The sequence below is a fragment of the Nostoc sp. genome (genome assembly GCF_036917975.1).
Classification (GTDB): domain Bacteria; phylum Cyanobacteriota; class Cyanobacteriia; order Cyanobacteriales; family Nostocaceae; genus Nostoc.
The window spans coordinates 230685-288355 of sequence record NZ_JBALEJ010000034.1 but is presented as its reverse complement, the minus strand read 5'-3'; the positions used below and the strand labels follow the sequence as shown (position 1 = coordinate 288355).

Genomic DNA, 57671 nt, shown 5'->3' with positions numbered 1-57671 from the left:
AACTTTCAATAGAATTAATAATTTCTTGTAAAGTCATCATAGAACCTCCTAATCAAGTAAATCCTACCTTTACTAACTCTATTTTAATCTCTATTTCCATTAGTCAAATCAGCAGGACTATCCCCTGATATGGACGTACCTTGGTCAAAACCTGTAAGGGTCAGCGATCCTTTTGAAGGGGGATTTCTTGCAGTCTTTGACCGCAATTATTTAGGTGGCTATTTATACAATCAGGGGTCAAAGCAAATTATTAGCTTGTGGACTCATAAAGATGTGCGAGTGCTTGTTACAGTCAATTCTGGACTAGCAGGATCTTTCGACAACATCGGTTTTCAGCATAACGGACATTTCGACTTTCACAGGCATTTTTACAGTGCCAGACTAACCTATCCCCGCCCTGACTATCTTCAACTTCTAACAACAAAGAAAGTTGCCAAACTCTTACTCAAAGTAGGAGAACAGGTTTATCAATTAGAAGGAACAAACAACACATTTGCAATTAATGATAAGTTAGCTGTGGCATTGAAAAATGCTCCATATAAGAATTTAAATATACGACTAATGTTAGAAGGTGGCCAAACAGTTGATAGCGAAATTGGTAAGGAAACAGTGAAAGCTTGGCGAATCATTTACTGAAAAATCACGGTTTTATTGGGGATTTTTTAGATGCATTTGCCCCAAAAAAGCATACCCAAACCTTTATCAAGCTTAGATTTTGAGCGTTTTAGACACTGCACGAATCACAACAGTATGTGAACGGGGTATTTTATCTTAAACCTAAGTGGCATAAACGTTTTGGGCTAATCGTTTAAATCTTTGTGAAAAATCCGGGATTAAGGGTTTGAGCTTTACAAGCGTGCCATTTGGATTTGAGAGTTATCTCTCGGTGACGACCGAGTAAGTTAGCAGATGATGAAAAGGCGATGCCTACGGCGGCAAGCTACGTTAGGTTGGGCTACGCGTGCCCTATCCTTATAATTAGACAAAAATATCTAGTTCTATGCGTTAAATTTAACCTAACGTGTTAGTTTTATGAGGCAGTTATGACAACTTCAAATAGTGAGTTTGAAATCACCAAAACTGAAGAAGAGTGGCGTGCAATTTTAACGCCAGAACAGTATGAAGTAATGCGTCAACATGGAACTGAACGCGCTTGTACTAGCCCACTTGATAAGCAAGATACTGAGGGTACTTATATATGTGCAGCTTGTAGTTCACCACTTTTTACATCTAATACTAAATTTAGCAGTGGTACAGGCTGGCCTAGTTTTTTCGCTCCCATAGAAGGGGCAATTGGTACATCTATAGACAAATCATATAATATGACCAGAACTGAAGTGCATTGTCGTCGCTGCGGTAGTCATCTCGGTCATGTATTTGGCGACGGCCCGGCCCCCACTGGTCAACGTTACTGCATGAATGGGATTGCTCTCAAGTTTATTCCTGAGCCAGACTGACTTTTATAAGTAAAAAGTAAAAAGATAATCCCCATAAATAAATTTAGTTGCTCTCTAAGCAGGGCGATCGCTTACCCCTCGTACTGCCAATACTCATTTGTCATGAAAACCTGATGTTCTCAATCATCTAGCCGCATCAATATTCTGATTAAGTTTTTAATTCTTGACTGTGCAACCACTAGACCCTCTCATCCTTCTATATTAAGGGTTTGCACCTTACAAGTGTGCCATTTTGACTTGACGATTTTCTCTTGGTGATGACTTAGTGAGTCAGCAAATGATGAAAAGGCGATGCCTAATTTGGGCTGCGCTTATGCTAAATCGCATTCCTAAATGTTAAAAATATTGGCAAGGTGCATGATATACTTGCTAGAAATCAGTGGAATTGTCAAAAAATTAATATACCTGACAAAAAACGCCAAACACTGGAAAACCTTGCTTCGCATTTTTTATGGTAAACCATTAACGCTACAAGGCATATTTCGTGGGAGTTTTGACAGCGCAAGAGTGGAATGACACCCTTGAAAAATTGATTATTCCCAAATTTTGAGGTTTGAGAGTATTTATGTCTGATGATATCGATGTTCTTTGGATCAATTCTAGTCACGTATTGCAGCGTTTTGATCGACCATTACTAAGATATATATCGCAGTATGTGAATGTGGCTCAATGGGAATATTGCCACTACAAAGATGAAGGTAGTTCTATAGATGAAGCTGTAGATTTGGTGGATGAATTTTTAGGACAGTATTCTCATCCTATACATTTAGCAGGTCATGGTGCTGGTGGTGTGATCGCCTTGAGTTTTGCTCGTCGCTATCCCCAAAAAGTGCAATCCCTAGTCTTATTGGCTGTAGCTTCTCAACCGGCTAATACTTGGCATGTCAACTATTATCTGCAAAGACAAGTATTTACTATGAGTCGTGAGCAAGTTTTAGCAAGCAGTGTTCGTCATCTGTTTGGTGAGCAACCCCATAATACTACTAAAAAGTTAATGGCTGTGTTATGTAGAGATTTAGAACAATCCCCTCTTTCGCACTCTCTTTTCAAGTTAATGGAGTTACCTAAAGGCGGAGTTTCTATGCCCATGATGATATGTAGTAGCAAGAATGATCCCATTGTTAATTCACCTGCATTAACAGGCTGGTTAAAAGGGTTTAAACCTGAAGATAATCTCTGGGAATGTCCTCAAGGCTATCATTTTTTTCACTACTTTTATCCCCAAAAAGTCTGCGAACAAATGTTGAATTTTTGGCAGCCATATTACCTAAGACCAATTCTGACATCTCCATTAGTTTCCCGGAATTTGGCAAATTAACAAGTATTATTTTGGGGCGTATATATACCCCGATAAATTTGTGATGTAATTATTGGGCATATTTGCATTGGTTTCATTCAGCATATTAGTGTAGAATCTTTTGCTGAAGAAAGCGAATTTTACCCATAGAATTTTTCCGCTACATTTAAACCTCATGTATGCTATATTCTTATGAATAAAAACTCAGATTTTCTTTCGGAAATATGTGATTTTCTTTATCCACGTAGTTCATATTATGGACAATTCAAGACAGAGTATTTGGCATTTAATGCACATCTGCAAGAGTTTTCACAACGGGTAAACTACATATCTAGTCTGCAAACTGCTGGTAAAATTTCTCCAGAAGAAGCTTATAAACAAATTCACCACCAATGGATGCAGTTAAAATCTGCTAAAAAATCACTATTAAATAGCTAGGGTGGGAAGAGTATATACTACCTTGCCCGACGATCGCGATCGCAATCCTCTGGGAAAGTGCTAATGCCTACATTCAAACCAATTATCCAAGAATCAGAAAGCTCTATGGAGAACACAGTCCTTGAAACCCAACATCTGAGCCTCGCTTACGACGGCAAACCCGTCATATTCGGTCTTAACCTGTTGATTCCCACGGGACAAATTACTGCTCTAGTCGGACCCAATGGCTGTGGTAAATCTACTCTCCTGCGGGGTTTGGCTAGATTACTCAAACCCCATATTGGTACTGTATATCTCAATGGCGCTGATATCTTTCGACAGTCAACAACCAAAGTTGCACAGCAACTTGGTATTCTTCCTCAAGGCCCATCTGCACCAGAAGGATTGACTGTGCGAGATTTGGTAGCCCAAGGTCGTTATCCATATCAACATAATTGGTTTCAATCTTGGACGGCTGTTGATGAGCTTCAAGTCCGCAAAGCATTAACAACTACAGACCTTAACGAATTAGCTAATAGAGCCGTAGATACCCTCTCTGGTGGACAGAGGCAACGTGCTTGGATAGCAATGACTTTAGCACAAGATACACAAATTTTATTATTGGATGAGCCGACTACTTTCTTAGATTTAGCGCATCAAGTGGAGGTGCTGGAATTACTGTGGGATTTGAATCAACTAGAGGGACGGACAATTGTCATGGTGTTGCATGACCTGAATCAGGCGTGTCGTTATGCTCATCACTTAGTAGCTTTACGCGATGGCGCTGTTATGGGTTATGGAAATCCAGCAGATGTAATGACAGAAGAAATGGTGCAGGAGGTGTTTGGATTAGCTTGTCGAATTGTACCAGATCCAGTAACGGGTAGACCTTGGTGTGTTCCTTTGGGTCGGGATCATTAAATAATTCGTAATTCGTAATTCGTAATTCGTAATTAAAGACTTTTTCTGACATCGAACTCAAGTGAGTATGAGCGAGTTTTCTATTTAAATTAATATGAAAAAGCTGATTTTAGTTGATACTCAAGCGAACTCTTCATCTTCAAGTAGTACCCAGTTGCCCGATGTACACAGTCTGCGTGCCGGCTTCCTTCATCATGCCGATCGCCTCCCGCACCATGCGGCTTTAACCCTCGGAAAACGTATTTATACTTATGCTGAGGTCGCTGATACGGCTCGTCGCTGGGCCGCGTGCCTCGTCGCCGTCGCCGAGGGTCGCCCTCACCGCGTCGGCATCTTTGCCTACCGCAGTGAAACCTCATATCTGGGAGTTCTAGCCAGTCTGTTTGCAGGTGCGGCCTTTGTCCCATTGAACCCCAAGTTTCCTCTAGAGCGCACACGCGCTATGATCGAGCAGGCTGACCTGGATGCTCTGTTTGTTGACAACGAGTCGTTGCCGCATCTCCCTGAGTTACTGCGGGGATTGCCGCACCAGCCTGCGATCCTGCTGCCAGCGACAAATGGACAGGAAGTGCGAAGTACGCTACATGGACTGGTGTTTGATCGCCAGGATCTCGCAAAAACTTCGCCTTTATCGACCCTGCCAGCGATCGCACGCGACGATTTAGCATACCTTCTCTTTACTTCAGGCAGCACCGGAACTCCAAAGGGAGTACCCATCACCCATGCCAATGTTCGTGCCTTCTTAAACGTGAACTTGGCGCGTTACAGGCTAACACCTGCTGATCGACTCACTCAGACCTTCGACCAAACCTTTGACCTATCGGTGTTCGATCTGTTCATGGCGTGGGAGAGTGGTGCCTGCGTATGTTCGATGCAACAGATCGAACTTCTTGCACCCTTCCGCTTCCTTGAAGAACATCAGATCACGGTATACTTCTCGGTTCCCTCCGTTGCCGCACTACTAATTAAACGTGGCGCACTGACTCCCGACAGTATGCCGACCTTGCGTTGGAGCCTCTTCTGTGGCGAAGGACTACCCCGGGCGATCGCAGAGGCGTGGCAGGCGGCGGCTCCGCAATCAATCATTGAGAATCTCTATGGGCCAACAGAACTCACCATCGCCTGTGCAGCTTATAGGTGGAATTCCGTAACTTCGCCTGCGGAATGCGTACACGATCTAGTTCCCATTGGTGAGGTATACCCCGGTTTGTCGCCCCTGGTGGTTGATGCCTCACTCCGTGAGGTCGCACCAGGCGAAGTTGGCGAACTCTGTGTATCGGGACCGCAGACCTCACCTGAGTACTGGCGTGATCCAGAATTGACAGCTAGGTGCTTCTTTGAAAAACAAACATCGGCGGTAACGACCCGCAGATACTATCGGACAGGGGATCTCGTCATCCGTCGAGGAGATCATTATGTTTACCTTGGTCGCAGCGATCAGCAGGTAAAGGTCAGTGGGTATCGGATTGAGCTTGGCGAAATCGAGGCAGTTCTCCGTCGTGTGGGCTGCATCGAGGCGGTTGCGCTGCCGTGGCCCGACGAACACCAGCCGGATTTCATTGTTGCCGTCGTTTCTGGTGTTGCTGATTCGTCAAAACTGGGCGCTATTGCAGCACAATATTTGCCGAATTATATCATGCCACGCTCAATTTTCATCCTTGACGATATGCCGCTCAACGGAAACGGCAAGGTTGACCGCAAAGCGTTGCGACAATGGCTTAAAGAACACTTAAATAATTCGTAATTCGTAATTCGTAATTAAGTTTTGTGACGGGGATTTAGACCTACGGTACTCGGTTAACTCATGAACCTAATCGTCAAGGATGAATACTGATGAATGAATTAGATTTACACCTCCGCCATGACCTGATCTTATCGAAAGATCAGATGGCGATCGCACCAGAAGGCGTCGCCGTAGACTCGCTTATCGCCCGCGTACTTGGCATCAATGTTGAGCGCCTCAGCAATGACTTAACGTATCAATCAATCCGGGAATGGGACTCACTGAGCCATGTGACGCTGATGATTGCCCTCGAAACCGAGCTGGGAATAAAAATTACTGACCAGATTATGTTACAGCTGCATTCAGTTGGCGCGATTCGAGAGTTCGCCCAGACGCACACGATTCGCGCTGATGAAGGTGCAAAGTCAGCACCTAGCGTCACAGTGCATCGCGGGTTAGAAGGTGTCTACATTGAGCGCAGCACAATTACAAACATCGATGGCGAAAGAGGCGTACTTGAACATCGCGGCTACAATATTCACGATTTAGTCGAACAGTCTTCGTTCGAGGAGACGGCATGGCTGTTACTGAATGGGGAACTGCCCGATGCCCCCACCCTCGCAGCCTTTCAAGAGGAGCTGCGATTACACCGTGAGCTACCTGGAGCGATCGTTGATCTTGTACGGATGCTCGCTCATGCCCATCCGATGGAAGTCTTGCGAACCGCCATCTCTGCCTTGGGTGCGCTGGCGTGGAATGGTCAAGACGAGTCACAAGCAGCAGCTATGCGCTCTGGGCTGCGTCTGATCGCACAAATTCCAACGCTGATTGCCACCCATCACGCAATCCGTAGTGGACGCGAACCCATAGCGCCCCATGCAACCTTGTCCCACGCTCAAAACTTTCTCTATATGCTGTTTGGGGAGGAGCCGTCACCCAGTGCAGTCCGCTTCGTAGACAAGGATCTCATTGCACATGCGGAACATGGCTTAAATGCTTCAGCGTTTGCGGCTCGTGTGGCGATCGGATGCAAGGCAAACCTTTATGCAGCAATCACCGCAGCTATTGCAGCATTTTCAGGATCTTTGCATGGTGGTGCAACTGAGCGAGCTCTCGAAGTGATTGATGCAGTCGGCACACCAGAGAACGCCCAAGCCTATGTGCGTAACTGCCTGCAAAGGAATCAGCCTGTGATGGGCTTTGGGCATCGGGTATACCGAACCGAAGATCCCCGCGTCCGTCACTTTCGTGAAGCTGCCCGCAGTCTCAGTTGGGAGCGCAGAGACACCCACGGACTCGCGATCATTGAAGCTATTGTTAAGGCGATGGAGCCTTACTCACTGCATGGGGTTGAACCAAACGCAGACCTCTATGCCGGACTTACCTACCGCCTCCTGGGATTGCCTGATGATCTGGCTGTACCCATGTACGTCGCCGGACGGATTGCGGGATGGATCGCCCAGTCCTTAGAGCAGAAAAGCAACAATGTTCTGATTCGTCCTCGGCTGCAATACGTCGGCGCAACGAGCCGCAAGTACCGTCTCTTAAGCTCACTTGCCGAACCGCAAACCTCATTGACACCTTGAGAGTATTGTCTGAAATAGACTCTGCCATAAAAGCTATTTGCTGGGTAAATTGGGATATAGATGCGGAAAATTTTTCTGTGTAAACTTGACCAGCAAATGGTAATGAAAAACTATTATCAAGATTTTATAATTCGTGATTGGGTGCAAAGCGATCGCACAAGAGCCGCCGAAGTTATCAGTTATGTATTATCAGAATACGGTTTGGGTTGGGAACCAAACAGTGCTGACCGAGATGTGCTGCGAGTAGAAGAATATTATTTAGCTACTGGGGGAGAGTTTTGGGTAATTGAACACCAAAGCCAGTTAGTCGGTACTGGAGCATATTACCCCATACACCGAGGCGAAAAAGCTGTAGAAATCCGCAAAATGTATCTTTTGCCCAGCATCAGGGGTTTGGGATTAGGGAAATATTTGTTACAACAGCTAGAAGCAGCGATCGCAAAGCGTGGTTTTCAGGAAATTTGGATTGAAACCGCCAGTGTTTTGGTGGAAGCAGTCAAGCTGTATGAAAGCAACGGCTACACCCCAGCAACGGGAGTAGAAACAACAAGGTGCGATCGCGCGTATGTGAAGTCACTGCACAACAGTTAATAGTTATGAGTTATGAATTTTAACTCCTAACTTCTAACTCCTAACTCCTAACTCTGAAAATGCAAATTTGGATTAAAAATCTCACAGGCTTACTCAATCTTTTTCTCCAATCCCATTGCCCCCTATGTCAACGCGCAACTTCTCAAGAATTCTGTCAGAACTGCACCAGACAACTGCAAAAATGTCAACGTAAAGACCCAATTTCTCTATGGCAAGAGCCAATACCAGTGTTTGGCTGGGGGGAGTATGGTGGCCTGGTGAAACGAGCGATCGCGGCGATGAAATACGAAAATCAACCCCAAATAGCTCGTCCTTTGGGTCAATGGTTAGGAGAAGCATGGTTGTTAAATTCACCGAGGCGAGATAGCCAGCCTGTGGTAGTTCCCATCCCACTACACGCTAGCAAACAAAAGCAACGTAAATACAATCAAGCCGCACTCATAGCACAAAGCTTCTGCGAAATAACTGGATTAAAATTGAAACTAAACGGTCTAGTAAGAGTGCGAGAAACGGAAGCGCAATTTGGTTTATCGGTATCTAAACGAGAAAAAAACTTGGCTCAAGCTTTTGCTGTTGGGCAAGAATTTCGCCATCGTCCCCCAAATGTTCCAGTGCTGTTAGTGGATGACATTTATACTACTGGTGCTACTGCCAGGTCTGCTGTGCAAACACTTCGTCAGTATGGAATTGTAGTCTTAGGATTAGTAGCTGTAGCCACTGCTGTCAAAGACGGATGAAGGACTGCCTTCCTTGATAAATTGACCGAATTACCCTATTTTTGTAGAAAAATTGCTTGAAATGTATGAATAAAGTTTTTGCGGCAGGTTTAAAGCAACTCATCATCATTCCTGCCACATTGCTGGCAATCGGCATAAGTACAAGTGTAGCTTTTGCTCAAAATAAGTTGTATAGTCCAATTCCTTTATCTAACAGCGCTGAAATTACTGATACCCTCTCAGACAAAGACATTCCCACTGGTCAAGGTGGGTTTGCCCGTGATTACACAGTGAAGTTACAGAAGGGCGATAATTTAGCAGTTGACTTGTCATCAGAAAGCTTTGACACCATCATCACAGTGTTGGCACCTGATGGTTCGACTCTCGCAGAAAATGATGATGGCCCTGATGGTACTAGCAATTCCTTACTATTTACTCGCATTGTAGAGACAGGGAATTATGTGATTCGTGTCCGGTCTTTTGGGGAAACTGGGGTTGGGCCTTTTAAACTCAAGGTGACAAAGTTGCAACCGATTAAATGAATGCTGAGTGCTGAGTGCTGAGTTAGGAGTTTGGAGTTAGGAGTTTGGAGTTAGGAGTTTGGAGTTAGTAGTTTGGAGTTAGGAGTTTGGAGTTTGGATTTTTAACGAACTTTGGGGGTTTAAGTCCCCAGCAATACAGGCAGCCCGTTTTGGGTCGGGGTCTAAATCCCCGGACGCGACGCTCGAGTACTCGCTAACGCTGCGCTATCGCAGACTCGCTACCGCTTCGCTAACACAAAACTTACTTGCGACTTGCGACTTGTTTTAACTCCTCATTTTTCACTCCTCACTGCTAACTTCCCAGAGTGGTCAATACGCAGAGAAATAAGGCTTCAGTCCACTCGACGACTGCGCCGTAGGTATCTCCAGTGTGTCCGCCTAGTTTGTGGTTGAACCATGCACCGGTTGAAGTGGCGATCGCACTTCCAGCAATTATCATTGTCAGTGCGAGAAATAGTTGCTGTTTATCTATCAGCACCAGTAAACCACTCAAACTCAACAACAATAACAATCCCGGTAACAAATCTTTGTAGGAGCGAATGGCTTGTTTGTGAAATGCACCTTTACCAGTTGCTTTCAAATAGGGATATCGAGCGATCGCTAGTTGCTGTCCCCAACGTCCCCAGCCACAAGCAGCCATTAGCAACAACCAACGGTTTTCTGGCATATCTGTCAAGGCGGTTATTTTTAGTATCACCAAGGCGATCGCAGCCATTGCCCCAAAGGCTCCTGTGGCACTATCTGCCATCACCTCCAATCGCCGATCTGGGTCGCCCACTGCCAAACCATCGGCAGTATCCATTGCCCCATCTAAGTGCAATCCTCCTGTGATGCCAATCCAAACACTTACTACCAAAGCACTACGAGTTAGCACGGGCATACCAATATAATCCATCCCCGTATCCACTAACCCTAAAATTCCCCCAATTATCAACCCAACAAGTACAGCAAGACGTGCCACTCCCCGAAAGTCCAATCCGCTCAAATACGGCAATGGAATAATTGTATAAAATATAACACTAGCTGCCAGCTTTAACAGCAGCTTTTTCCACCACTGTTGCTGTTTCGTCATCGGAATAACATTAATTTTTGGTAAACTGCTGGATAATAATCTTGATTTCGGTACAACCGACATGACCAAACTTTAAAACTTTAGATAAGATTTACTTCTATGAGACATTCTCCTTGAAAATTTTGTTATGCTGGTCTAAGTGGATAGTAAATAATCTTAGGTAGTTTTTATACAAGAAATGAATGATTTAGGAAGTGAAAATTCCATCAGGGAGCAAAATTTGTATTTTGTATTCGTTAACTAAAAACTTCCTCCAAATTATTAGACGATTGCCCCATAAAATTGATATTTTTTTAAATGTAGGGAGTAAACAAGCTACTCAATTATGACAGTTTAGCTATGTTGCCGCTCTCCTTAGCTCAATCGCCATTTTCCTATGAGTCACCATCTACCCGACACCAGGATACCAGCTCCGTGCATTATTAACACGGGCATCATTGTGAATAAGCTCGACATCCGGCGATTGCTGGCAGATTTAGGTCGAGTCCACTACATCTACACCCAAGAAGATAAGGTACTGAGCGAGGGTGAAGGGGATGTGATGGAAGTTTTTGCCAATCCACAAAGGTCTACCTTAGTGGCTAACCGTGCGCTATATCTGAATGTTTGTAGTTTTGATTATTTGGAACTTAAGCAGTCACCACAACAAGAAACCTACTTCGATTTGATGCAAGAAGGAGTGTGTCTGCGGTTAATTCCCCGCTCAACCCCTTTACAAGAGCGACGAGAGCGAAGCTTCAATGTCAGCGCCATAGAAGCGATGATGGAACAAGTACTCTCTGCTAGGTGGGATGCAGAAATTGACGATGACTGTTCTGATTCTTTCTAATTGACAATTATTACAGTATATACTCGTAAAGTTGGTAACTAGGTTAGTAGTGAATGCTTAAGTATTCACAAAAAACTCAATTACCAGTTTTTATTTTTGTCCATAATTTAGCCAAATAATATTAATTTTGCCCTAATACCATTTGGTTTTATGGCTGCTAGTTATGGATTTCTGAAACTCTTCATCAATTAGCGTTTCACAATCCAAAATCTAAAATCTAAAATCCAAAATGGCATGAGTGCGAATTTTTCTTTTCAATGTCTCGCTTGCTGTAGCCAAACCAAAGCTAGAGCCGGAGTGTTTTTCACCCCTCACGGTCTTGTCGAAACCCCCAGATTTATGCCAGTGGGAACGCTGGCTAATGTCAAAACTATTACCCCAGCCCAACTACGAGATACTGGGGCACAAATGATCTTATCCAATACTTATCATCTTCACCTACAACCAGGAGAAGCGATCGTGGCTGGGGGTGGTGGGTTGCACAAATTTATGGGGTGGAACGGGCCAATGCTCACAGATTCGGGTGGGTTTCAGGTCTTCAGCTTAAGCGAGATGCGAAAAATTACTGAACAAGGTGTAACTTTCCGCTCACCCCATGATGGACGAATTATTAACTTGACACCAGAGCGCTCCATTGAGATTCAAAATATTTTAGGGGCAGATGTGATTATGGCCTTTGATGAGTGTCCACCTTACCCAGCGACTCGCGAAGAAGTGGAAACCGCAACTGAGCGGACTTATCGCTGGTTAGAACGCTGCATAACGGCTCATCAAAACAGTGAGCAGGCTTTGTTTGGAATTGTGCAAGGGGGCGTGTATTTGGATTTGCGTTGCCGTGCGGCTGAAGCTTTGGCTAAGTTGGATTTGCCCGGATATGCCATTGGTGGCGTAAGTGTGGGAGAACCACCAGAAATGATGGCTGAGATTGTCAAAGTCACAGCACCGCTTCTACCTCCCGATAAGCCGCGCTACTTGATGGGTGTGGGTACTTATCGGGAAATGGCGATCGCGATCGCATCTGGTGTAGATTTATTTGATTGTGTAATTCCCACTCGTTGGGCGAGACATGGGACGGCAATAGTCCAGGGCGGACGCTGGAATTTGAAAAATGCTAAGTTTCGTGAAGACTTTACGCCTTTAGATGAAACTTGTCACTGCTACACTTGTCAAAATTTTAGCCGTGCTTACATATCTCATTTAGTGCGATCGCAGGAGATTTTAGCTTATACCTTGTTGAGCATTCACAACATTACTGAGCTAATTCGCTTTACGCAAAAAATTAGAGAAGCAATATTGAGCGATCGCTTTTTGGCAGAATTTGGACACTGGCTCAACTCATCTGAATCAGCACCAGATGAGGGAGAAATTACAAATGACTATTGACCAATGATCGATACTCAAACCATGTTAAGATATTTCTCAAATATGAAAGCTATGTTGGATAGTTGGATTTAAACAAACATGGAAGCAGCACTTTTATTAGCAAAACTGCCTGAAGCTTACCAAATCTTCGATCCTTTGGTAGACGTTCTCCCAGTCATCCCCGTATTCTTCTTGTTGCTTGCTTTCGTTTGGCAAGCAGCCGTAGGATTTAGGTAAGTTAATCTATTTTTCAATTTAATAGGACAGGTACTCTACCTGTCCTATTTTTTGTGATGCCATATTTTATAAAGTTAACATTTATTAATATGTTGTCATGAATTAATATAATAAATATGATCTTAATCAAGCCATGTCAATATGAAGCCTTGAAAGCCAAGCTTACAGTCAAGGAGGAGTCAGTTATGGGTAATATCAAATTCATTAAAGAAAATAAAGAAGTAGTAGCGGCAGATGGTGCTAATCTCCGGCTCAAGGCGATCCAAAATGGCATTGATATATATACATTGATTGGCAAGATGACCAATTGCGGTGGTAATGGTCAATGTGGTACTTGCGTTGTGGAGATAGTCGAAGGACTAGCAAATCTTTCCCCCCGCACAGACGTAGAAAACCGGAAATTCAAGAAAAAGCCGGAAAATTATCGCCTTGCCTGTCAAGCTTTAGTGAATGGCTCAGTCAGCGTAGTCACGAAGCCTTAAGTTATTTTGTATCCAGTCAGTAGTCAAAATACTTACCAAAATTGAGTTTACTCAATTGAAATTTTGAATTTTGAATTTGGAATTGGTATAACTCGGTCATCGATAATGGTATCCTAATGTTGTTGACTGGAAATTTAAGAGAGGCTTTCTTGCTATGCAAGTTAATGACCTGGGGTTCATAGCGAGCATTTTGTTCGTACTAGTCCCCGCCGTGTTTTTACTAATTCTGTACATCCAAACTGCTAGCCGTGAAGGTGGAAAAGATAGTTAAGAGTTTGTGTATAAAATAAACAACCCCTGCACCAATAGTGTAGGGGTTTTTATTTATCAACTTAGTGCCTTTAGCACATACTGAGTAGTAAAGACAAGACAAATCTTATTTCTTTACTATCCTAGTCCAACAATTCTTAGGGACTTCCAAATTAAAAAACATCCAAAAATCTCATACAATCAATCCTCTCTCTTCTTCATCTCTCCGTGCCCTCTGCGCCTCTGTGGTAGCCTGCGGCAAGCCGCTTTGCGTCTACGTTTTTTTGGATAATTTATTTCTTGGAAATCCCTTATACTTAGGACTGTTTACTTTAAGCGATTGTCCGCGCCAACAATACCGGACAAGTAGCATTGACTCGAACATAGTCAGACAAAGAAGATCCGATGAGTCTGTCTATATCAACAAAACTCTTAGCGATCGATGGACGGCGATCTGGAGAACCGAGCAATAATAAGTCTATATTCAACTCTTCTGCCAACCGACAAATTTCTTCACCAGGTTTGCCACTGCTGATATAAGAACGAGATTGGACACCTTGTTTTTCAGCTTCCGCAACTGCGGCTGCTAAAACTGGATTTTTATCTGAGTTAACTTTAGTTATTTCAGATTTTTTACCGCCTAAATCTGTACTAATATTTGCCAAAATTAACTCGCCACCTGGAATATCTCGCAATAAAAACAGTGCCAATTTCAAGCAATTTTTGGCTGAATCAGAGTTGTCTATTGCCACCATGATGCGCTTAATTCTTTTAACATAAATGTCATCTTTTACCAGCAACATGGGGCGAGAAGATAGCTGGAAAACATACTGACTGACTGAGTTCGATAAAATCGATTGCAGCCGCTTCAGTCCGCGTGAACCCATAATAATCAAGTCGGCATCGATTTCATCAGCTACTTGGCAAACTACATCTTTGGGGTCGCCTTCCCGCAAAATGGAAGAAACCTGGCTAGGATCTAAGTTCAAAGTTTGAATAGCATTCGCCAGAATTTTACCACCATTTTCCCATTTAGTTGTCATGGTAGCAGCAGTACTTTGTGCCTGAACAACATGCAAAATCGTGACTTTTGCAGATTGAATTGAAGGGATTTCTTTCAGGCTTTTGAGCATTTCTTCTGCGTGTCCCAATCCTGATACAGCCAGCAAAATTCTTCTGATCATCTTACGTAATTTTTGTGAAGTTTACTTTTTTTCGCTGTTAGTACTTGGCTTAGGTCGGATTTTCACCGCCTTGCTCGATAACCTAGTTAGTAAGTTGGCACAAATAAACTTTGCCTTTTAGTATTTAATACTCCAACAAATGGTAATGTATAAAAAACTAAACAAATGTTTAAGTTTATTTGCACATAGTTACTTAAACTTTCAACTAGACTTCAAGTATTAAGCATACTCTCAATTTAGTCCGATAAACTTAATAAATTATGATGTTAGTTATTATTTTTAATCTATGTTTATTTTTTTTAATTAGAAGTTAGTTAAGTATCGCACCCAACAATCGCGTTTTAGGACTAAAGAAGTGGAGAAGTTACAACCGTTGAAAAGAAACAATGGGATGGGCGAAAAAATCTATCTTTTAAAAAAAATGATTAGAGTTTTAAGCTTTTTCCTTGGGACACCCACTTCCCTTTTCGGTCAAGTTATTTTGAAGGGCTGTGACTTTTACGATCGCTTTAATCACCACTAACTATAACGTTATTTTTACAGAAGAGGGGATAAATGAGAAATTAACTAATGAATAGCCTATATTCAGGGTTATTTATTAAGGTTCTTTATATTTTTTAATGTCGTGTTAAATTTTGCACGTATCTTGTCTTTACCCCTAGTAGGACCTCCGGCCGCCGTGTAATTCCACTATTCAGCTATAAGCTGCCCAAAGGAGGGAAAAACCGGAGCAGAAGAGCAGTGCATCGAGAAGATATTGGAACGTGTGAATGCTCATGCGCTGGACGATCGCTTTTCCGACAAATGAGCCGGCCATGACGGATGCCCCAACAATGAGGCCCTGCAAGAGTGCTGCTGGCGGAAGGGCACCGAGTTGCTGGAAGGTCGCGACTTTGCTGACCATCAATGCAAGTGAGCTGGCGGCCTCCGTCGAAAGAAAAGCGCCCTTCAGCAAGCCATAGGACGTGAAGGCCGGTACGCTGAGCGGACCAGTCGATAGAACGATGCCGGTCAAGTAGCCGATCGCCGCACCGGCAATCGCGAGCTGCCAAAGCCGAATGTGGAAGCTCCGAGCATGGAGCCAGCGCCGGGTTGGAATCATGGCAAGGAAAAAAGCGCCGAGCGCGATATCGACGACATGCGACGGTAGCACCAGCAGAGTGCGCGCGCCGAGCGCCGCCGCCGGCACGCCGGGAATCGAGTAAGCGGCGAACGCACGCCAATCTACCTCCCGCCACCATGCCATAACTTTAGAGATGTTCGACATGAGGGCTGCCACCGCCATGATCGGCACGGCCTGCTTAGGTCCGAACTGATACACCAAGATGGGAAGGAGCATGATGGACGAGCCGGTGCCGATCATGCCGCTGAGGGCTCCGGCCGCGAGTCCCACGATCAATACAAAGGTGTAGGCCACGATAAGCCCTCCGTTACTTCATGCGAGAGTGTAGAAAGCTTTAAAAACAAGTGTTTAGTTTTTCTGACTTCCAAACGCTTGCTTTGTGAAATTGCCGAATGTGGTTCTACTAAGTCAGTCGGCTCTAGCAAAGATACCTATATCATCATTGTAAATTTAAATAAAATAGCTACCACAAACAAAAATAAACATTGCTAATGCGTAAGTCCTATTCAGAATTCAGAATACTGTATAAATTACGAATTATTTAAAACCTGCCATTTCCTTGAACAATGTGCTTAATGGTGGTCAAAGTTTCTAGGCTAATAAATCCCCGCCGATGACCTTTTTGGTTAGACATACCGAGAAATACTGAATCTCCCCGCGAGGGATTGCGGGAAAAACGCGGGGAAGTGTTGATGTAGGTGGAGGCACTGTTAACTCCCAAAGCAAACTGCCGACTTTCCTGGTAAGATTCAGTAATAATGGAGTCGGCATGACCACTGCTGTGTTCATTAATCCAGGCGATCGCAGTCTCTAAGCTATCCACCAGTTTAAAAGCGACTGTCCTAGTTAAATAAGGGTTTCCCCATTCCCCCTCTTTCACCAGTTGTAACTGGGGAAAGCCTTGTACTAGTTCGGCATCCCCTCTAATTTCAAAACCTTTTTCTATCAAGCTGTTCCACAAAACTGCTAAGGATGATGGCAAGGCTTGACGATGAACTAGTACCTTTTCAATGGCATTGACTTGATCGGGTTCACTTTGATGGCTATCAAGAATCATCCAGCGCACCATTTCTAAGCTGCTATTGGGCGACCAGTAGAGATAACAGTTACCCATTGCGGACTTTAAAACTGGGCAAGTTGACTGTCGTACTACCTGTTGCACCAAACTAGAACGTCCGTAGGGAATCACCAGATTCACGTACTCATCTTGGGTAACTAAATCCCGAATTGAAGCACCATGTTCGGCTGTGATCAGTTCTACACAACCTGATGGTAAACCAACTTCGGCGATCGCATTTTGCAGTGCCTCAGCAATGGCGGCGTTAGAATGGCTAGCTTCAGTACTACCTTTGAGAATTATACTATTGCCAGTTTTAATACAAAAACCCGCTGCGATCGCTCCTAAATCGGGAAAAGCTTCATAAATAAATCCAATCACTCCCAAGGGCATTAACTGGGTGTAACTCTGGGAATCTCCCAGTTGATAATCAGCAGTTCTGACGCGTCGCAGCGGATCTGATAATTCCCCCAACCGTTGTAAAATGTCTACTGTCATCTCTAGCCTTGTGGGAGTCAGCTTTAGCCAGTCCAATATCAACTCTGGCACTGCCATTTCCCGACTGGCTTCTAAATCCAAGGTATTGGCTTCGAGAATGTCGTCAAATGAGCGCTCAAGGGCTTGTGCCATTGCCAATACTGCACGACTCCGGTCTGCCCCCTTTGTGATCCCCAACTTTAGGGAAGCTTGATAGGCTCGTTGGGCACTAGTAATCGGTTCGGGGTGATCGTCCAAAACTTCAACAGTCATTGAGTTAACGTCTGTAGGTAAGCCAGACCATTAGTGCTGGTAGGATAGCTAATAGCACCGCCACCATTGCCCAAGCAATAATGCTGGAACCATTTGCCAATCGCAGTGCTAATGGTAGCCATATAATCACTAGCACGAAAATAATGCCGAGCGCTATAGGCAGATAGCTTTCTCCCAAGCGGGGATGGACAACATGCCAACTATTTCCCATCCACCGCCAAGCCCGTTTGTAGGGATAGGTGGTAGAAAGCTGTTCTAGGACATGACCATTATCTTCTACAACAAAGATTTGCTGACAGCGATCGCAACCAAATGCTTCTGTCAGCGTAATCGGAATTAACTGACCCCGACGACGACAGGGACAGGGGTATTCAGCATTGAAATCGATTTTTTCGGGTTTTTGAGATTGCACAAGCGTTCTAATAACTTGAGCGTGTTTTACACGAACTGCGAGAATATAGTAACTTGGTAAATGCCTAATAAGGCTTCTCTCTTGATATACATAGACCGGCTTGCAAACATTGCCATGAGCGCAAACAGTAGATGCTTCTAAATCTAAGTATCGTAATTATCATATAACTACGGAGTCATCTGTTTGTAGTTTTCTCCGTAGCTAGCAATCTTGTTTAAAAACTTCCTTCTGTTCATCTGTCGCTTTCAAGGTAATGTGGTTGCGTTTTTGGGCATTTCTTATGTATACTGACACACCTGGAACAATTTTAAGCTTACGATGGCCACCACTCCGAAAACAAATCCTTTGGGAAGGCTACGCTCATAAATAATAGACACCAACAAACCCTACAAAACGAATTGGTAACACCTGTAAAGATTGTAGCCAACCTAATGCCTATCTAGATTAGTCTAAAGCTGGGTTTTATATTTCTTAGCAAGTGGTAATACCAATTTAAACAATGATTGCCACAGATGGAATGCTCAGAGTAATTACTAGTAGTAAAACTCAAGTGATTTTCACTGAGCAGTTTGAAGGATCACTGTGACATCTTAGCGACTAAGTAGCGCTCACACCGAAATCCAAAATCCAAGCGAGAATTGAGAAACACTTCAATGCACCCTGAAAACACTAAACCTCCTAAAGTTTTTGACTCTAAGAGGTTTAGTTGGAAGCGGGTAACGCGATTCGAACGCGCGACATTCACCTTGGCAAGGTGACGCTCTACCACTGAGCTATACCCGCAATCTATTGCCAAATATCAATATCTCAGATTTCTTTCTAATTGTCAACCCCTTAATTTAGTCATTGGTCATTAGTCATTGGTCATTGGTCATTGGTGAACAACAAAGGACAAATGACTAATGACGAACCTAGCCCAGTTCTTCTGACTCAACCAAATTGCCGACGCTGGCACTTTGAAAGGAAGCTGGCAAAGACTGGCTATTACGAGAATATGGCTCTGCCAGGTTAGAACGCAGTTGCCGCATCAGGCTGGCCATTTCTAGGGCGTTCAGGGCATAATCCCAACCATGATTACCTTTGATGCCTGCCCGTTCTAAGGCTTGCTGCATAGTATCTACTGTCAAAATGCCAAAAATTACTGGCACTCCAGTTTGAAAGCTAGCGGCGGCAATGCCTTTAGAAACTTCGGCGGATACGTAATCAAAATGGGGTGTTTGCCCTCGAATGACTGCACCTAGACAAATTACAGCATCATAACGATGAGAAAGTGCTAGTTGGCGGGCTACTAAAGGTACCTCAAAACTTCCCGGAACCCAAACATAGTCCACCTGATTACCGTTGGGGTTAGGGTCTACACCGTGGCGTTTCAAGCAATCTTGACATCCCTCTAGCAGCTTTCCGGTAACAAGGTCATTAAATCGACCAATCACCACTGCAAACCGCAAAGGCTCCGTTTGGGTAAAAGTTCCCTCGAAAACTGCCATGACTGCCTCTTAATCAACTATATTTCTGGCCACTATACATTTCTTCTTTAAATGTAGAGGAGCAAAAAAGCACAGTCAGAAAAAAGGAAATCGGAAAAAATTTCTCCTTTTTTCCTTTGGTCTTTGACCTTGGCTTTTCTGCTCCTCTAGTTCTTATATTATGTACCCACGCCAGAGCGAAGCCGTCGCCTACACGACAAAAAAGTTTAACAAACCAACTAAAAACACCAAACCAATCCAGACACCAGACCCAACCCAGAGTAGTTTTTTAGATTCACCCCAATTTTGAGGAGTGGCGTAAGCAACTGGAACGCCCACAACTAGGACAAAGGACAACAGGACTAGACCTATCAAGGCAAATTGGAATATTATGGTCATTTTTGCTTCTCCCAATACAGCGAAATACTAAGGATAGAATATCCTAAAGGGCGACACTGACACTTTCTTATTATTTTTAAGCTAGCAGAAATTGTAACATTTTAGTCATTTGTCCTTTTGTCTAAGTACTAATGACTAATGGCTAATTGAAGTATGGATTTAATTCTTTGCCACACAACAGCAGATTTTGACACATTAGGAGCGGCGGTAGGGTTAACGCGCCTACTACCGGGAAGTAAGATTGTGTTGACTGGCGGTTCTCACCCTCCGGTACGGGATTTTCTAGCATTGCATCGGGATGAATATCCTCTGATTGAACGTCGTTCGGTGAATTCCGAAAAAATTCGTTCTCTGACTGTGGTAGATACACAACAGCGCGATCGCTTGGGTAAGGCTGCTGAGTGGTTAGATTTACCCAATTTAAAAGAGATTATAGTTTATGACCATCACTTAGGACAAGAATCAGATATTCCCGCAACGCGATCGCATATTTCTTCAGTCGGAGCCACCACAACTTTAATTGTGGAGCAATTGCAACAACAGCATATTTCTCTGACTCCTGCTGAAGCAACAGTGATGGCTTTGGGTATCCATGTTGACACTGGCTCCTTGACCTTTGACCAATCTACGCCACGGGATGCCTTAGCTTTGGCTTGGTTGATGCAACAAGGTGCCAGTTTGTCGGTAATTTCTACCTACCGTGACCCTGGATTGTCTTTGCAATTGCAGCAGCTATTAACTGAGGCGCTGGAAAATTTAGAATATATTTGTCTACGCGGATATACGCTTGCTTGGGTAACTTTAAAAACCGATGCTTTTATACCAGGGTTATCCAGCCTGGTATCGGAACTTGTGGAATTAACCGAAATTGATGCCCTACTGTTGGCTAATGAGTATTCTTTGGGTGAAAGTGATTCACGTTTAACTGTAATTGGGCGATCGCAAATTCCTAAAACGAATCTTAACCGATTATTCCAACTCTTGGGCGGCGGCGGTCATTCACAAGCCGCATCGCTAAATCTAAGAGGGGTGGATTCCCAAGCAATATTAAAACAACTCCTTGACGGGATAAAAGCGCAAATTCCCCATCCCCCCACCGCGAGGGATTTGATGTCTTCTCCTGTCCGCACTATTTTACCTGAAACCACAATTGCTGAAGCCCAGCGTATTTTATTACGCTATGGACACTCTGGTTTATGTGTAGTTGATACTCAAGGCCAACTAGTAGGCATTATTTCGCGCCGGGATCTTGATATTGTCTTACACCACGGCTTTAGTCATGCACCAGTCAAAGGCTACATGACAAGAAATCTGAAAACAATTACACCAGATACAACACTGCCACAAATTGAGTCGGTAATGGTGACTTATGATATCGGACGCTTACCAGTATTGGAAAATGAGCAGTTAGTTGGCCTTGTCACTCGTACTGATGTCTTGCGGGAATTACATCAGGAAAGGGATGAAAACGGAGAAGGGGGAGAGAAGGAGAGACAGAAAAGTAATATTAATCTCCCGCAATTGCAAAATAAACTTGCTCCTCAGTTATGGCAATTACTTACTATCGCATCGCAAGAAGCAGAAAAACGGGGTTGGCATCTTTATCTTGTCGGGGGTGCGGTGCGGGATTTGCTATTAGCGGAAGCAACATCGGACACTTTGATGATTAAAGATATTGACCTCGTAGTTGATGGCTTTCATAAATCAGCAGATGTTGGTGCTGGTGTGGAACTAGCAAAAGCACTGCAACAACTTTACCCTACGGCTCGTTTAGAAATCCACGGGGCTTTTCAAACTGCTGCTTTGTTATGGCACAAAGACCCGAAATTAGATTCTCTATGGGTAGATATTGCCACCGCTAGAACGGAATTTTATCCTTATCCAGCAGCAAATCCAGAGGTTGAGGCGAGTTCCATTCGGCAAGACTTATATCGTCGAGATTTTACCATCAATGCGATCGCCTTACGGCTCACGAATCCCCGTGCTGGTGAGTTACTTGATTTCTTCGGCGGTTTAATTGATTTACAAGCTAAACAAATTCGGGTTTTACACGCCAATAGCTTTATCGAAGACCCCACCCGGATTTATCGTGGTGTGCGCTTTGCAGTGCGCTTCGGATTTGAGATTGAACCGCAAACTGAAGAGTTTATCCGCTATGCGATAAACAGCGGTGTTTACGATCGCACTGCTCAAGAGAATAGCAGAACTCCAGCCCTGCAAACTCGACTGAAAACCGAACTAAAACACATCCTAGAAGCCCCTTACTGGAAATCGGCTTTGCAGTTACTCGATAACTTAGGGGCATTGCAATGCATTCATCCTACCCTGAAACTGGATGTGGAAGTCCTACAACAATTACGCTTGCTAGAACGCTGTTTGCGGCGATTTGACCCGCAACCAACCCTCATCCATTGGGAAATGCGCTTAGAGGCGTTAATCGCCCATCTAGCACCACAATATCGGGCGAAAGTAGCAAAAAACCTGCAATTGCCAGAGGATAGCATTGCTAGGCTGAATAACTTAGCTCAAGTGCAAACTGAGGTGATAACAGCATTACCCACTTTCCAACGCCCTAGTCAGGTAGTGCAGTTGTTGCGACAGTATGATTTACCAATGCTGATTTTAATTGCTTTGCAAAGTCCGCAATATCTGACGACAAACTGCCATGCGTCTACCCTTAGACATCAAATTTGGCAGTATTTAACTGTTTGGGCAAATATGCAGCCACTATTGAATGGCAATGATTTAAAGAAACTTGGTTACAAACCAGGACCCCAGTATCGGCAAATATTAGATAATGTACTTGCTGCTACCTTGGATGGAGTGATTAAAGATCGGACTGAGGCTGAGGAATTTTTAGCACAACATTATTATGTTAATCAAGTTGTAAATACAGGAGATAGCCGATGAGATTCTATGCGATCGCAGTCATCTAAATTGTATCTGGGTCGATGTTTAACTCACGTAGTTTTGCTGATAAACGTTCTGCCTTTTGTTGTGCCTGTTCTGCCTTTTGTTGTGCCTGTTCTGCCTTTTGTTGTGCCTGTTCTGCCTTTTGTTGTGCCTGTTCTGCCTTTTGTTGTTCCTGTTCTGCCTTTTGTTGTGCCTGTTCTGCTGTTTCTTCAGGTGTTGGTATTAGTTGCCCATCTCGTGTAAAAAACCGCAATAGGCCCTGATAAACTCCTAAATATAACCCTAGCTGATGACTCCACAAATATCCTTCTTCACTTGCTTCTAGAGGTTGATATTCTCCATCTACTAAATGAAATCCTGCAAATTCTTGTGTGTAAGGGTCAAACCAAAAATAATCAGGCGTGCGGAAAGTATCTTGATAAATTTTTTTCTTTAAGTCTTTGTCAGTATTGGCTGTTGAGTCAGACAAAATTTCCAGAATTACATTCGGATATTTGCCATCTTCTTCCCAAACTACCCAACTTTTACGGGTTTTACGTTCAGTTCCCAGCACTACAAAAAAGTCTGGCCCCCGGAAGTGTTCTGATTTTCGTTGGCGTGGACTGTAGTAGATAGTCAGATTTCCTGCCGCATAGAAATCATTTCTATCTCGCCACAACCATTTTAGGCATTTGAGTAAGAGCATGATCTGCTCTAAATGAAGTTCGCTTTCCAAAGGAGGCTCGTCACTATATAGATCACCAGGGGGAAATATAACATCTTGGCAGATGCCTTTTTGATCATCTAATTCTTGAACTATGGTCATAGAATGGATACGGCATCAAGTAGTTATGGATTTATTTTAGCAGTTTTGTAGTTAGCGATCGCGTAGCATACCGTGGGTAATCGCCTATTTTTAGGGTAAGGGTAAATAAACTATTCTGTCTTGATATTCATCGTCTTCTGATGCCAAAGCAACTATTATGAGTTCTTCTATATTTTCACCAATTGAAATACTCTGCGATATGTTTGGTAGATATAGTTTGACCTATATTCATAGTTACTTATTATATATAGTAATCTTTTTGTTCAAGCGATAAGCTTGACGGCATACCGATCCAGGGTTAGCGCACTACATTAACGCTTTGCCAAAAAAGGCGATCGCATTGCTTTGGTTGGTCGCAACGGAATAGGAAAATCAACCCTACTCAAGATAGTTGCAAGTCAACTCACCCCCAATACAGGCTCAGTTTTGCGTCATGGTATTGTCTATTATTTGACACAAAACTATCAGACAAGAAATTACAGCAGGCACAGTGCATAGTTTTTTGATTTCTATCTCTGATGAATGGTGGAATATTGAGGAGATTTTACAAACACAATTTCATACAAATCTTGACCTGTCACTACCAATTACTAACTTGAGTGGTGGAGAAATTACTAAACTATTTCTGGCAATAGGAATTTCAGTGCGTTTCAACGCACTTGAGCTATTAGCCCGCAATTTATTGCAGGGTGGGAAAGCAAGGCAAAACCAAGGTTTGAGGAGCGGGGGATTTACCCCCTCGTGAATTGATCAACAGTCTCATTCTATTCACCAAGGCGGAAGTCGCGCATAGCCTCATGTAAATTTCTAGCTCAACAACAGAAGCCGCAAAGCATACAGGCAAGTTATAATTCTCTTGCGGTGCAACGTAACAAAAATTTATGAGTAATCCCCTTGTGCAAGCCTTTTTCGTAGGCAGAGCTGTAGCAGAAGTAGTTAATGAGCGTTTAGAGGTCGCCTTGACCGATGCTTTGAGCGATCTGGGCAAATTTGATGCAGAAGCTAGAGAGCAGCTGCGCCAGTTTACAGAAGAAGTCCTAGAGCGGGCAAATCGAGCAACAGAATCAGCTAATGCTGGTCAAACTACCGCAAGTACTGGGCAAGCCAGTTCTGATTCCGGTGACTTGCAAGCAGATATTGACGAATTAAGAGCAGAAATTGCCCTCTTACGAACAGAATTGCAACATTATCGCCGAACTTCTGCATAAATTTTAGTCATTGGTCATTAGTCATTGGTGAAAAATTATGTACGAATGACAAAGGACAAAGGACAAATGACAAATGACAAAGGACACTTAAAGAAAAAAACAGTTTAGGAATCAGAGTGTCTGTTCTTCCAAGTGATTCGGTCGCAAACCAACGGTACACAAAGTATATGGAACAAGGTTATTCAGAGAAGGCATACCGTTGGAATCGGGAAAAATACTCTAGCAGACGGCGTTTTGTGGACATTTGGTCTTTTGTTTTGACCTTATTGTTCAAACTTTGGCTATACAACAAATCTTGGAGTTATCCGGGTGGTGTGACTGAGGCAAAGCAAGCTACAAGGCGCAAAACCCAAGCAGTCTGGATTCGCAATACCCTACTGGATTTAGGGCCAACCTTTATCAAAGTTGGGCAATTGTTTTCTACCCGTGCTGATATATTCCCCGGTGAATATGTAGAAGAACTGGCCAAGTTACAAGACAAAGTACCAGCATTTAGCTATGAGCAAGTAGAAGCGACCATTGAGAAAGAACTAGGCAAAAAAATTCCTGAACTCTTCCATAGTTTTGAACCGATTCCCCTAGCTGCTGCTAGCTTGGGGCAAGTACACAAAGCTGTGCTGCATACTGGGGAATCGGTTGTTGTCAAGGTGCAACGTCCTGGACTAAAGAAGTTATTTGAAATAGATTTACAGATTCTCAAGGGAATTACCCGCTACTTTCAAAACCATCCCAAATGGGGACGGGGACGAGATTGGTTGGGTATTTACGAAGAATGTTGCCGCATTCTTTGGGAAGAAATTGATTATCTTAACGAAGGTCGTAACGCCGATACTTTCCGCCGGAACTTTCGCGGCTACGATTGGGTGAACGTCCCAAGAGTATACTGGCGTTATGCCACTTCTAGAGTGCTGACTTTAGAATATCTCCCTGGAATTAAAATTAGCCAATACGAAGCTTTAGAAGCAGCAGGTTTGGATCGAAAGGCGATCGCTCGTCAAGGCGCTCAAGCCTACTTACTACAATTACTTAATAGTGGCTTTTTCCACGCCGATCCTCACCCAGGCAATATTGCCGTTAGTGCAAACGGTGCTTTGATATTCTACGATTTCGGGATGATGGGGCGAATTAAGTCCAACGTCCGCGAAGGACTGATGCAAACACTATTTGGTATTGCTCAAAAAGATGGCGATCGCGTTGTCCAGTCTCTCATCGATTTAGGCGCGATCGCCCCAACCGATGACATGGGACCAGTACGGCGTTCTGTCCAATATATGCTGGACAATTTTATGGATAAGCCCTTTGAGAACCAATCAGTCGCAGCAATCAGTGACGACCTTTACGAAATAGCTTATAATCAGCCATTTAGATTTCCAGCAACTTTCACTTTTGTGATGCGAGCCTTTTCTACCCTAGAAGGGGTAGGCAAAGGCTTAGATCCAGAATTTAACTTTATGGAAGTTGCCAAACCATATGCAATGCAACTTATGACCGATATGAATGGTTCTGAGGGGAATAGCTTTCTTAACGAATTAAGTCGCCAAGCAGCTCAGGTAAGTAGTACCGCCTTTGGTCTACCACGTAGATTAGAGGATACACTAGAAAAGCTAGAGCAGGGAGACATGCGCTTGCGCGTTCGGTCTATAGAAACTGAACGCCTGCTGCGACGACAGAGCAGTATTCAACTCTCAATCAGCTATGCTCTGTTGATCAGTGGTTTCACGCTTTCAGCTACTATCCTAGTGGTTAAGGATTATGTATGGCTGGCACTGCTGCCTGCTTTAATTGCAGCAGGGCTTTCAGCGATCATGATCCGACTACTTTCACGCCTCGACCGTTACGATCGTATGTATTAATTATTGCAGTAAAATTTATGAAACTTAATTTCACGGGTTTTAGCGATCCGGGACTTATTCGTTCTAATAATCAGGATGCTTACTATATTGACCCAGAAGGGCGGTTTTTTATTGTCGCCGATGGCATGGGTGGTCATGCCGGAGGTGAAGAAGCAAGTCGGATTGCCTCTGAAGAAATTCAGGCGTATTTAGTCGCCAATTGGGAATCTTCTAAATCTTCTCAAGAACTGCTAGAGCAGGCTTTGTGGGGTGCTAACGAAGCCATTTTGCAAGATCAGCAAAGCCATCCCGAACGCGCCGACATGGGTACAACGGTTGTAGCGGTAATTTTTCGTGCCCCAGAGTCCCCCTGGTGCGGTCATGTTGGCGATTCCCGGCTGTATCGCTTCCGGGAGTTGCAATTAGAACAGGTAACAGAAGACCACACTTGGGTTGCACGGGCGATCAAAATCGGTGACATCACCTTTGAAGAAGCGCGATCGCATCCTTTTCGTCATGTATTATCTCGCTGTTTAGGGCGTGAAGACTTGCATCAGATTGATGTGCAACCACTAGATGTAAAAGTTGGCGATCGCTTGCTCTTATGTAGTGATGGTCTTACAGAAGAACTTGTCGAGGAAAAGATTGCTAGCTGCCTCCAATACACTCCTTGGCTTGATAAAGCCGCCATCTCTCTAGTTGAGGCTGCCAAAGACCACGGAGGGCACGATAACATCACAGTTGTCATCCTCTCACTCGAAGAAAATAGTCATTAGTCATTTGTCATTGGTCATTTTCCAAGATAAAGAACAACTGAAAAATGATTAATCCGGTAAATATACTCAGTAATTTGTTCAGTGTGAGCATTTTTCCTTTTTACAATTTGATACAAATATTTTTAGCCTCCAAAATCACCTAATGAGGCTAAATTTGCATAAATTTGTGAATTGACATCTTGCACGTAATAAGGTAAAGCGACTATAATTCACGCTTATTACCATTCATTTCCCAAACTCATTAAAATCCCTGCCCTCTAAAGCTTCCTCTATACTGGAGCAGACAGCATCTTAGGTTTTTTAAGCAAAAAGACCAAGACCTTAAAGGCAGCATCTAATATTCCCCTCAAAGGAGAATTAGATCGAGCAATAATGAGTTAGGGAGGTAGTTATACCTATCTGAGACTAAATAGAGCCTATTTTCAGCAATATGGTTCGGTTAACTTGGGTGGTATATCAGTAGGATTAGGTGCAAGATATCAGATCAGAAAAATTCCACATTTAGGATATAGGCAATCTGTCAAACAGTTGTTATCTTTCTTAATACAGAGGAACAAATGTTGGACAGGTATCAGTCCAATTATTATCCCATTTGGATTTCTGTGATCGATATCACCTTTACACGTTTACACGTTGTTTTTTCGGAGTTAATTATGAATCAACCAATGAAACTATCCTTGGAACAGCAATTCAGCATCTGCTCATTTTCCACTCAGGTGCAAAATATGAGCCACGAGCAAGCTAAAGACTTTTTAGTAAAGCTCTATGAGCAAATGGTCGTGCGTGAGGCAACCTATCAAGAACTTCTGAAGCATCAGTGGGGCTTAGATTCCGGTTCCACTATGGCATAGAGTCGTTCTAATGTCGCAGTGGGCGACCTCCTTCTCTTGCTTGGTTCCAAGGAGGAAAAGAGCTGGGGATGTCGGGGCGTCAACTTCGATAAGTAACTCCACAAGAGGGACACAAAATTTCAATTCACAAAACTAAGGAAATAGTAAACATTGTCTACGGTATATTTGCTGGAGTCTAGACTTAACTTTACCATTGTAGGCCAAACTCTTTTTTGTTTTGTCTAGTCTGAGAACCACACCTGCGTAAATTTACAATTTCCTGGAATATCTACACAAGAAGATTCAGAGAGAACTCAGATAGCACTGCTTTAGCAGCTACCAATTTCACTCCTTATACATATAACTAGAACTTACATCTTTATATATACTTTGTTTATAAAAGTTTACATTCCGACAGTGACCAGCCCTTAGTAACATTAAAAAATTATTCCTAGCTGCAAAGATCGTATGGGGAATCTGTGTCAATACTTTCCAGTTTTGTGATAATTTGAGGCTTAATTTTTTCGTACTCGCTTTTTAGTAAACTTTTACTGATTTGCGGGTCGGCAGAAGACACCAGCGTGTTACTCATTGCGACCCACTCTTGCAGTCGTTGGCGCTGGGCAGAAGCAACGCTGGAAAGTAAGATATGGGTACAGCGATTTGGTGTTTCTCGTGCAAAGAATAACAAGCGGTAGTAACCCGTATGGTGTAGTAACCGCACAATTTCTTGACCAAGACTGCTTTTGAGATCGAGGTAGTAAGGCAACCATTTAGCGCCATGCTTACGGTTGTAGATGACAGTAATCCATAGCAGCATGGGATGGGGAAGAGAGATGAACAGAAATTGGTTATAGCGGGTACAGAGTAAGCGTTTTTGAATTTCCTCCTGCGGTAGCATCACCCATAAAGCTGGTAAAGCCTCCCCAGTGATATGAATGGGCTGGGGAAAGACAATATCGGCAATTGGTTTATTGGGGGGCCAGGAAATGGCATGAGCGATTTCATCGTTAGACCAGGATACCCGCAAATCGGCTTTTGTCTTTTGTTCAAGCTCAGGACTAACTATAGTAGTAGGAACTAGGGCATGGCTGTCTTGTTTAACTTTGCGTGTATGCTCAGGCTTTTCTAGAGACGCTAGAACTTTGAGGATTTCATTGATACTTTGGGGGCGATCGCGTGCTACCTTAGCGAGACAACTCATCACCAAATTTTCGAGTTCTCTTGGTAGTTCTAATCCAGGGGCGACCTCAGCAAAAGAACGTGGTTTTTGATAGTGATGTGTTTTATACCATGCTCCAAAAGAGTGAGTTGGTGCCACCAGTGGCATTTTGCCTGTGAGCATCTCAAACATCATGACGCCCAAACTATAAATATCAGCACGGTTGTCTAATTCCTTACCCTCCATTTGTTCGGGAGAAGAATAAGCCAATGTCCCCAAATAGAATTTTGTATGGTCGCCATCTGACTGTAATAATTTAGCAATACCAAAATCTAGAACCTTGACCAATTCTCCGAAACTGGGATCTTGAATCACCAGCATATTACTTGGCTTGACATCGCGATGGATGATTGGGCAAATAGTACCCTCAACTGGGATACCATCATGGGCGCACTGTAATCCCAGGCTGAGTTGACGCGCCATACTCAGGAATCTTGCTAAAGGCAGTCGTTCCTTGCGAATAATATTGTTCAGGCTTTGTCCTTGTAAGTATTCCATGACGTAGAACGGGGTATTATTGTCATCTACGCCATAGTCCATAACTCGGACAATATGGATGCTTTTTTGCCCTAGTAAAGCACAGGTTTTTGCTTCTCGCTCAAAGCGGTCTTGCAATCGCATCTTTTCATTTTGGATTGATAGAGCAAGAAACTTAACTGCAACGGGTACACCTCCCAATAAAGTATCTTTAGCACGATAAACCCGACCCATTGCTCCAGTACCGATTAACTCCTGGAGTTGGTAGCGTTTGCTCAGTAAGCGACCAATGTTAGGGTCTGACATAGGAAAATTCGACTCCAAAAGCAGGTTGTAAGTGTTTGGGAGGGAAAGTGCATTCAAACTGATATCTGAATTATATTATTGTGCCCATAAATAACTTTCTAGGCTCGTACTGCAAGGCAGAAATCGGAAGTTAAAAAGCTTATAAGATAGGCTTTTATGCAATTTCCAATGGTTGATCTATTTCCGCAGTCTTGCACTAGCTCTTTTAGCTTCACCATCTGGCAGTTTGCAACCGAGATGTTTATTACATTTGGTGCAACATGACAGATCAAATAAGCAGAAAGGGTATACTTCTAATGACGCTTTATTTACACCATTTTGCACTTTAATTGTGATGTAGTTTTAGTTTGCCCAATTTTGACTGAATAGATAACTCTAGTATCTACCAAAAACCTTAATTAGGGAGTACCATACTCAACCACAGAGTTCTGAGAACTGAGCAATGAGTGTAGGGTTTTGAATATCAATAAAGCCTGATAGGGTAATATGAAACTATACTGGGTAGATTTTATCAAATCCATAGCCCTATGCTCTAGCTTATTAGGATAGTTCTGATTTGTTTAATAAAAAGTTTTTCAGACGATCTTAGCCTTTTTAAGGGAAGAGCCGGAATCAAAGTTCTTCTTCTTAAGGGTAGCTACTGCCTTGAGGGGATCTGCCGACTCTCAAGCAACCTAACCGTTGGCGGAACCTATTGTAGAAAAGCGTCTTTGAACAGGAGAAGCAAGTAGCATGAATTTATGAAACTCTAAAACATTTTGCTAGCGACAAGACGACTTTTAAAAAATTCTTTCAGCTTGTTGGTTATTATTCAAGCCTGATTCCTATAGTACTAATTGATGTTTTTTCGTTTTATGCGTAGGTTATAAGACATGTGAAAAACTGATTTGTTACCCATTAGATAGTATTGAATTCGACGTTCGATAATATTCTTAAATCTGTAAATTAAAACACTAAAGAAAGACTGATTTTTCCTCATTTCTCTCAATGCTGTTAACCATTTTCCTTGTTTTATAGGCAATACAACTTGAAAGTAAGCTAGATATTTTTTAAATACTGCAAGATTATAAGAAAGAGCATATGTTAAATCTGAATTTTTTTTCACAACCTCTTGTTGCATGAAAGAAGTAGTAGATATGCAGCATTGATTTAGACGTGACAATATATTTTGACCTACAAGAGAAATAGGGCGTGAGCGATAGAAATAATAAGGTTTTGGTACAAGAAAAAAGCGAGCGCCATTGATTAAGCATTGCAGAGCAAAGCAAAAGTCTTCAGCTATACTGATGGTTTCATCGTACATAATGCCGTGCTTAAATAGAAAATCTCGTTTGAATATAGGCTTGCTTAAACCAAGATGTAACCCAGCTTGTCCATAGACATCAGTTTCTACAAAATAAACGCTATCTATTTGGATAATTTTATCTATATGTTCTCCACTTTCTTGAATCAACGTACTCCAAGGAGATGTTGCACCATCTTTGATAAAATAAAGATCATCAGCAATCATATCTGCATTTTTTTCCTCTGCCACCAATATCAACTTTTCTAATCTTTCGGGAGCATACCAGTCATCTGAATCAAGAACAGCAACCCACTCTCCCTGGGCTGCTCTGAGGGCACGATTACGTGCAGCAGAAACCCCAAGATTTTGTTGGTTAACTATCACTTTGAGTCGTTGATCGGTAAAACTTTTAGCTACTTCTACAGTTTGATCGCTAGAACCATCATCGACAATGATGACTTCAATATCAGTAAATGTTTGCTCTAAGACTGACTCTATTGCTTTAGCAATATAGGCTTCGGTATTGTAAGCAGGGATAATGACAGAGACTTTAGGATTCACAAAACTAAACTCCTGACTATATGGTTCGGTAAAAAATGCTAAAATCCTGACGATAATTTAGTAATCTGTTTTTTAGAATAGCAATACTAAATTCTTGTAGGGAGAGAAAAAAGTTGAAAAACTGATAACTGATAAATAGGTATTTTTCCATCTGTATTTTCTTACGATTTACAGCGTTTTGCAACTACATGAGGTACACCCATCCCCAACCCTCCCTTTGCTAATGGCAGGGTGTGCGATAGCGCTGGTGGGGTATTTGTGTACCTCACTAAGTTAAAATCTGCTGTAATTTGACTTATTATATACAACTTAGTAGGTCAGTGAAAATAAACAATAACTCCTTAAGGTCAGCCATGAGATATTAGACCTCTTGCATAAATCAAAAATAAAGAACCCCACCCCGCATTTGAGTAAAGGAAATGCGGGGTGGGGTGTTAAGGACTTTTGCAAGAGGTCTATTGGAGGTTGGGAAACCAGTAGGTTGCCAGAGTTGTTTGAGCGGAAAGCTTGCGGACTAGATGTAAAGCTGTGCATTGACATTTGTTAGGTTGACTGACGCTCTAGCCTCGCTTCCATTGTGTTAGTTAAACAATGACCAGCCAAAATGCCACTACTGAGGTAATATGTATCTTCCGAAATCCGGTGTAGGGTTTCAAAGCCACTACGACGCTGACGATCGCCTAGTACCCAGTAACGCTGCACAATAGTATCTAAACCAATCCAGCCTTCGCCTTCAACCTGACCCCAAATATTATGTTGTAGTAAAAAAGTATATTGGCGCTCTCCTTCATGCAGCCGCCCCTTGTATTGTAAAGAGATTTCGGAGCGATCGCTACCTGGGAATATTAATTTTGTGGCCATAGTGAACCAGTTATCTCGATGCCAAGCTACCAAGGTCATACCCTTAACGCTGATTGGTATACCATTACGTTCCAGCCAATTTCCTTGCATTGCCCAGCGTCCTGGTTCTAATAAAAAAGTATGAGCCAAATTTTATATTTCCTGTCTTGATCGAGTGCCGCCAAGACTACAGTTATAGCAGTGCTAAGTTAGGAGTTAAGAGTTAAGAGTTAGGAGTTAGGAGTTAAAAGTTAGAAATTCTTTCCCTACTTTCCCATTCAGTACGGGCTAAACCTTAGCTATCTGCTAACAGCACTTAAGACTGACCTTGCTGAATTTCTCCCAAAAGCACTTCTTGAGGTGCCCCAGTGGCAGTAGGTAGGTTGCCAGGAATGCCCAAATTTCTCCAGTAGGCTAAAACCGCGAAGGCGATCGCTTCTTTAAAATCTGCACTCAAGCCGACTTCATCTGTAGTCCAGACTGGTATTGATGTCATTAACAGCTGTAATCTTTGTTTGAGATAGAGATTGCGACTACCACCACCACATAATAGTACCCGTTGTGGCATTTCCGGCAAAAAAGTGCGGTAACTATGAACAATTGAAGCTGCTGTAAGTTCCGTCAGAGTTGCCAGTACATCAGCAGCATTAAGTTGGTATGCTTGGGCATCTTTTAAACACTGATGCAGATAAGTCACACCAAATAACTCTCGACCAGTGGATTTAGGCGGCGGTAGATGAAAATAGTCTTGGCTTAACCATTGTTCTACCAATGGATCGCAAGGAGTACCACTTGCTGCCCAATTACCATTTTCATCGTAAGTTTTAGCACCAGCACTTAAATGCTCCACCGCTAGATCCAACAGACTATTTCCTGGGCCAGTATCCCAAGCGCGAATTTTTGAGAGCCAGTCGCCATACCGAGGCGGAATATAAGCAACATTGCCAATACCACCAATGTTTTGAATGCAACGCCCTTCCTGGGGATGACTGAGTAAATAAGCATCGACTCTAGGCACGAGAGGCGCACCATGACCACCAATAGCGATATCAGCAACACGGAAGTTGCTCACAGTTGTAATAGCTGTAAGATGGGCAATTAATGCACCGCGCCCTAGTTGCAGACTGTAACCCAAAGGAGTGCTAAGTGCTGAGTGAGGCATTCCTCTCCTCCTGCTCCCCTGCTCCCCTGCTCCCCCTGCTCCTACTTTGGGTGGTCGATGATAAACTGTCTGACCGTGGGAACCAATGAGAGTAGCTGGCTGATGACCAATTTGAATATTTTGGGCAGCTTGAGCAAAGACAATGGCGATCGCATCATCTATTTCTGCTAATTCTGCCATTGAGATGGCAAGGCCTACACCAACTGCCAATATTCTTTCTCTGAGTTCGGCTGGATAAGGATATGTTGCCCCAGCTAGCAACTCAATTTTGAGATCCGATTCTGTGCCGGAAATCTCTACCAACACAGCATCTATGCCATCTACGGATGTGCCACTAATTAAACCAATAACGCGAGTAGGAACAGCAACTTCTTCAGTCGGATGCATGGATCAATATTCTTTTGTTGATTGCAAGAGGTAGTTCACTTCATACTACTACCCATGTCAAAAAAACTCAGGCGGCATAGTTGACTGGAGAAAGACGAATGATGAGGGAAAGGGTGAGAGGCAGCCTACAGCTACCTATCAAAGAACATTGTAGTTCCCTTGAACTAAAAAGAATAATTTTGAAATTACAGCAATTCCAGAGTTATGAAATGTATTAAAACTATCTGGATATATTGTAAAAATTGATGCAATCGGTTGCCATAAACAGATTGTGAAGTTAACCACACAGCAAAATGCAGGTTATGTAATTACCTGAAAGAAGAACTGAGGTAATCTTAATCTTTGAGCTTGAAAAACTATTCAGCCAAGGGATAAGCACTGATTTTAAATGGTTTGGCATCGCACAATGCCTCATGCCTTCTTGATCTATAACCTTAAAAACATAAACTGTCTGCAAACCATAAAATGACACTTTCGATAAATGAAGCTTGTTTACAATTTAGCACTGACAACTTTGCATCTTCTACATAAAGCTATAGATATCACAGAACAAAATATCAGTGATTACCCTCTAAATAAAGTCCAATAACCTGCATTTTAATCTAAGTATAGTCAAATTAAAAAGTAGTAATCCCTCTGATGTTGGAATCTAGAAGTACACCGCACAATGAGGCTATGAACACGAAAGATTAAAAAACCAAAAGGAATTGTCAAATGAAAAATCTTCTAATTAAGTCTGCGATCGCTTCTGGTGTAGTTTTGTCTTTAGCTACTATTACCCGTCCTGCAACGGCTGCGTCTTTTGCGGTCTCAATAGAAAACGCAGGCGTACAAAATGCACAATTATCAAATCTTGTTAATGCCCATGTAGACACCTTTGATTCACAAACACAAGGTTACAGTGCAACAGGATTTCAATGGAATGATGGACAAACAAATATTGGTAGCTATAAGAATACTCTGGTCTTGAATCCAGACCAATATGGTGCTGCTGGTGGAACAGGTAAGTATTTTGATGTAGACACGAATAGATCGGGTAATGGTCAAACAGTTTCCACCCTCAATTTGACAAGCCCACAAAGTTACTTTGGGCTTTGGTGGTCTGCTGGAGATGCTAGCAACGTAATTACATTTCTTTCACAAGGTCAGGTTGTACAAACTTTGACTACCGCTGATGTGGTTAGTTATATCGCAAATCTACCAAATAAATCCAGCTACTATGGTAATCCTAATTCGGCATTCCAAAATCAAGATTCTGGAGAACCCTTTGCGTTCATCAACTTCTACGATGTTGGCGGAACTTTTGATCAGGTTCAATTCACCAATATTGGCGGAAGTGGTTTTGAATCAGATAATCACACAGTCGCTACTGGCTACAACGGTATCACCGGTAATATAGTTATTCAAGCAGTGCCTGAGTCTTCTTCTGTATTAGGAGTTTTTGCGATTGGTTTTGTGGGTGCTGCTTCAGTTATGACTCGTCGAGCTAAGAAAAAGTCAGTTTTGCAATTGTCTTAAGTCTAGTGGCTTGCAAGCAACGCAATTTCTAGCTCACATTAAGTATCCTCTGCACTTCTGATGATAGTTAAGGGAATGTCACTCTCAAGCGATGCCTGCGGCTGGCTACGCCTACGCTACTTTAATAGCACTGCTTTCAAGCAATTTTATTAAAGATACCAACTCTAGCTCAGTAAGATTTGCCTGATTTTCTTTATGCCTCACTCCCAGGCTCCACTTCACGTAGCGTGTCGTAGGCAAGATTTCAGAAATTCCAGCGAAAAGTCAACATTAAATACAAGTTAGGGCGAGTTTACTTAAGTAAGCTCGCCCTAATTGTTTGGCGATTTATTTTATGAGCAGCCAACTCTACAACACTTAGATTGCCTTCTGCTTGGAGATATTGGCTAAAAGCTTAACTTGGCATAGAACTGATCCTAAAACCCAAGTCTTAAGAATCGATATGATAGAAAAGTAGATAAAATTTAAAAAATATTTATCGAATGGTGCTTCAATCATCTGGCTTGTCCAAGGTCAAAGACTCACTAAGACAAAAAATCTTCTTGGGTAATGAACCCAATGCAGAGTTAATTGCAATTCTCACCGTTTACTTTGTCCAAGGAATTTTAGGGCTATCGCGTCTAGCTGTGAGCTTTTTCCTCAAAGATGAACTGCTGCTAAGTCCAGTCCAGGTGTCGGCACTATTGGGAATTGTCTTCCTACCTTGGATGATCAAGCCGGTATTTGGTTTTATCTCTGATGGCTTGCCTATATTTGGCTATCGTCGGCGTCCTTACTTGATTTTATCGGGGATATTGGGAACTGCTTCTTGGGTGAGTCTGGCCACAATAGTTCATACTAGTTGGGGAGCTACCTTAGCGATCGCTCTTAGTTCTCTTTCCGTTGCGATGAGTGATGTCATAGTTGACTCGCTGGTTGTGGAACGTGCCAGAGGCGAATCACAAGCAACAGCCGGCTCACTACAATCTCTGTGCTGGGGTGCTTCTGCGATCGGAGGTTTAATCACAGCATACTTTAGCGGTCTGCTACTTCAATACTTTACTACCCGTACCGTCTTTGGGATTACCGCTTTCTTTCCTCTCATCGTTTCAGGGGTAGCTTGGTTAATTGCTGAGTCCCCCATTCGGAAAGATTCTCAAGATAGTAATCAGACAAACCCCCTACCCATCAAACATCAACTGGGGCAGCTACGCCAAGCCATTACCCAAAAAACAATTTGGCTACCAACGGCATTCGTCTTCATCTGGCAAGCTACCCCAAATGCTGACTCAGCCTTTTTCTACTTCTCTACCAACGAACTACATTTTGAACCAGAATTTTTGGGGCGGGTACACTTGGTAACAAGTTTCGCTTCTTTAGCAGGCGTTTGGATTTTTCAACGTTTCCTCAAAAGCATCCCTTTTCGGGTAATTTTTGCTTGGAGTACCGTCCTTTCGTCAATTTTGGGGATGACGATGCTCTTGTTAGTGACTCACACAAACAGACTGTTGGGTATAGATGACCACTGGTTTAGTTTGGGTGATAGTCTTATTCTCACTGTAATGGGGAAAATTACCTTCATGCAAGTGATGGTGTTAGCAGCAAGGCTTTGTCCCCCTGGAGTGGAAGCGACATTATTTGCCTTGTTAATGTCGGTATTTAATTCAGCAGGAACGGTTTCCCATGCATTTGGGGCATTAATCACCTATTGGCTGGGGATCACCGCCACGAACTTTGAATCACTTTGGCTATTAGTGCTAATTACTAATCTCAGCACGCTGTTACCCTTACCATTTATCAACTGGCTACCTGCTGCTGAGGAACAAACTGAGACACCCAAAGATGGGGAAAAAGCGTTTGTGCCAGATTTGATGTCTGAGTTGGTATTGAGAGAACCAGAGTCGAAAATAGTGGAATAGGGTAATACAGAAGTTTTCAAGTAGATAAGGTACAAAGTGCAGGACTCATGCATCAAAAATAAAGAGTTTCACTTCTTTCCCCCTGCCCTATTTGGGTGAAACCATTTTTTCGCTAGCAATGATATGCAAATCGATGTTTTTGAGTAAGCGTACCAATCTTTGCGTCAAAGATCCTTTGAGAAACATAAGCCAGCGTGATCGCTGACTTTCACCAATCACAATCTGGGTGATCCGATGTTTCTCGGCGACTTCAGCGATCGCATTAGCTACGTTACTGTTGGTAACACGAAGAAAAGTACCTTCAAATTCTTTACAGAGTTTCTCACAGGTGTGGATGTGTAAGCTTTCCTCTTTGGTGAGAAAGCGCTCTGGATTGGCAACAAACAAGGTGTAAAGTGGGGCATTCATGTAGTTAGCCAGCCTCGCGCCCCGGCGTAATAGCTGCACTGAGTTGGGATAGGTGGATACACACACCAAAACCCGCTCGTGAATATTACAAGATTGCCCGTTAGGAATAGTGGCGATCGCATTTCCTTCCACATTGTCTGCAACTTCCCGCAAAGCCAACTCCCGCAAAGCAATCAGGTTACGGCGTTGGAAAAAATTATCGAGGGATTGTTGGATTTTTTCTGGTGCGTAAATCTTGCCTTCTAATAACCGTTCTTGCAATGTTTCTGGCGTAACATCTATTACTAGTATTTCGCTTGCTTCATCCAGAATCCTATCAGGAACACGTTCACGGACTACCACACCTGTAATTCTGGCTACTAGATCATTGAGACTTTCCAAATGTTGTACATTCATTGTGGAGTGGACATCAATACCTGCTGCCAAAACTACTTCTACATCTTCGTAGCGTTTTTCGCGTGGGGAACCAGGGACGTTGGTATGGGCAAGTTCATCGATTAAGACTAATTGGGGCGATCGCTTTAAAATAGCATCTGTATCCATATCCGTTAGTGTCAACTCACCTTGCGGATATTCCTTGCGTGGTAGAATCTCCAGTCTCTCTGCCTTCTCAATTGTCTCCTTGCGTCCGTGGGTTTCTAAAAGCCCAACAACGACATCAATTCCTTCATGTTTGAGTGCGTGTCCCTCTTCCAGCATCCGGTAGGTTTTGCCTACTCCTGGAGCCATACCAATAAATATCTTATGCTTACCCCGTCGTCGTGGCGGATAAAGCGAGTAACTTGCAGAATTTAAAGGTACAGTGCCACCTGAACTAGTATTATTATTATCTGACATTTCATTCTTGGTTTCTATAGCAATCCTATTTCATCGGAAAACGGCGCTTTACCCAATGCCCAATGCCCACTTACTGATTTTGCTGACGATTAATATCTTGCAAGTCAAGAGCATAATTCAATCGGAGAACATTGACTCCTGGTTCGCCAAAAATCCATAAGAATCTGCCATCAGTATACTTGTTAATTAAACGTAGGATCTCATCTTCTTTTACTTTACGTGCACCAGCAACCCGAGCTAATTGCTGCCGTGCTGCTTTAAAGGAAATATGCGGGTCTAAACCAGAACCAGATGTATAAATTATATCAGCAATCGGTTGAAGATTTTCGTCTCGCAATTGATTTGCGTCTTCTAGAATCCGCTTCATTAGTTCTGGATTGCTAGCAGCGAGATTGCTGGCTCCAGATATGCCAGTTGGCTTGGCTTTTTTTCCTTGGCTATATCTAACAGTACTGGGACGAGGATGGAAATATCGCTCAGATGTGAACACCTGCCCGATCAAAGCTGAACCAATTGGTTCATTATTTAGATTCAACATAATGCTGCCATTAGCTTGATAGTGTAAAAAAACTTGACCCACTACAAGGATGATCAGCGGATAGATAATTGCAGTCAACAACCAAAGCATTAGAGTTATAAAAATTGCTCTGATGGTTTCTCGAATAATAGCCATAATAAGTTTTCCAATTGCTCCTAGAATTTTATTTTTTATTTTTATTTTTTATTCTTTTGCCCACTCAGGAAGAAGTTAAAGAATGCTGTTAGCAATAGCATAAAACACTGGGGTAACTACCACATTCAAGCACAGCAGGATAAAAATAGCGAGTGGTAGGTGTTGTTTCGGCTATTGCAAGCAAACAAAGGATATTGACGAAGCGGTGCTGAATTAAAACGATGTTTATTCATATTCTTCTTTCTCCTTTTCTCAACAGGTAAAAGTAAAAATGTTTATTTTCATCAAGATGCGTTTGTTTCCCTAAGAGAATGTTTGAAAAGTATTAGGCAATAGAATGATGCCTCCGGCACGCCAAGGGCGAACGCTACTACACAAAACTTAGTCCACGGAGGTGGACTAAGATAAAATCAAGGCTTTTTAACCCACGGAGGTGGGTTTGGTTTGTGTAGCCGCGACTTCCAGTCGCCCGGTGAGTAATAAATTAGACTTTTCAAACATCCTCTAAGCCAAACCTATAACTGTAATCAGTATATCGATCAACTTAATCGCAATAAATGGCGCAATCACCCCACCTAAGCCGTAAATTAAGATATTGCGTTCGAGTAGCTGATTAGCTTTCAACGGTCTAAATCGCACACCCTTCAATGCCAAGGGAATCAAAGCGGGAATAATCAAAGCATTATAAATCAGCGCTGATAGTACAGCAGATTTCGGGCTAGTCAAATTCATAATATTTAGGCTTTGCAGGTTAGCAGCGACAAATATCACTGGGATAATTGCAAAGTATTTAGCAATATCATTAGCTATGGCAAATGTCATCAATGCCCCACGAGTAATCAACAATTGTTTACCAATGCTAATGATATCGATCAGCTTTGTGGGATCGGAGTCCAAATCGAGCATGTTGGCGGCTTCTTTGGCAGCTTGCGTCCCCGTATTCATGGCAACGCCGACGTTAGCTTGGGCTAATGCTAGAGCATCGTTAGTTCCATCTCCCGTCATGGCAACTAGTTTGCCTGCGGCTTGTTCCTTTTTAATGACGTTAATTTTGTCCTCTGGCGTGGCTTCGGCAATGAAGTCATCCACGCCTGCTTCTTTAGCAATGACCGAAGCTGTAATTTGGTTGTCTCCAGTTAGCATGATGGTACGCACTCCCATCCGTCGCAGTTGCTCAAAGCGATCGCGGATACCAGGTTTAACTATATCTTTGAGATAAATAATCCCGTAAATTTCGTTATCTAGGCTGACTGCTAGGGGTGTGCCTCCCAGGCGAGAAACTCGTTCGTAGACAGCATTTAATTCTGGTGTATCGCGTCCGTTGCGGGAACGCACAAATCCTTTAATGGCTTCTACTGCTCCCTTTCTAGCCTCATATCCACCAGGTAAGTTAGTGCCACTCATCCGTGTTTTGGCGGAAAAACTAACTCCTTCTGCCTGGTTGGGGTCAAAATCAAACCGTGCTACCAACTTTTCTGCTAGTCGGACAATAGATTTACCTTCTGGTGTATCGTCAAAGACACTAGCCGCCCAAGCAACATTAGCAATTTCTGACATTGAATAACCGTTAATGGGAATAAACTCTTCCGCCAAACGGTTGCCAAGGGTAATTGTACCTGTCTTATCAAGAACTAGAGTGTTGATATCACCACAGACTTCGACTACTCGTCCTGAAGTCGCAATGACGTTAAATCGGGCGACTCGATCCATACCAGCAATGCCAATGGCACTTAGTAAGCCGCTAATGGTTGTAGGAATTAATGCTACTAATAGGGCAATTAAAATTGGTATGCTGACTGGACTGTTGACATAGTAAGCAAGTGCAGGCAGAGTTACCACGACTAACAAAAATATTAAGCTGAGAACTGCCAGCAATACTGTCAGAGCAATTTCATTGGGTGTTTTGCTGCGTTCTGCCCCTTCTACCAAGGCAATCATCCGGTCAATAAAGCCTTTGCCTGGATCGGATGTGATGCGAATAATTAGTTCATCTGAGATAATCCGCGTCCCACCAGTGATGGAACTGCCAACATCGGAACCTGATTCTTTTAATACTGGTGCGGATTCCCCTGTAATTGCCGATTCATCTACTGAGGCGACACCCATAATTACTTCACCATCGGCGGGGATGATATCACCAGCAACGACGTAGATGGTATCGCCTTGTTTAAGGCTGGTGGATGAAACTTCACTCAGTGTGCCATCGGCAGCAAGTTTTTTGGCGATCGTCTCTGATTTCGTTAACCGTAAGGCATCAGCTTGGGCTTTACCCCGCCCTTCTGCCACTGCTTCGGCAAAATTGGCAAACCAAACTGTCAAGAATAAAATCCCCGATAACAAGCCGTTGAAAAGTTGCGGGTTCTTTTGGAGGGGTGGGCCAAATAGGTTGGGATCAATTGTTAGCAATAGGATGATGATTGTCCCTACCCAAACCACAAATATCACTGGATTTTTGATTGCATACTTAGGGTTGAGCTTGACAAAAGCATCTTTAATTGCCCTGAAGTACAGCCATTTATTACTTGCCCTGGCCTTTTTACGTCCTCGACGGCGATCGCCAGAACGAGAATTTGGGCGTCTAGCTTTGAAGTTAGTTGCCACTTGATTCATAAATAAAGTTAGAAGTGAGAAGTACAGACGCGACTAATCGCGTCTGTACAGGAGGAGTAGAGGATTAATCTTGTCTGTACAGGAGTTAGGAGTTATTAGGAACTTCTAATAAAATATCCAACCTGTAGGGTGGCGTTAGTAAGACACTCTACGAAACTGGATAATTTATTTATTTTTTAGTATTCTCTTAATTCCAAACTCATCACTCATAACTCATAAATTTTCTAACTGCCAGATGCTAGCTTTAAACCCTCAGCTATGGGGCCTAAAGCCAGAACGGGAAAGAAAGTCAATACTCCCAAAACCAGTGTCACTCCAGCTGTGATACCAGTAAATACCAGGGAATCAGTTCTTAAGGTACCAGGGGTTTCGGGGACTGGTTTTTTGCGAGACATGCCGTCAGCCAACAGCAGGATGGCAATCATCGGAATGTAGCGTCCTCCTATTAAGCTAACTAAAGTACTCAAGTTCCACCACAGGGTATTATCCCTCAACCCCTCTAAGCCGGAGCCATTGTTTGCTGCTGCCGAGGCGTATTCATAAACTACTTGAGAAATACCATGATAGCCAGGGTTGCTAATTCCAGATAGAGAGATGGGATAAGCTAGAGCGATCGCACTGGGAATCAAAACTAGAATTGGGTGAATCAACAGCACGACGCTGGCAAGAACGATTTCTCGCTTTTCGATTTTGCGTCCTAAAAACTCTGGGGTACGTCCTGCCAGGAGTCCAGTGAGAAACACTGTGAGAATTAAGTAAATAAATAAGTAAGCTGTTCCAGTTCCCTGTCCACCCCAGATAACTCGGATAAATAAGTTGAAGAGAGTCGAAAATATTCCTTGCGGCATCAAAGAATCGTGCATCCCATTCACCGCACCAGACATAGTAGCAGTAGTCATCACTGCCCAAAATGCCGTTTGTGCCCAGCCAAATCTAACTTCTTTACCCTCTAAATTAGGCTGTTCTAATCCAAAGGCATTATTAACCAGGGGATTACCTTGCAGTTCTCCTACGGCTGTCACTCCCACCAGAACTACAAAAATCACAAACACCATCCAAAAAAGTAGCCAAGCTTGTTTAATGTTGTTGGCAAATATACCGTAGGTGTAAATCAAGGCTGCTGGGATAGAAATCATGGCGATCATTTCTATCAAATTAGAAGCGCCATTGGGATTTTCAAAGGGATGTGCTGAGTTTACGCCAAAAAAGCCGCCGCCGTTCTCGCCCAAAAGTTTGATCATTTCAAAGGATGCTACTGGGCCTCTGGCAAGATATTGCGTCCCGCCTTCTAAGGTTCTCACATCTAGAGTCTTCGCTAATGTTTGTGGCACACCTGTTACCAGCAAAGCGATCGCGCCAATAATCGAAATCGGCAGCAATATTCGCGTAATTCCACGAACTAGATCGACGTAAAAGTTACCCAGTCGTCTACCCGTTAACCCACGAATAAAGGCAATTCCTACAGATAAACCAGTAGCTGCGGAGGTGAACATCAAAAAGCCTAAAGCTGCTACCTGACTAAAATAGCTTAAGGTTGTCTCACCAACATAGTGTTGCTGGTCTGTATTTGTCACAAATGAAATGGTTGTGTGTAGTAATACATCCCAAGTGGGCGCACCAAAGCCATTGGGATTCCAGGGTAAGAGTCTCTGAAAATATATAAGTAAATATACTGAAATGCCCATAATGATGTTGCTGCACAGTACAGCCCGGATATACTGCCAAGCCGTCATATCATCTTTTCTCCGAACACCCGCTAGTACGAACATACTTCGCTCTATGGGGTTCATTAAAAAATCCAGCAGTGTTCTTTCTCCCAAGAAGACACGTGCTATGTATCTTCCAAATAGCGGAGTGATTGTTATGACAATACACAGCGTTAAGCCTATTTGCAAAAAACCTTGTCCCATATATTTTGTGCTAAATTAAATTTGAGTTGTTAACAAGCCAATTCTTAGAAATAACAGATTAGCTGTAGGAATATTTGATTTCGAGAGATTTACTATTTTCCAGATAATTGTTAAAGTCTTTGTTAAGAATATTTAATTTTTACTCTTAATTCATCTATAGCAATCCGATAGCGAAGCGGTAGCGAGTCAGACGCTCCTGCGTCGCTAACGCTGCGCTATCAAGCGTCTTTGATTTCTGAATCACTCGTAGAGGTAAGGGACTGGGGACTGGGGACTGGGAAGAAGGAATAAAGGTGTACTGAGTTTTGTTCAAAAATCAAATATGAGTCCTATATCTCACTAGTTAGGATTATTTGTTTATACAATACATTTTCCCAGTTTGCTACTTTCAAAGGGATCAACAGCACCAATCAAAGAAACATTTTTGTTTTCTGTGGGTAGAGATGTACGTGTACTTATTGTCTTGTTGATAGAACGAGCGAACAATCATAACTAAAATTGAAGAAGAATTCAGAAGTCAGAATAGGCTACGCCCTGCTGCGCTAACATGAGCGGGGCTGGAGACGTTTCCTTTAGCTCCGGTCAGAATTAAGATGGTCTCTACGAAACCCTACGCGTAGAGACCGTCTGAGTATAGGTTAAAACCGTACTTCTTCCCCATACGCTAATGTCCCCTAGTGGGCGAAAATAAATTCAAAAAGTCTCGCCTTAAAACTCTATTTCTTAAGAGTGGGAAGCACTTAGAGAAGCCTCAGCGACCACTACGCGAATATGGGTAGAGGATTCGGAATTCTGACTCTTGTTTTATATAGTATTAAAATTAAAAAATTTGGTGGTCATCATTGATGATAGTACCGACTGCTTGGTTATTCGCAAAGGTAGCATTTGCCGCACCATAGATATTGACAAAAAATGTTTCGTCAGCTTCAACTTTATTATCACCTCTAACGCCAATACTAACAATTTTACTGGTATCACCAGGGTTGAAAACAATTGTCCCCAACCCAAAATTGTAATCCGAGTCAGATTCTTGGGCAGTACCATCACTCGTGCTGTAATTTACAACTACCGGTTGATAGAATTCAGTAGAGAGAGTGACGACAAAATTAGCATTAGTGGTCATCCCTGTACTGCCTTCTTTGATTGATGTATCTGCAATGCTGATGGTGGGGGGGGCATCATCATTTATGATAGTAGCCACTCCCAAGCTATCAGTAATTGTGGTATTTATAGCACCGAAGAGATTGACAGAAAATGTCTCGTTGGTTTCAGCTTTATTATCACCGATGACACCAATACCAAGAGTTTTGCTGGTTTCCCCAGGAGCAAAAATAATCGTCCCTAAAGCCGAATTGTAATCAGAGTCAGAAACTTTAGCAGTACCATCACTTGTGTTGTAATTTACAGTAACTTGCTGCAAACTCGCTGCGGAGAGAGTGACGATAAAGTTAGCATTAGTGATTGTGCCTGTGTTACCTTCTGCAACTGAGACATCCGAGATACTGATAGTTGTTGGGTTGTCATCATCAATGATGGTAGCAACTCCTAAATTATCTGCGATCGCGGCATTAGTCGCACCCGAAAGATTGACAGCAAACGTCTCGTTGCTTTCAGTTTGATTATCGCCGATGACGCTAATACTAAGAGTTTTGCTAGTTTCACCAGGAGCGAAAATAATTGTTCCTAAAGCAGAGTTGTAATCAGAGTTAACAACTTGAGCAGTACCATCACTCGTATTGTAACTTACAGTAACTTGCTGAGAACTGGGATTAGAAAGACTGATAGTAAAGTTAGCGTTAGTTGTTCTACCTGTATTGCCTTCTGCAACTGAGACATCCGAGATACTGATAGTTGGTTGATTGTCATCGTTGATGATGGTAGCAACTCCTAAATTATCTGCGATCGCGGCATTAGTCGCACCCGAAAGATTGACAGCAAACGTCTCGTTGGTTTCAGTTTGATTATCGCCGATGACGCCAATACTAAGAGTTTTGCTAGTTTCCCCAGGAGCGAAAATAATCGTTCCTGAAGTAGAGTTGTAATCAGAGTCAACAATTTGGGCAGTGCCATCACTCGTGTTGTAATTTACATTAACTTGCTGATAGCTGGCATTGGAAAGAGTAATAGTAAAGTTAGCGTTAGTTGTTCCTGTATTGCCTTCAGTAATTGCAACATCCAAAATGCTGATAGTTGGTTGATTATCATCGTTGATGATGGTAGCAATTCCTAAATTATCTGCGATCGCAGCATTTGTCGCACCCGAAAGATTGACAGCAAATGTCTCGTCAGTTTCAAATTTGTTATCGCCGATGACACCAATACTAAGAGTTTTGCTAGTTTCCCCAGGAGCAAAAATAATCGTCCCTAAAGCCGAATTGTAATCAGAGTCAACAATTTGGGCAGTGCCATCACTTGTGTTGTAATTTACAGTAACTTGCTGATAGCTGGGATTAGAGAGACTAATAGTAAAGCTAGCATTAGTTGTTGTACCTGTGTTGTCTTCATTAACTGAGACATCCGAAATGCTGATAGTTGGTTGGTTGTCATCGTTGATAATAGTAGCAACTCCTAAATTATCTGCGATCGCGGCATTAGTCGCACCCGAAAGATTGACAGCAAACGTCTCGTTGGTTTCAGTTTGATTATCGCCGATGACGCCAATACTAAGAGTTTTGCTAGTTTCCCCAGGAGCGAAAATAATCGTTCCTGAAGTAGAGTTGTAATCAGAGTCAGCGACTTGAGCAGTACCATCACTCGTGTTGTAATTTACAGTAACTTCCTGATAGCTGGGATTAGAGAGACTAATAGTAAAGTTAGCATTAGTTGTTGTACCTGTATTGCCTTCAGTAATTGAGACATCCGAGATACTGATAGTTGGTTGATTGTCATCGTTGATGATGGTAGCAACTCCTAAATTATCAGCAATAGTGCCATTTGTTGCAGCCAAAAGATTGACGATAAATGTCTCGTCGGTTTCAAATTTGTTATCACCTACAACACCAATGCTAAGGGTTTTACTGGTTTCGCCAGGATTGAAAGTAATCGTCCCCGGAGTAGAATTGTAATCTGAGTCAGCAGCATTAGCAGTGCCGTCACTTGTGTTGTAATTTACAGTAACTTGCTGAGAACTGGCATTAGAAAGACTGATAGTAAAGTTAGCATTAGTTGTTGCACCTGTGTTTCCTTCAGTAACCGAGACATCCGAGATGCTGATAGTTGGTTGGTTATCATCGTTGATGATTGTTGCTGTAGCTGAATTGTTAGTAATTGTGGAACTTTCTGGCGCAGTTGTGAGGTTGGGGTTACTCAGGGTAACAGTAATGTCTTCATTAAGTTCAAAGGTATTGTCACCCAAAACATCGGCTGTAATTGTCTTTGTGGTTTCCCCAACAGCGAAGCTTAAAGTCCCAGATGCAGCACTTCCTCCAGCCGTAACTTGAATATTGTTATAGTCACTGCCAAAAGTTGCCGTACCGTTAAAAGCATAATCTACGGTGCTAGCTACACCAATACCACCACTGCGAGTAACCGTGAAGGTAACAGCTTGAGTACCGCTATTACCTTCAGTTAAAGTTGAGGTGGCGGTGGAAATTGCATATTGAATCGAATCATTAGCAGCAATATTGAGAGTAGTTTCAGTTATTGTCCCCAAATCCGCTCCTGTTGGCGTACCGAAGTTGAGTACAACTGTTTCTGCATTCTCAGGTAAATCGTCTGGTTTAATAGTAAAAGTAATTAGCTGTGTTAAATTTGCGCCTGTCGCCCCAGCAGCAAAAGAGATAGTAGTAGGGGAAAAAGTGTAATCGTTGCTAATAGTAGCCGTACTACTATTTTTGACGGCAATAGGAACTGTGACAGCTGTTTCAGGAGAGGCATTTAAAGTAACAGAAATAGTTACTGTAGTGGCGGTACTATCTTCTATTGCATTGTACGTAGCAGCACCAAAGCTGACTTTTGGAAGCACATATTCAAATGCTCCAATATCAATTCTGCCGCTTTCAATACGGTTAAAATTCGTGCCGCGTTGGTCGGTAGTTAAACCACCACTGTAAGTGGGATCACCAGCATTCCTGGCAGGACTGTTAAAGTCTAGAGCGTGAGTTTGTGTAGAGCCACCGTAATCTCCTAGCAGTTTGAGTCCAGGATTGGGGTTAATAATATCTGTACCCGTACCCAGAGTCCCGGATGATTTACCAGCAATTTTGCCAATCAGGTTGTAAGCATTACCATTGAAGTTGTTACCAAAGACATCGGCTCCTTGATTACCTGGGTCAATATTGCCGGCGATGATGCTATTACTAATGCTAACTGTGCCGCCACCTCTATAAATACCGCCACCATCACCTTGGCCATTGTTATCACTATCAGCAGTGTTGCCAAATATAGTGCTATTGCCGACTGTCGTATTGTTAGTGCTGTAGATGCCGCCACCATTAGTTTTTGCTGTGTTGCTAGAAATAGTGCTATTGCTGATAGTGACACTACCGTTACTACCGTTACTGAAAATGCCGCCGCCATTGCTGTTCGCAGTGTTACTAGAAAGAGTACTATTGCTAACTGTGGCATTGGTGCTGTACATACCTCCCCCAAGGTTCGCTATGTTGCCAAAAATACTGCTATCGCTGACTGTGGCACTACTGCTGTAAATGCCGCCGCCGTTGCTGCTGGCAGTGTTGCCAAAAATACTGCTATCGCTGACTGTGACACTACTACTGCTGTAAATGCCGCCACCACTGGTGCTGGCAGTGTTGCCAGAAAAAGTACTATTACTGACTATGACACTACTAGTACTGTAGATCCCACCACCATTTGCTCCATTTCCCCCAGTTATCTTCAACCCATCAATTGAGAGAGAGGCAGTGGCATTAAAAACACGGGAAGTATTGTTACCACTGATGGTAAGTTTATTAGCCCCAGTTCCTTGAATGATCACTCCTTCAGTAATATTCAATTCCCCAGAAGTGAGGGTAATGGTGTCGGGGGTGGCATCACCGAATATTCCAGTCGTGTCAAAGAGGATTGTCTCAATTCCTGGATCGTTATTGGCATTGATAATAGCTTGCCTTAAGGAGCCAGCACCGCTGTCATTGGTGTTAGTTACTATATAGGTGGTGCCATCTACTTTCACAGATACATCGTCAATGGCTAAACCATGATCGTTGCCTGTATCATCTGTGTCTTCCCAACGCAATATAATCTCTTCACCGTTAGCTATTGGGGTAGCTAGATTAAATATTACAGGTGTTTTGACAGTTCGATTGGCACTTTGATTACCATTCAGGGAACCTACGGTTGTAGTTGCAATTGGCCCGGTGAAATCTAGTGATGTGACAGGTGTCCATATTCCTGTTGTTAAACTTGTGACAGTTGACCCAGTTTGATAACTGAATTTCAGCTGTTGCTGCGATGTATTACCACCATTACGCCATTGCTCACCCGTGTAACCTACTTGCAACTTGGTAATTGGTGAACCTGTGTTGTTTTGGAGGCGCAATCCATAATAAATAGTTCCTGTAGCACCAGAAGCTACAGAACCGAGTGCCCGCTCTGTGGTTGTACCAAAACTGTACAATCCACCTGCGTTATTAGTGCCAGAACCAAGGCTGTAAGTTGTTCTTGTGGAATACCAACCTAAAATAGTTGAATCATTAACCCAAGCTGGTGTTCCGCCAGTATTTAATGTGTTGAAGTTTTGAGTGTATGTGCCAGTAAAACTAGCTGGCAAAATCGATTGGTAAGCCTGTATTACTTCCGGTTTAAATGCCAGGGAAGCCTCTATTTTCCCCGTCTTCACTTCTAAATTCCAATCGCCACCTAAAGCTTCACTTCCTGTTTTGTTAGTAGAAGCGGCAACATCAGCACCAGTTATTCGGCTAATCTGCTGCACAAATTTTGTGCCTTCACCACTGGCTACATCACAGCCATACAGCAAAATATCAGCATTCTCAGTTAAAACACTTGCCCATTTTTTTAACTGATTTGCATAGCTATCCAGGTTACTGATGTTGAGGTTGCCTGACCCCAGTTGCAAACTCCCCGCACTTCCGTGGGAAACAATGTGAATTGATTGAACTGAATTAGATTTACGTTTTTCTAGAAACTCGGTAATTTGTGCTAAACCATCTCTATTGGGATCAAGAATAACGACTTCACTGCCCAGGATGATACCAGCTACTAAGCTTTGGTAATCTATAACTTTTGGATCTATGAAAACAATATTTGTACTTGCTTCTAATATTTTATTATTAGAGTTTTTTCTAGTATTATAGTGATTATTTTCTGGCTGTTTGGTCATAATCATTAAATAGAAATTTAGATAGAATAAGATATTTGTTAGCTTGAGCTTGGTAGTGTTTTTCGTGCAGGACAAAATAGAAAGTGAATGGTTTTTCATTCGCTTTCATTCCCAAATTAAATCGGCGATTTAACCTTTTAACTAATGGGTTAAAGCCGCAATGTTTTTAATTTTTATATAACCAAGCACACCTTCAATAAAGTTAGCTATTTTTTAGTCCTAGCTTTTCTTTATAGCAATTTATGCTAAGTCTAATGCCAAGACAACTGCATTTCCACTTAAATCGTGATGGATTGACTGAAATTTGAGTAGATTAGTTGATTAACACTTATAGTGCTACTAACCCTTTTTGGATAGCTAAAACTGCGGCTTGGGTGCGATCGCATATTTCTAGTTTCCGCAAGATAGCATGGACATGCTAGTGGCAATGTAGAGTGACAGGTTTGGCGATGACTGGGGAATTAATGGGGCGATCGCTCCTAGAGAGGTCTGTTGTCTCCATAATTAATATAGATACAAGGCGTGTAACTAGAGGTTTTATGTCCCTAACCCTTGAAGACTTGGAACAAATGCAGCAACAGTATCCCGACTTTCGCATGGAACTAGTGAAGGGTAATATTATTGTTATGAGTCCATCAGGATACGAATCAGATGAGGTTGCAGCTGAAATGGTAGCCCAATTACGTAACTGGGTTAGACCGCGCAAACTCGGACGAACAGCAGCTTCTAGTGCCGGTTTCAGGTTGCCTAATTCAGACTTGCGCGCACCAGACGCCTCATTTGTTTTAGCCGAACGCTTGCGTCGCAGTCCGAAGTCTTTTGCTCAATTGGCTCCTGATTTGACTGTCGAGGTGAAGTCCCCTAGTGATAATTTACAGGATTTGAGAGCCAAAATTCAAGAATTTCTGAGTTTGGGAACTAAAGTAGGAATTTTGCTCAATCCAGATGAGCGGATTGTTGAAGTTTACAATTTTGGACAAGAGGCAATAATACTTCGTGATGGCGATATTTTAACAGTTCCCGAACTGCTCCCAGGATGGGAAGTACCAATTGCAGATTTGTGGCCTCCAGAGTTTGACTAGGATAGTAATGAAAAAGAAGGAGAAAGAGAACCCCATATTTAAAAATAGGGATCTAAATCGCCGTTACGAATTACGAATTACTTTCTGGAGTTTAAATACTACCGAATAGGGGCGTGTTTTTGAATTGAAGAGCTTTTTGTCGTTTTCTGCAAGATGATATCGCTCCGAGGTAATTCTTGGTTCTTCAAACTCGTCCACAGAAAAACCTGCTGCCTTGAAAGCTTTCCAGTAATCGGAAAGAGGACGGTGAAACCAGATAAATGGTGTTGTAAAATGGTTCCAAGGTTCGTCGTTGCGTTGCATCTTTTCAAAATAAGAAGAAGTCCAACTATAAAAAACCGTCCCATCCTCATTTACAGTCGTTGATTTGCCTTGGGGAAAGCAAGGATGTGAGAACACAAGGATTGCAACACCACTAGGCTTAAGAACACGATTGAATGCCCTGATTGCTCTTTCGAGATCGAGCAAATCCATGAGAACATAATTAGAGACGATCATATCAAATTGCTCATCTGGAAGCGACTTTAGTTCAGTGCATGAATCCAAATGAAAATCTATATCTAGATTATTTTGGCTAGCTCTGAATTGGGCAATTTCTATCATCTGAGGCGAAAAATCTATACCAGTTACACTAGCCCCTTTAAGGCAAAGCTGGCGTGCTAGATATCCTGTGCCACAACCAGCATCGAGGACAGACAATCCTGCAACGTTACCAGCGAAACTCCATAGGACTGGATCTGAGTTCAGAATTCGATTGCTGTCACCATCATCGCCAACTTGAATATCCCAGTCTTTAGCTCTATTATCCCAGAGTTCAAGTATTTCTTGATCGTCACATTTTGCCATGATTTCTTTAGTCATATTTTCCTCCTGAAAAGAATAACTGAACAGGACTTATTTATTTTCACATAGATATCTGCTGAACTTTATATAGGACTAATATTTGATTTCTGAAAAAGCTCAGTACAACTCGGAAAGCCTAATTCCCTATTCCCTACTCCCTATTCCCTATTCCCTATTCCCTATTCCCTACTCCCCACTCCCCGCCTGCGTAGATACGTTCAAAAATCAAATACGATTCCTATAGTTCATGGTAGTGCTGTGCTGCATTTAATACCTAGCTGAATTGGGAGAATCAAAATTTGGCAACTACGATAGTGATTTAGTCGCCGAGCAACTGAGTGACGGTAGAATATACCTAATTTATAATTTTCGTAGCTTCAAAAGCCAAACTATGACGATGCATTCCACACTCCAACGTGCATTTACTAACCGCCGCGTTCTGAAAGTGATTAGCGGCTTAAATAATTTCGACGCTGCTAGCGTTGCTGCTACTGTCAAAGCTGCTGAATTTGGCGGTGCTACTTTTGTCGATATTGCCGCCGATCCAGCTTTAGTCCAGCTAGCTAAAAGTTTGACAAATTTACCTATTTGCGTATCAGCAGTAGAGCCAGATAAATTTGTGCAAGCTGTGGCAGCTGGTGCTGATTTAATTGAAATCGGGAATTTTGATTCTTTCTATGCTCAAGGACGCCGCTTTGAGGCTCCAGAAGTGCTAGCGTTGACTAAGCAAACTCGCGCTCTCCTCCCAAAAATTACCTTATCTGTAACCGTTCCTCACATTTTGGAACTAGATCAACAGGTGCAGTTAGCAGAAGAACTGGTGAAAGCTGGAGCAGATATTATCCAAACCGAAGGCGGTACTAGCAGTAACCCAGTTCACCCCGGAACTCTAGGATTAATTGAAAAAGCTGCTCCCACCTTGGCAGCAGCTTTTGAGATTTCCCGCGTAGTGTCAGTGCCAGTATTGTGTGCTTCAGGCATTTCTAGCGTTACCGCACCGTTAGCGATCGCGGCTGGTGCTGCTGGTGTTGGTGTTGGTTCCGCCATCAATCAACTCAATAGCGAAATCGCAATGATTGCCGCCGTGCGTGGCTTAGTAGAAGCCTTGGCGACTGCAAATGTAGTAAGGAGTTAAGAGTGATGAGTTAGGAGTGATGAGTTATGAGTTAGGAGTGATGAGTTATGAGTTGAAGAAACTTATTCATTCAACAAAACTTTTAACCGAGTACCGTGGGTTTAAGTCCCCCGGTTCAATAACCGGTAAGTTTTGGGTCGGGGTCTAAATCCCCGTCACAAAACTTACTTGCGACTTGCGACTTGCGACTTGTTTTAACTTCTAACTCCTAACTTCTAACTCCTAACTCATAACTTCTTTCAAGGCATAAATCACCTGGTCTTGCTGCTGTTGTGTCAATTCTGGGAACATCGGCAAGGATATGACTTCATGGCAAGCTTGCTCTGCTATTGGTAAGTCTCCAATTTGATAGCCCAAATTCTGATAAACTGGCTGCAAATGTAAAGGATGGGGGTAGTAAATCATTGAACTCACACCCTGTTCTTGCAATTGGCTACGCACCCAATCCCGATATTTGGCGCTAGAACCATTTCGCCCTTCGCCTGATATGCGAATAGTGTATTGATTCCATACTCCAATACCCCCAGGTAATTCTTGGGACGGGACGATCCCCGGAATTTGACACAGATATTGGTAATAATAGTTGGCGATATCTCGTCGGCGCTCATTCCAAATATCTAAATAACGTAGCTTAATCTGCAAAATAGCTGCTTGGAGAGCATCTAAGCGGCTATTTACACCAATTTCTTCATGTAAATATTTAATTTTACTGCCATGATCTCGTAAGATTCGCAGTTTAGTGGCGATCGCTGGGTCGTTAGTCGTGATTGCGCCGCCATCGCCGCAACCACCAAGATTTTTGGTAGGGTAGAAACTAAAACAACCAATATGTCCAATACTTCCGACTTTTTGATCGGCCCAAATTGCCCCTGTAGACTGAGCGCAATCTTCAATTATTGCCAAATCGTGAGACTGAGCGATCGCCATCAATGATGTCATATCCACAGGCTGCCCAAATAGGTGAACCGGGATAATCGCTTTAGTTTTGGGTGTAATTGCTGCCGCTACTTGCTCTATATCTAAATTAAACGTAGTTGCGTCAATATCGACAAAAACAGGCTTTGCCCCCACGGCGCTAATCACTTCAGATGTAGCAATAAAGGTGAAAGGCGTTGTAATCACTTCATCGCCTGCACCAATTTCCAAGACTCGTAACGCTAAGAAAAGCGCATCAGTACCAGAATTACAAGCCACACATTCAGTAACAGTATTATAAGCGGCAAACTGTTGTTCAAAACCTTCAACTAAGGGGCCGCCAATATAGCGACCAGAAGCCAAAACCTCTAAGACAGCTGCACTTACTTCTGCTTCAATGGTGGTGTATTGCTGCTTGATATCAAAGGCAGGGATAAGATTTACACTTTGGATCATGAGTTCTTATTTTATTGGGAGATACAAAGGATGCACTTCGACAGTCAATTTTTGCTGATTGAATTGTTAATCAAAGAGGAGCTACTAAAAGACTATCGCCCAAGATACGCATCTATTAGGGATTTTACTTAAGTTGTGGTGCAGTAAGCTACCGCACATTTAATTTACAGATATAGGCATACTAGGTTTTTGCCATGTTAAGGTCGTACCATTTGGAATTTTGAATTGATGAAAGTGATACATATCAACGGGTTTCGGCGAGAAGTCTCACACTATAGGTACTCGTTGCTGTGGGAGGAACGCCGCCTCGGGAGTGGGGACTGGGGACTAGGTACTGGGAAAACATTCAAAAATTTGGGAGTAATTAAAGCAAATTCCATAATTTTTAGCTTGAAAACCAAATCTCCAGTCCCTAATCCCCAGTATCCAGTCCTTTTTACTCAAGATCCAACACATCGGATCAAAGTTCCGCTTGTGTGGACTGCTTTGAGAAGAAAATACCAGGAGATAGAGAACCTATGCAGGATCTAATCAAACTGGATTTCGTGGATTTAGCTATGGCTGTGGGATTGATGGCGATCGCCATTGGTTTATCTGCCTGGGAAAAATTAGGATTAGAGTTGAACCTAGCCCTTGCGACTGGGAGAACCATCTTACAACTTCTGGTATTGGGATACATTTTAGATTTCATCTTGGCTTTAGACAATGCTTGGGCAGTTTTGACGCTATTAGCAATAATGCTGACAATTACGGCGATTGTCGCACGAAATCGCATCAGCCAAAAAATTCCTCATCTGTTGCCTTTGGTGTGGGGTGCAATTTTAATTAGTACTGCCCTGACAGTGTTTTACACCAACTTCCTGATTATTCAACCAGAAAGATGGTATGAACCACAGTATATAATTCCTTTAGTAGGGATAGTCTTAGGTAATGCTACCAATGCAGCTGCGATCGCAGGCGATCGCCTTGTCAGCACCATTAATTCCAGCCATCTCGAAATCGAAACCCACTTAAGCTTGGGCGCAACTCCAGAGCAAGCAGTTAGCCAGTATCGCAAAGACTCCATCAGAGCCGGGTTAATTCCCACTCTCAATCAAATGATCCTCATCGGGATGGTCGCAATCCCAGGAATTACCACCGGACAGCTATTAGCTGGTGTGAAACCCTTGGATGCTGTATCTTACGAAATTTTGATTATGTTCATGGTTACTTTCGCTAACTTGTTGACAACAGTTTTACTTACTAAGGGGTTGTGTCGTCAATTTTTTAATTCTGCCGCCCAGTTGGTGAGGTGAAGGGATTAATCTACATCCAATCACCCCGCCTCATTTGGAAGTTTCCTTCAACTTCAAAGCTTCCCACTGAGACGGAGCAAATTCTGCCTCCATCTGCAAAACTTCGGCTTGATACTCTACGTCATTTGCCATTTCTGCTAAGGCTGCATCAATTTCTGCCCGTTTTTGGGCAGCGAGTTCACGCCGTAATGCCCGTGTTACAAACTCGTTGCGGCTTCTGGCTTTTCCTGACTGAACGGCTTTATCCGTTGCCTCTAGCAAATCTTTTGGCAGAGTCAGTGTTGTGCGAACCGTCTGTTGCTCCATACAGTTTTAGCAAATGATGTTTGGTTTGATGATTTTCATAACATCATTTTAGTCATAGGTGATAGAGTTTTCAATAAAAGGTAAATTAAAATGGCATTTAGTAATTATAAAAGTATTAGCACTGTCATTAAAAAATTTCAAATTAAATACGTACAGTCTAATTTTATGATGGAGGTATCATTTCCAGTTGAACAGTCTTTCAAAGATGAATTAGATTTGCTATTTGCTGATGGAGTTATTGATAATTCTGAAGATGCTATTTGTGAAAATCTCATCTATCCAGTATTAAAAGAAGTATGGAAAACTTACCGAAGTAAGTTAACACTTTGGAGTCATGAAACATTAGCTTACGACGAAGATTTATCAGGCGTTCCAGATTATACTGTGACACAGCGAAACCCACTAGGTACGATTGTTTTTGATAAACCTTATTTTTTGACAGTTGAAGCCAAACAAGACAAATTTGAAGAAGGCTGGGGTCGGTGTTTAGCTGAAATGATCGCAGTGCAGCGAATTAATGATGATTTTGCCAACGATGTTTTTGGAATTGTTTCTAATGGCAGAATATGGCAATTTGGAAAGTTAATTTCCGATGTTTTTACTCGGAATAAAAATCTGTATGTAATTCAAGATTTAGATAAATTATTTGCTGCGGTTAATTATATTTTTCAACAATGTGAATTAAAAATCCAAAAATAATAACATACAGCATTTTTCAAGTAATTGAAGTACACAGGTAGGGGCACAACATTGTTCATAGGTGTCAACTTAAGCTGGAAATAGCTTATCTGTTGGCTTCCATGCCCGCCCGGAAATAAATAAATGAGTAATGAGTAATGAGTAATACCCATTACTTATTACTTCAAAAATAAATTTCTTTGGCTTTTAGCTTAAGTCTACTGAAGTAGACTGGAGATTTTTGGCCATATTTAGTCATCTTCAGATGACTTTAGCTATGAGACGGGAATTTCAATTCCCGGCGGACAAGCGGTTTCACGTTAAGTTGACACTAAT

Annotated in this window: 51 protein-coding genes, 1 tRNA gene and 1 pseudogene (1 of these 53 only partly in view); 28 read left to right on the top strand and 25 right to left on the bottom strand. The window is 42.7% G+C overall.

Going from position 1 to position 57671, the window contains the following annotated elements; translation table 11 throughout:
- Positions 1-40: the start of a hypothetical protein gene (locus V7K76_RS15950; protein WP_334777534.1), read on the bottom strand. It extends 191 nt beyond the left edge of the window; 40 of the gene's 231 nt are visible here — the first part of the coding sequence; its start codon is at positions 38-40; its stop codon lies off the left edge, out of view.
- An 89-nt stretch (positions 41-129) separates the two neighbouring features.
- Here V7K76_RS15950 and V7K76_RS15945 point away from each other — a divergent pair, with 89 nt between their 5' ends.
- The 10 genes from V7K76_RS15945 (at position 130) to V7K76_RS15900 (ending at position 9250) form a co-directional block, all read left to right on the top strand.
- A complete protein-coding gene (locus V7K76_RS15945; protein WP_334777533.1) occupies positions 130-636 on the top strand; it encodes a hypothetical protein in 507 nt (168 codons plus the stop codon).
- Between the two features lie 407 nt (positions 637-1043).
- On the top strand, positions 1044-1457 hold the full coding sequence (msrB, locus tag V7K76_RS15940; RefSeq protein ID WP_334777532.1) for a peptide-methionine (R)-S-oxide reductase MsrB: 414 nt from the start codon (positions 1044-1046) through the stop codon (positions 1455-1457).
- 565 nt (positions 1458-2022) lie between these two features.
- On the top strand, positions 2023-2775 hold the full coding sequence (locus V7K76_RS15935) for an alpha/beta hydrolase (RefSeq protein WP_334777531.1): 753 nt from the start codon (positions 2023-2025) through the stop codon (positions 2773-2775).
- A 171-nt stretch (positions 2776-2946) separates the two neighbouring features.
- Complete coding sequence (locus V7K76_RS15930) at positions 2947-3192, top strand: DUF7219 family protein (RefSeq protein ID WP_334707907.1); 246 nt, start codon at positions 2947-2949, stop codon at positions 3190-3192.
- Positions 3193-3255: 63 nt separating this feature from the next.
- Complete coding sequence (locus V7K76_RS15925) at positions 3256-4092, top strand: ABC transporter ATP-binding protein (protein ID WP_334777530.1); 837 nt, start codon at positions 3256-3258, stop codon at positions 4090-4092.
- Between the two features lie 94 nt (positions 4093-4186).
- On the top strand, positions 4187-5836 hold the full coding sequence (locus tag V7K76_RS15920) for an amino acid adenylation domain-containing protein (protein ID WP_334777529.1): 1650 nt from the start codon (positions 4187-4189) through the stop codon (positions 5834-5836).
- Between the two features lie 89 nt (positions 5837-5925).
- Positions 5926-7401 carry a citrate/2-methylcitrate synthase gene (locus tag V7K76_RS15915; protein ID WP_334777528.1) on the top strand — a complete coding sequence of 492 codons (1476 nt, stop codon included), beginning with the start codon at positions 5926-5928 and terminating at the stop codon, positions 7399-7401.
- Between the two features lie 102 nt (positions 7402-7503).
- Entirely contained in the window at positions 7504-7992 is a 489-nt protein-coding gene (locus V7K76_RS15910) for a GNAT family N-acetyltransferase (RefSeq protein ID WP_334777527.1), read from the top strand.
- A gap of 59 nt (positions 7993-8051) precedes the next feature.
- Positions 8052-8729 carry a ComF family protein gene (locus V7K76_RS15905; protein WP_334777526.1) on the top strand — a complete coding sequence of 226 codons (678 nt, stop codon included), beginning with the start codon at positions 8052-8054 and terminating at the stop codon, positions 8727-8729.
- 65 nt (positions 8730-8794) lie between these two features.
- Complete coding sequence (locus tag V7K76_RS15900; protein WP_334777525.1) at positions 8795-9250, top strand: PPC domain-containing protein; 456 nt, start codon at positions 8795-8797, stop codon at positions 9248-9250.
- Positions 9251-9542: 292 nt separating this feature from the next.
- On the opposite strand, the gene cobS is transcribed toward V7K76_RS15900, so the two are convergent.
- A complete protein-coding gene (gene cobS, locus V7K76_RS15895) occupies positions 9543-10322 on the bottom strand; it encodes an adenosylcobinamide-GDP ribazoletransferase (protein ID WP_334777555.1) in 780 nt (259 codons plus the stop codon).
- Between the two features lie 376 nt (positions 10323-10698).
- On the opposite strand from cobS, the gene V7K76_RS15890 reads away from it, so the two are divergent.
- The 5 genes from V7K76_RS15890 to psbM all read left to right on the top strand — a co-directional run bounded on the left by V7K76_RS15890 (position 10699) and on the right by psbM (position 13503).
- Positions 10699-11151 carry a hypothetical protein gene (locus V7K76_RS15890; protein WP_179068014.1) on the top strand — a complete coding sequence of 151 codons (453 nt, stop codon included), beginning with the start codon at positions 10699-10701 and terminating at the stop codon, positions 11149-11151.
- 234 nt (positions 11152-11385) lie between these two features.
- On the top strand, positions 11386-12534 hold the full coding sequence (gene tgt, locus V7K76_RS15885; RefSeq protein WP_334777524.1) for a tRNA guanosine(34) transglycosylase Tgt: 1149 nt from the start codon (positions 11386-11388) through the stop codon (positions 12532-12534).
- A 78-nt stretch (positions 12535-12612) separates the two neighbouring features.
- Entirely contained in the window at positions 12613-12750 is a 138-nt protein-coding gene (locus tag V7K76_RS15880; protein ID WP_006195022.1) for a photosystem II reaction center protein K, read from the top strand.
- Between the two features lie 185 nt (positions 12751-12935).
- Positions 12936-13232, top strand: coding sequence for a 2Fe-2S iron-sulfur cluster-binding protein (locus V7K76_RS15875; RefSeq protein WP_334777523.1), 297 nt, complete (start codon positions 12936-12938; stop codon positions 13230-13232).
- Positions 13233-13386: 154 nt separating this feature from the next.
- The gene (psbM, locus tag V7K76_RS15870; protein ID WP_084227279.1) at positions 13387-13503 is read left to right on the top strand and encodes a photosystem II reaction center protein PsbM; all 117 of its coding nucleotides are present in this window, start codon (positions 13387-13389) and stop codon (positions 13501-13503) included.
- Between the two features lie 310 nt (positions 13504-13813).
- Here the strand turns inward: psbM and V7K76_RS15865 are convergent, their stop codons facing one another.
- The 8 genes from V7K76_RS15865 to psbZ form a co-directional block, all read right to left on the bottom strand.
- A complete protein-coding gene (locus V7K76_RS15865; protein WP_334777522.1) occupies positions 13814-14665 on the bottom strand; it encodes a universal stress protein in 852 nt (283 codons plus the stop codon).
- Positions 14666-15359: 694 nt separating this feature from the next.
- A complete protein-coding gene (locus tag V7K76_RS15860; RefSeq protein WP_334952746.1) occupies positions 15360-16082 on the bottom strand; it encodes a sulfite exporter TauE/SafE family protein in 723 nt (240 codons plus the stop codon).
- On the bottom strand, positions 16061-16213 hold the full coding sequence (locus V7K76_RS15855) for a class I tRNA ligase family protein (RefSeq protein ID WP_334777520.1): 153 nt from the start codon (positions 16211-16213) through the stop codon (positions 16061-16063). Before V7K76_RS15855 ends, V7K76_RS15860 begins: the two co-directional genes overlap by 22 nt.
- Positions 16214-16329: 116 nt before the next feature.
- Positions 16330-17595, bottom strand: a complete 1266-nt coding sequence (locus V7K76_RS15850; protein ID WP_334777519.1) for a glutamate-5-semialdehyde dehydrogenase — start codon at positions 17593-17595, stop codon at positions 16330-16332.
- Between the two features lie 4 nt (positions 17596-17599).
- On the bottom strand, positions 17600-18007 hold the full coding sequence (locus tag V7K76_RS15845; protein ID WP_041565838.1) for a hypothetical protein: 408 nt from the start codon (positions 18005-18007) through the stop codon (positions 17600-17602).
- Positions 18008-18718: 711 nt separating this feature from the next.
- A tRNA-Gly gene (locus V7K76_RS15840) sits at positions 18719-18790 on the bottom strand.
- A 128-nt stretch (positions 18791-18918) separates the two neighbouring features.
- Positions 18919-19494: a 6,7-dimethyl-8-ribityllumazine synthase gene (gene ribH / locus V7K76_RS15835; RefSeq protein ID WP_334777518.1), complete on the bottom strand. Its 576-nt coding sequence runs from the start codon at positions 19492-19494 to the stop codon at positions 18919-18921.
- 189 nt (positions 19495-19683) lie between these two features.
- Positions 19684-19872 carry a photosystem II reaction center protein PsbZ gene (gene psbZ / locus V7K76_RS15830; protein WP_179068007.1) on the bottom strand — a complete coding sequence of 63 codons (189 nt, stop codon included), beginning with the start codon at positions 19870-19872 and terminating at the stop codon, positions 19684-19686.
- A gap of 153 nt (positions 19873-20025) precedes the next feature.
- Between psbZ and V7K76_RS15825 the strand changes: the two genes are divergently transcribed.
- Positions 20026-22782, top strand: a complete 2757-nt coding sequence (locus tag V7K76_RS15825) for a CBS domain-containing protein (RefSeq protein ID WP_335029865.1) — start codon at positions 20026-20028, stop codon at positions 22780-22782.
- A gap of 22 nt (positions 22783-22804) precedes the next feature.
- Here V7K76_RS15825 and V7K76_RS15820 read toward each other — a convergent pair whose 3' ends face one another.
- Positions 22805-23590, bottom strand: coding sequence for a Uma2 family endonuclease (locus tag V7K76_RS15820; RefSeq protein WP_334952751.1), 786 nt, complete (start codon positions 23588-23590; stop codon positions 22805-22807).
- 345 nt (positions 23591-23935) lie between these two features.
- Between V7K76_RS15820 and V7K76_RS34610 the strand changes: the two genes are divergently transcribed.
- The 6 genes from V7K76_RS34610 to V7K76_RS15795 all read left to right on the top strand — a co-directional run bounded on the left by V7K76_RS34610 (position 23936) and on the right by V7K76_RS15795 (position 28257).
- On the top strand, positions 23936-24088 hold the full coding sequence (locus V7K76_RS34610; protein ID WP_334952753.1) for an ATP-binding cassette domain-containing protein: 153 nt from the start codon (positions 23936-23938) through the stop codon (positions 24086-24088).
- A 4-nt stretch (positions 24089-24092) separates the two neighbouring features.
- Positions 24093-24335, top strand: coding sequence for a hypothetical protein (locus tag V7K76_RS15815; RefSeq protein WP_335029863.1), 243 nt, complete (start codon positions 24093-24095; stop codon positions 24333-24335).
- A gap of 136 nt (positions 24336-24471) precedes the next feature.
- Entirely contained in the window at positions 24472-24798 is a 327-nt protein-coding gene (locus V7K76_RS15810) for a DUF6825 family protein (protein WP_334780206.1), read from the top strand.
- A gap of 167 nt (positions 24799-24965) precedes the next feature.
- Positions 24966-26651, top strand: a complete 1686-nt coding sequence (locus V7K76_RS15805) for an ABC1 kinase family protein (RefSeq protein WP_334780205.1) — start codon at positions 24966-24968, stop codon at positions 26649-26651.
- A 17-nt stretch (positions 26652-26668) separates the two neighbouring features.
- Positions 26669-27406, top strand: a complete 738-nt coding sequence (locus V7K76_RS15800) for a PP2C family protein-serine/threonine phosphatase (RefSeq protein ID WP_334780204.1) — start codon at positions 26669-26671, stop codon at positions 27404-27406.
- Between the two features lie 653 nt (positions 27407-28059).
- Positions 28060-28257, top strand: a complete 198-nt coding sequence (locus V7K76_RS15795; protein WP_094348015.1) for an NblA/ycf18 family protein — start codon at positions 28060-28062, stop codon at positions 28255-28257.
- A gap of 430 nt (positions 28258-28687) precedes the next feature.
- Here V7K76_RS15795 and V7K76_RS15790 read toward each other — a convergent pair whose 3' ends face one another.
- From V7K76_RS15790 to V7K76_RS15775, 4 genes are all read right to left on the bottom strand, one after another.
- A complete protein-coding gene (locus tag V7K76_RS15790) occupies positions 28688-30241 on the bottom strand; it encodes a serine/threonine-protein kinase (RefSeq protein ID WP_334780203.1) in 1554 nt (517 codons plus the stop codon).
- Between the two features lie 832 nt (positions 30242-31073).
- Positions 31074-32087, bottom strand: coding sequence for a glycosyltransferase family 2 protein (locus V7K76_RS15785; protein ID WP_334780202.1), 1014 nt, complete (start codon positions 32085-32087; stop codon positions 31074-31076).
- A gap of 543 nt (positions 32088-32630) precedes the next feature.
- A complete protein-coding gene (locus V7K76_RS15780) occupies positions 32631-33077 on the bottom strand; it encodes a hypothetical protein (RefSeq protein WP_334780201.1) in 447 nt (148 codons plus the stop codon).
- A 166-nt stretch (positions 33078-33243) separates the two neighbouring features.
- A complete protein-coding gene (locus V7K76_RS15775) occupies positions 33244-34476 on the bottom strand; it encodes an anhydro-N-acetylmuramic acid kinase (RefSeq protein ID WP_334780199.1) in 1233 nt (410 codons plus the stop codon).
- 714 nt (positions 34477-35190) lie between these two features.
- Here V7K76_RS15775 and V7K76_RS15770 point away from each other — a divergent pair.
- Positions 35191-35994 (top strand): Npun_F0296 family exosortase-dependent surface protein, encoded by an 804-nt coding sequence (locus V7K76_RS15770; protein ID WP_334780198.1) that lies wholly within the window; start codon positions 35191-35193, stop codon positions 35992-35994.
- A 482-nt stretch (positions 35995-36476) separates the two neighbouring features.
- Complete coding sequence (locus V7K76_RS15765) at positions 36477-37892, top strand: folate/biopterin family MFS transporter (protein WP_334780197.1); 1416 nt, start codon at positions 36477-36479, stop codon at positions 37890-37892.
- A gap of 87 nt (positions 37893-37979) precedes the next feature.
- Here V7K76_RS15765 and V7K76_RS15760 read toward each other — a convergent pair whose 3' ends face one another.
- The 7 genes and pseudogenes from V7K76_RS15760 to V7K76_RS15730 form a co-directional block, all read right to left on the bottom strand.
- The gene (locus tag V7K76_RS15760; RefSeq protein WP_334780196.1) at positions 37980-39137 is read right to left on the bottom strand and encodes a universal stress protein; all 1158 of its coding nucleotides are present in this window, start codon (positions 39135-39137) and stop codon (positions 37980-37982) included.
- Positions 39138-39207: 70 nt separating this feature from the next.
- Positions 39208-39810, bottom strand: coding sequence for a K(+)-transporting ATPase subunit C (kdpC, locus tag V7K76_RS15755; protein ID WP_334780195.1), 603 nt, complete (start codon positions 39808-39810; stop codon positions 39208-39210).
- A gap of 504 nt (positions 39811-40314) precedes the next feature.
- Positions 40315-42420, bottom strand: a complete 2106-nt coding sequence (gene kdpB, locus V7K76_RS15750) for a potassium-transporting ATPase subunit KdpB (protein ID WP_334780193.1) — start codon at positions 42418-42420, stop codon at positions 40315-40317.
- Between the two features lie 224 nt (positions 42421-42644).
- Positions 42645-44330 carry a potassium-transporting ATPase subunit KdpA gene (gene kdpA / locus V7K76_RS15745; RefSeq protein ID WP_334780192.1) on the bottom strand — a complete coding sequence of 562 codons (1686 nt, stop codon included), beginning with the start codon at positions 44328-44330 and terminating at the stop codon, positions 42645-42647.
- Positions 44331-44484: 154 nt separating this feature from the next.
- On the bottom strand, positions 44485-44643 hold the full coding sequence (locus V7K76_RS15740; protein ID WP_335029862.1) for a hypothetical protein: 159 nt from the start codon (positions 44641-44643) through the stop codon (positions 44485-44487).
- Positions 44644-45150: 507 nt separating this feature from the next.
- Positions 45151-50625, bottom strand: coding sequence for a Calx-beta domain-containing protein (locus V7K76_RS15735; protein WP_335029861.1), 5475 nt, complete (start codon positions 50623-50625; stop codon positions 45151-45153).
- A 328-nt stretch (positions 50626-50953) separates the two neighbouring features.
- Positions 50954-51043 (bottom strand): annotated as a pseudogene (locus tag V7K76_RS15730) (DNA-binding response regulator); the annotation flags it as partial.
- Between the two features lie 121 nt (positions 51044-51164).
- On the opposite strand from V7K76_RS15730, the gene V7K76_RS15725 reads away from it, so the two are divergent.
- The gene (locus tag V7K76_RS15725; protein ID WP_334774277.1) at positions 51165-51707 is read left to right on the top strand and encodes a Uma2 family endonuclease; all 543 of its coding nucleotides are present in this window, start codon (positions 51165-51167) and stop codon (positions 51705-51707) included.
- 63 nt (positions 51708-51770) lie between these two features.
- On the opposite strand, the gene V7K76_RS15720 is transcribed toward V7K76_RS15725, so the two are convergent.
- Complete coding sequence (locus V7K76_RS15720) at positions 51771-52568, bottom strand: class I SAM-dependent methyltransferase (protein ID WP_334780190.1); 798 nt, start codon at positions 52566-52568, stop codon at positions 51771-51773.
- 373 nt (positions 52569-52941) lie between these two features.
- On the opposite strand from V7K76_RS15720, the gene V7K76_RS15715 reads away from it, so the two are divergent.
- Positions 52942-53685 (top strand): DUF561 domain-containing protein, encoded by a 744-nt coding sequence (locus tag V7K76_RS15715; RefSeq protein WP_334780220.1) that lies wholly within the window; start codon positions 52942-52944, stop codon positions 53683-53685.
- A 222-nt stretch (positions 53686-53907) separates the two neighbouring features.
- Here the strand turns inward: V7K76_RS15715 and V7K76_RS15710 are convergent, their stop codons facing one another.
- Positions 53908-55056 (bottom strand): DegT/DnrJ/EryC1/StrS family aminotransferase, encoded by a 1149-nt coding sequence (locus V7K76_RS15710; RefSeq protein ID WP_334780189.1) that lies wholly within the window; start codon positions 55054-55056, stop codon positions 53908-53910.
- A gap of 518 nt (positions 55057-55574) precedes the next feature.
- Between V7K76_RS15710 and V7K76_RS15705 the strand changes: the two genes are divergently transcribed.
- On the top strand, positions 55575-56351 hold the full coding sequence (locus V7K76_RS15705; RefSeq protein WP_334780187.1) for an ABC transporter permease: 777 nt from the start codon (positions 55575-55577) through the stop codon (positions 56349-56351).
- 30 nt (positions 56352-56381) lie between these two features.
- Here V7K76_RS15705 and V7K76_RS15700 read toward each other — a convergent pair whose 3' ends face one another.
- Positions 56382-56657: a ribbon-helix-helix domain-containing protein gene (locus tag V7K76_RS15700; protein ID WP_334780186.1), complete on the bottom strand. Its 276-nt coding sequence runs from the start codon at positions 56655-56657 to the stop codon at positions 56382-56384.
- 90 nt (positions 56658-56747) lie between these two features.
- Between V7K76_RS15700 and V7K76_RS15695 the strand changes: the two genes are divergently transcribed.
- Complete coding sequence (locus V7K76_RS15695) at positions 56748-57356, top strand: hypothetical protein (RefSeq protein WP_334780185.1); 609 nt, start codon at positions 56748-56750, stop codon at positions 57354-57356.
- The last annotated feature ends 315 nt before the right edge of the window (positions 57357-57671 follow it).

Coding starts and splice junctions, on each gene's coding strand:
- V7K76_RS15945 (WP_334777533.1), top strand. CDS start 130: ATGGACGTACCTTGGTCAAAACCTGTAAGGGTCAGCGATCCTTTTGAA.
- msrB (WP_334777532.1), top strand. CDS start 1,044: ATGACAACTTCAAATAGTGAGTTTGAAATCACCAAAACTGAAGAAGAG.
- V7K76_RS15935 (WP_334777531.1), top strand. CDS start 2,023: ATGTCTGATGATATCGATGTTCTTTGGATCAATTCTAGTCACGTATTG.
- V7K76_RS15930 (WP_334707907.1), top strand. CDS start 2,947: ATGAATAAAAACTCAGATTTTCTTTCGGAAATATGTGATTTTCTTTAT.
- V7K76_RS15925 (WP_334777530.1), top strand. CDS start 3,256: ATGCCTACATTCAAACCAATTATCCAAGAATCAGAAAGCTCTATGGAG.
- V7K76_RS15920 (WP_334777529.1), top strand. CDS start 4,187: ATGAAAAAGCTGATTTTAGTTGATACTCAAGCGAACTCTTCATCTTCA.
- V7K76_RS15915 (WP_334777528.1), top strand. CDS start 5,926: ATGAATGAATTAGATTTACACCTCCGCCATGACCTGATCTTATCGAAA.
- V7K76_RS15910 (WP_334777527.1), top strand. CDS start 7,504: ATGAAAAACTATTATCAAGATTTTATAATTCGTGATTGGGTGCAAAGC.
- V7K76_RS15905 (WP_334777526.1), top strand. CDS start 8,052: ATGCAAATTTGGATTAAAAATCTCACAGGCTTACTCAATCTTTTTCTC.
- V7K76_RS15900 (WP_334777525.1), top strand. CDS start 8,795: ATGAATAAAGTTTTTGCGGCAGGTTTAAAGCAACTCATCATCATTCCT.
- cobS (WP_334777555.1), bottom strand. CDS start 10,322: ATGACGAAACAGCAACAGTGGTGGAAAAAGCTGCTGTTAAAGCTGGCA.
- V7K76_RS15890 (WP_179068014.1), top strand. CDS start 10,699: ATGAGTCACCATCTACCCGACACCAGGATACCAGCTCCGTGCATTATT.
- tgt (WP_334777524.1), top strand. CDS start 11,386: ATGAGTGCGAATTTTTCTTTTCAATGTCTCGCTTGCTGTAGCCAAACC.
- V7K76_RS15880 (WP_006195022.1), top strand. CDS start 12,613: ATGGAAGCAGCACTTTTATTAGCAAAACTGCCTGAAGCTTACCAAATC.
- V7K76_RS15875 (WP_334777523.1), top strand. CDS start 12,936: ATGGGTAATATCAAATTCATTAAAGAAAATAAAGAAGTAGTAGCGGCA.
- psbM (WP_084227279.1), top strand. CDS start 13,387: ATGCAAGTTAATGACCTGGGGTTCATAGCGAGCATTTTGTTCGTACTA.
- V7K76_RS15865 (WP_334777522.1), bottom strand. CDS start 14,665: ATGATCAGAAGAATTTTGCTGGCTGTATCAGGATTGGGACACGCAGAA.
- V7K76_RS15850 (WP_334777519.1), bottom strand. CDS start 17,595: ATGACTGTTGAAGTTTTGGACGATCACCCCGAACCGATTACTAGTGCC.
- ribH (WP_334777518.1), bottom strand. CDS start 19,494: ATGGCAGTTTTCGAGGGAACTTTTACCCAAACGGAGCCTTTGCGGTTT.
- psbZ (WP_179068007.1), bottom strand. CDS start 19,872: ATGACCATAATATTCCAATTTGCCTTGATAGGTCTAGTCCTGTTGTCC.
- V7K76_RS15825 (WP_335029865.1), top strand. CDS start 20,026: ATGGATTTAATTCTTTGCCACACAACAGCAGATTTTGACACATTAGGA.
- V7K76_RS15820 (WP_334952751.1), bottom strand. CDS start 23,590: ATGACCATAGTTCAAGAATTAGATGATCAAAAAGGCATCTGCCAAGAT.
- V7K76_RS15810 (WP_334780206.1), top strand. CDS start 24,472: ATGAGTAATCCCCTTGTGCAAGCCTTTTTCGTAGGCAGAGCTGTAGCA.
- V7K76_RS15805 (WP_334780205.1), top strand. CDS start 24,966: ATGGAACAAGGTTATTCAGAGAAGGCATACCGTTGGAATCGGGAAAAA.
- V7K76_RS15800 (WP_334780204.1), top strand. CDS start 26,669: ATGAAACTTAATTTCACGGGTTTTAGCGATCCGGGACTTATTCGTTCT.
- V7K76_RS15795 (WP_094348015.1), top strand. CDS start 28,060: ATGAATCAACCAATGAAACTATCCTTGGAACAGCAATTCAGCATCTGC.
- V7K76_RS15790 (WP_334780203.1), bottom strand. CDS start 30,241: ATGTCAGACCCTAACATTGGTCGCTTACTGAGCAAACGCTACCAACTC.
- V7K76_RS15775 (WP_334780199.1), bottom strand. CDS start 34,476: ATGCATCCGACTGAAGAAGTTGCTGTTCCTACTCGCGTTATTGGTTTA.
- V7K76_RS15770 (WP_334780198.1), top strand. CDS start 35,191: ATGAAAAATCTTCTAATTAAGTCTGCGATCGCTTCTGGTGTAGTTTTG.
- V7K76_RS15765 (WP_334780197.1), top strand. CDS start 36,477: ATGGTGCTTCAATCATCTGGCTTGTCCAAGGTCAAAGACTCACTAAGA.
- V7K76_RS15760 (WP_334780196.1), bottom strand. CDS start 39,137: ATGTCAGATAATAATAATACTAGTTCAGGTGGCACTGTACCTTTAAAT.
- kdpC (WP_334780195.1), bottom strand. CDS start 39,810: ATGGCTATTATTCGAGAAACCATCAGAGCAATTTTTATAACTCTAATG.
- kdpB (WP_334780193.1), bottom strand. CDS start 42,420: ATGAATCAAGTGGCAACTAACTTCAAAGCTAGACGCCCAAATTCTCGT.
- kdpA (WP_334780192.1), bottom strand. CDS start 44,330: ATGGGACAAGGTTTTTTGCAAATAGGCTTAACGCTGTGTATTGTCATA.
- V7K76_RS15735 (WP_335029861.1), bottom strand. CDS start 50,625: ATGACCAAACAGCCAGAAAATAATCACTATAATACTAGAAAAAACTCT.
- V7K76_RS15725 (WP_334774277.1), top strand. CDS start 51,165: ATGTCCCTAACCCTTGAAGACTTGGAACAAATGCAGCAACAGTATCCC.
- V7K76_RS15720 (WP_334780190.1), bottom strand. CDS start 52,568: ATGACTAAAGAAATCATGGCAAAATGTGACGATCAAGAAATACTTGAA.
- V7K76_RS15715 (WP_334780220.1), top strand. CDS start 52,942: ATGACGATGCATTCCACACTCCAACGTGCATTTACTAACCGCCGCGTT.
- V7K76_RS15710 (WP_334780189.1), bottom strand. CDS start 55,056: ATGATCCAAAGTGTAAATCTTATCCCTGCCTTTGATATCAAGCAGCAA.
- V7K76_RS15705 (WP_334780187.1), top strand. CDS start 55,575: ATGCAGGATCTAATCAAACTGGATTTCGTGGATTTAGCTATGGCTGTG.
- V7K76_RS15700 (WP_334780186.1), bottom strand. CDS start 56,657: ATGGAGCAACAGACGGTTCGCACAACACTGACTCTGCCAAAAGATTTG.
- V7K76_RS15695 (WP_334780185.1), top strand. CDS start 56,748: ATGGCATTTAGTAATTATAAAAGTATTAGCACTGTCATTAAAAAATTT.